Here is a 57,671-nt window from a genome sequence, read left to right on the forward strand (position 1 = left end):
GGCGAATCGACAGCTTGCCGACAGCGGGACACCCGACCGGGCGAAGAATGCAACCTAAGACAACCCCAATCGCATTTCTCACGTTAGCCGGATAAAACGGCCGGCCCGGCGGCGACCACGGGTGGGCAGGCGCGGACAGGGGTGGAGAGGGGGCGGTACGGGCGTCGTCACGGAGATCGCCACGGGCGTCGCAGGTGCGGTGTCGTGGACGCGTGTGGCGTGGGTGGCGGGGGCATGCGTAGCGCGGGGCGTGCGTGGCGCGGGCGTGCGGGGTTGGGCACGGGTGGCGGCGGGCGCGGGTGGCGGGCGCGGTTAGCGCGGGCGTAGGCGTCGCGGGCGCGGTGGGGCGGGGTCAGCTGGACTGGCGGACCACCAGCGTGGGCGCGAACACGACGGAGCTGACCGGGCGGTCCGGGCGTTCGACCCGCTCCACCAGCAGCCGCGCCATCTCGGCGGCCATGTCCTCCACCGGTTGGCGCACCGTGGTCAGCGGCGGGTCGCACTCGACGGCTGGGCTGCTGTCGTCGAAGCCGACCACCTTGACGTCCTCGGGCACCCGCCGCCCGCCGCCGCGCAGCACCGGCAGCGCGCCGGTCGCCATCAGGTCCGAGGCGACGAACAGGCCGTCGACGTCCACGTCCCGCAGTCGCCGTGCCGCCTCGGCGCCGCCCTCGCGGGAGAAGTCGCCCTCCACCACCACCGGCTCGGGCAGGCCGTGCCGGGCCGCCGCCTCGCGGAAGCCGCGCAGCCGGTCCTGGCCGGCGGGCGTCTCGAGGGGGCCGGTGATGGTGGCCAGCCGTCGGCAACCCGAGGCGACGAGGTGGTCGGCGGCCAGCGCCGCGCCGGCGGCCTGGTCGACGTCGACGTAGGTGATCGACATCGGCCGGACCGGGCGGGCGGCCAGGACGACCGGCAGGTTCGACTCGATCAGCTGCCGCGGCAGCGGGTCGGCGTCGTGGGTGTGGATCAGGATCACGCCGTCCAGCCTGCGTTGCCGGATGTCGTCCACCACCTCGCGGTGGTCGCCCGTGGTCAGCACCAGTTGCACGCCGAGCGGCCGGATCACCGGCAGCACGCCGCTTACCACCCGGCCGAAGTACGGGTCGTGCAGGGTGCGCCCCTCGTCGGGCAGGACGAGCCCGATGGCGCCTGCCCTGCGGGTGACGAGCGAACGCGCCGCGCGGTTGGGCGTGTACCCGGTCGTGGAGATCGCCTTCTCCACGACTTGGCGCAGCTCACGGTCCACCGTGGCGACCCCGTTGACGACCCGGGACACCGTGGCCCGGGAAACCCCCGCGATCCGCGCGACCTCTTCCAACGTGACTGGTCTGCGGTCCACGTCAGCCTTTATACCGGGAGGTGCGGCCCCACCGAGGCGGGACCGCACCCGCCCGTCACTGGTAGACGCGGACGTAGTCGACCAGCATGCGCTGCGGGAAGACCGTGGTGGCGTCCGGTGGACCGGGCCAGTCACCGCCCACCGCGTTGTTGAGCAGGATGAAGAACGGCTTGTCGAACACCCAAGGGCCCCGGGTCGCCTCCACCGTCGCCTTGTCGATGGTGAGCACGGTCACGTCGTCGATGCCGAACACCATGCCCTTGCTGTTCCAGTCGACCCGGAACAGGTGGAACGCGTTCGCGTAGTCCTGGCCGATGTCCCGGACCTGCCCGATCCCGCCGCCGCCGAAGTACGCCGGGCCGTGGATCGTCTGGTACGCGGTGTTCGGCTCGCGGCCCAGGTGCTCCATGATGTCGATCTCACCGCTCGCGGGCCACGGGGTGCCCTTGAAGATGTCGTTGCCGAGCATCCAGAACGCGGGCCACAGGCCCTTGGTGCCCGACACGCGGACGCGGGCCTCGAACCGGCCGTACGTCCACGACGCCTTGCCCTCGGTGATGAGCCTGGCCGACGTGTACTGGCACGTGCCGGAGCCGCTGACCGGGTCGACCGGGCACGCCGCCCCCGGCGTGACCTCGCGCCTGGCCTCCAGCACCATGTTGCCGTTGCCGTCGGTGAACGCGTTGCGGTTGTCGGTGTAGTACTGCAGCTCCGCGTTCTGCCCGGTGCCGACCTCCGGCCGCCACTTGCCCGCGTCCGGCCTCGTGCCCGCGGGCGCGTTGAACTCGTCGCTCCACACCAGCCGCAGCGGGTTGCCCGGGTCCGGCGCCTGCGGCGGTGGCGGCGTGGGGCTGCCGCCGGTGCCGTAGACCTGGAACTCCCACAGCGAGTAGCCGTACTGCCCGCTGCGCTTGGTCAGGTTCACCCGGACGTAGCGGCCCGTGCCGCTCACCGTGAACGTCTGCTTGAAGCCGGTGCCGTTGGTGACGGTGTGGATCGTGGTCCAGCTCGACGCGGTGGCCGACGTCTGGATCTCGAACCCGCTGGCGAACGCCGGGTCCCACTGCAGCACGACCTTGCCGACCTGCGCGGTCGCCCCGAGGTCGACGTAGATCCAGCCCGGGTCGACCCAGCCGGTGGTGGCGTTGGTGGCCCAGCGGGTGGCCGGGTTGTGGTCCAGCGCCTTGGCGGGCGTGCACTGCGGGCACGCGCCGTCGTCCTGGAACGACGAGGCGAACGCGGGCTTGTTGTAGGACAGCAGCTGCTCACCGGGTGGGTTGCCGCCCGTGCCGGTGCGCACGGCGAACTCCCACAGCGACACGCCGTACTGCGTGGCGCGGGCCGTGGTGTGGACCCGGACGTAGCGGCCCGTGCCGGTGAAGGTGATGTTCTGCGTGCCACCCGTGCCGGTGGTGGTCTGGTGGACGGTCGTCCACGCCGTGCCGTCGGCCGAGACCTGGAGCTGGAACGCCGTCGCGTACGCGGCCTCCCACTGCAGGGTCGCGCCGCAGACGTCCCGGCTCGCGCCCAGGTCGACCCGCAGCCACTGCGGGTCGCTGAACGCGCTGGACCAGCGGGTGCCCGCGTTGCCGTCGACCGCCGAGGCGGCCGTGAACGGGCTGCCCGGCTCCACCGACGACGCGGTGACCGGTGCGTTCAGCGCCGCGTTGGCCGTGCCGCATTCGGCCGCCTGGACCGCGTTCACCGGCGCGATCAGTGCGGTGATCAGGGCGAACGCCGCGCCGAGCCTGATCGGTGCTCTCATGGGCGGCCGTCCGCGCCGCACTTGATGATCGGGTTGATGCAGTCGCGCACCCGGCGGGCGAGTTCCGCCTCCGGCCACGCGTTGAAGAAGTCGCCGTGCATGGTGAACCCGGCGCCGGAGGCCAGCCGGAACCGCGACGGGTCGCCGCTCACCGGGTAGCGCAGCACCTGGCGCAGCTTCGGCACCGGCACCGGGTGGGTCGCCGGGCAGTCCGCGTTGACCGGGTACGCCATGTGGCTCTTGTGGTCCGGCGCGTCCAGGTCGCGGCCGTTCCAGCACTGCGGGAAGTCCAGGTAGGACTCCAGCATGGTGCCCGCCGGGCAGTTCACGAAGTCCTTGGACGCGCCGACGTGGCCGGCGTGCAGGCAGGACCAGCGCGAGATCGTGCTCGCGTCGGGCTGGGTGGCCTTGGCGTTGCCGGCGACGATCCGCAGGCCGAGCGGGAACGGCTGGATGCGGGCGATCACGTCGTCGCGCACGCCTTCGCCGAGGTAGTAGAAGGTGGTGCCGGTGGGTTCGACGGGCTGGTTGTCCGCGTACAGGGTGGGCACCCAGTAGGAGGACAGGTCGACGCCCGGGTTGCAGTTGCTCGTGCCGGCGAGCAGCGACTGGACGGTGGAGTGGGCGTTGGTGGTGGTGTTGCCGAAGAAGCTGTGCATGTGCGACGCGCCGGGGAGGTTGGGCGCGACGATCGGGTCGTCCGGGAGGCGGTGGCTGTACGGGCAGTCCGCCAGGAACTCGGCGACCCGCACGATCGGGCCGCTGGAGTTGCGGACGCCGAACACCTGGAACTCCCACAGCGACACGCCGTACTGGGTGGCGCGGGCGGTCGTGTAGACGCGGACGAACCGGGTGGTGGCCGCGACGGTCAGGTTCTGCACGCCGACGTTGCCGGACGCGGTGGCGATGGTGTGCCAGGCGTTGCCGTCGGCGGAGGTCTGGAGCTGGAAGGAGCGCGCGTAGGCGTTCTCCCAGTTCAGGGTGACCTGGCTGATGGCGGTGGACGTGCCGAGGTCGACCCGGAGCCACTGCGGGTCGGCGGCGGCGCTGGACCAGCGGGTGCCGGCGTTGCCGTCGACGGCGGCGGAGGCGGGCGTGCCGCCGTTCTCGGTGGAGGAGGCGGCGACGGGTTTGCCCTGGGACAGCAGTTCCGGCGCCGCGGAGGCGGGAGAGGTGACGAAGGTCAGCGCGGACGCGGCCAGGGCCGCGACGGCGAGTGTGGTGACCAGACGACGCCATCGGCGAATGGTGGGGATCACGACTCCCCTTTCGAAGGGCCTTGCGGGGAAGGGTTCAGAGAGCGCTCTCACAGCGGAACGTAAGACGGCCCCCTGTATCAGTCAAGGAAAGGAGCGAGTTCCGGTCATCCCGTAACACCGCGCCAGAGAGCGCTCTCTGACCTGAGCGTTGAATTCGGGGTACGCGAACGTAGGACACGCGCGACGTGAACGTAGGACACGCGCGTTCTGAAGGTACGACACGCGCGTTCTGAACGTAGGACTCGCGCGCGTGTCCTACGTTCGGGACGCGCGTGTCCTGCGTTCGGAACGGGTGAGGTGAACGGTCAGGACAGGCGGGCGGCGGCGGGGAGGCCCGAGGGGGAGGCGGTCGGCCAGGCGAGGGGGTCGGGGCCCAGGTCCCACAGTTCGGCGACCTGGAGGGCGCACCACGGCGAGACCGGACGGGCGCCGGCCAGCACGGCGGGCGCGAAGTCGGCCCACGGCGCCCACTCGAACGAGTCCACCTCGTCCGGGTTGGGCTCCGGGTCGCCCGAGACCAGGCCACGGAACACCGGGCACATCTCGTTCTCCGTGACCCCGTTCTCCATCACCGCCCGGTAGCGGAACGCGGGCAGCACCAGGTCCAGCTCCACGTCGCCCAGCCCGAGCTCGTCGGCCAGCCGCCGCGTCACCGCCGACACCATCGGCTCGTCGGGCGCCGGGTGGCCGCAGCACGAGTTGGTCCACACGCCCGGCCACGTCTTCTTGTGCAGGGCGCGCCTGGTCAGCAGCAGCCTGCCCGCCCCGTCGAACAGGTACGACGAGAACGCCAGGTGCAGCGGGGTGGACGCGTGATGCACGGAAGCCTTGTCGGCCACGCCGATCCCGGCACCGGACTCGTCCAGGAGCACGACTTGTTCCACTCGTCCACCCTGCCACACCGGCGATCACCGCGCGTCGGCGAGCACCCTCGGGTTGCGCACCAGTTTGCCGCTCGCGGTGCGCGGCAGCGCGGGCAGCACGTGCACCCGCCGCGGCCGCTTGAACTCCGCCAGCCGCTCGGCGCACCACGCGGCCACCTCGTCGGGGGTCAACGCGTCCGACGCGGTCGCGACGTAGGCCTCGATCTCCGAGTCGTGCACCACGATGGCTTCGGTGACCAGCGGGTGGCCCCTCAGCGCCTCCTCCACCTCGGTCAGGTCCACGTTGAAGCCGAGCACCAGGACCAGGGAGTCGGACCGGCCCAGCAGCACCAGGTTGCCGTGTGCGTCGAACTCGCCGCGGTCACCCGTTCGGAACCACCCGTCGGAGTAACGCGAGGGACCTTCCTCGTACAGGTACGGCGACTCGTCCAGCGCCACCTCGACCAGGCCCTCGCGCACCCTGATGGCGGTGTCGGACAGCGGCCTGCCCGCCGACGGCCGGGACGTGCCGCTCACGTCCATCGTCAGCGCCCCCGTCTCGGTGGTGCCGAAGCACTCGCCCACCACCACCCCGTGGACGGCGGCGAACTTCTCGGCCACGTCCGGCGACATCAGCTCGCCGCCGGAGAACGCGCCGCGCACCGACCGCAGCGCCTCGGACGCTCCCGCCTCGGCGAGCAGCTCGAAGTGGTACGGCTGGCCGGTGAGGAAGTCCACCCGGTGCCGCGCGGCGGTCCGCAGGACGTCCTCGGCGGAGGCCGACCGCGCCGCGAACACCAGCTCGACCCCGACGGCCAGCGCGTGCAGCAGTCCTCCGATCAGCCCGTAGCTGTAGGCGGTGTTGTTGAGCATCAGGTACTTCTCGCCGTGGCGGGCCATGCCGTCGGCTGCGGCGAGCCGCAGCACCTCGCGGATGACCGACTCGGTGCTGCGCCCGATGATCTTGGGCCGGCCGGTCGAGCCCGAGGTGAACTGCACCAGCCGGTGCCGGGTCGCGGCGGGCAGGCCGTCGGGCTTGCGCTGGGTGACCAGCTCGTACCGCTCGCGGAACGCGCCGGTGAACCGGCCGGTCGCGCGCACGAGGAACTGCGGGTGGGTCAGGTCGCACAGCACGCCGACCTCGGCCGAGGTGAGCCGGTGGTCGATCGGCACCACCCTGGCGCCGAGCGACCACAGCGCCAGCACCGCCTCCAGCTGGGTGAAGCTCGGGGGCACCTGGACGGCGACCGTGCTGCCCTCCCCCACCCCGGAGGCGGCGAACAGGCTCGCCTCGGCGGCGACGGACGCGCGCAACGCGCCGTGGGTGACGGTGTGCTCGTGGGTGAACACCGGCACGTCGTCGCCGTGGCGGCGCAACAGGTCGGTGACGAACTCGCGCATCGTGGCTCAGGTCTCCTTGCAGAACTCGCCGATGGGGATGCCCACGTGCCGCTGCTCGGTCGCGATGTAGCCGAGCAGCTCGTCACCGCGGCGCAGCTCGGTGACGTTGCGGACCTTCCCGCCGGGGCCGAGCACCCGCACGTGCCAGTCGTCCTGCACGGTCAGGCTCACCTCGACGCCCTCGGGCGAGTGCGCGGTGATGGTGAGGATCGGGCGCGACTCGAGCTTGGCGCGGCCGACGGTGAGCTTGCGGGTGCGGCCTTCGGAGTTGACCGCGAGCACCGTGCTGCCGGAGCGCAGTTCGGACAGGTAGTTGGTGCGGTTGTCGGGTCCGAGCACGTAGGAGTGCAGGGCTCCGGCGTTGACCCGGAACGGCCGGGTCGGCATGTAGGGCAGCGGGTGGGTCTCGCTGCAGCACAGGATGAAGCCGGAGGAGAAGGAGCCGACGAGGATGCCCTCGTCCTCCTGGAAGTGCGAGGCGGTGTCCACGCAGACGCGGTCGCCGAGGCCGTTGTGGGTGATGCCCTCGACGGTGAGCGTGGTGAGGTTCAGCGGCGGTGTGGTCGCTTCCAGCAGCCTGGCCAGCTTGAACACGTCGGTGGCGTCGCTCGGCGCCATCAGCACGCCGTCCGAGCCGTGCTCCAGCACGTCGAGCACGATCGCGGCCTCTTCGAGGTCGGCCACGACGGTGACGAGCTTGCCGGGCGCGCCGTCGGCGGCGGCGATGACGATCTCCAGCGGGATCTTCGTCGGATCGGTGAACGCGACCACGGTGTGCCCGAGCCGCACCGCCGCGGCGCACGCGAGCTTGAGCGTGCGGTCGTCGCGGACCTGCACGAACGCCGCGTCGGTGGTGAGCCGGTCCAGCGCGTCCTGGTCGTCGACGACGACGGTGACCAGGTGCGGGCTGTCGACCGCCGCGTCGGCGACGAGCACCCGGGTGATCGTGGGCGGCAACGTGTCCAGCAGCGCCGGGTCGTCGGAGACGACGCCGGCGAGGCGGGCGTGCACGGCGGCGTCCACGACGGCTTCGCGGTGCGCTTCGGGGACGGTGCGGAGGTCGATCCAGGCGAACTTCAACGGTTCTCCAAGGGGTGAGAGCCCGATCGGCGTGCGGACGGGCCGCCGCGGGTCGGCTGACCGGCGGCGGCCGTTGGCGGCAAGCTCATGACGAGGCCACGACGCCCGTCATCGCGCGGACGAGGTCCGATTGGGTGTCGTCGTGGACGATCGAGGCCAGTTCCGCGACCAGCGACATGGGCGCGGGCGCGGTGAACACGCGGCGGCCGACGGCGAGGCCCGCGCAGCCGACCGCCATCGCGGTGCGGGCGTGGTCGACCACGCTGCCGCCGGTCGCCGGGCCGCCCGCGACCAGCACCGGGATCGGGCAGCTGGCGATCACGTCTGCCATCCGCTGGGCGGGCCGGGCGAGGTTGGTCTTGACGATGTCGGCGCCGAGGTCGACCGCGATGTTGACCACGTGCGCGAGCAGCGCCGGGTCGTTCGGGTCGGCGATGCGCGGTCCGCGCGGGTAGACCATGGCGATCAGCGGCACGTTCCACTCGTCGCAGGCCTTGGCGACCACGCCGAAGTCGGCGAGCTGGCGCTCTTCGGTGTCCGAGCCGATGTTCACGTGCACGCTCACCGCGTCGGCGCCCAGCCGCAGCGCCTCGTCGACCTCGCCGACGATGACCTTGGCGTTGGTGTCGGCGGCGTGCGCGGTGCCCGCGCTGAGGTGCACGACCAGCGCGCAGCCGGCGAGCACGCCCGGGTCGATCGTGCGCACGCGTCCTTTGTGGACGATGATCGCGTCGGCGCCGCCGACGACGACCGAGTCGATGAGCTCGTGCCACCGGTCGCGCGGCACCACCGGACCGTCCGAGACGCTGTGGTCGAGCGGGACGAAGAGGTACCTGTCGTCGCGCGGACGGGAAAGGCGTCGCAGCCGCAACGCTTTCGTCATGTCGCTCACACCTCCTCGGTGTTCGGTGACGGCCACCAGCAGGGTGGTCGAACCGGTGAGCGCGGCGGGAGGTGTGAGGTGGCGATAACTCGTCAGTTATGCACCTGTTGGAGCAACGGCCGGGGGTTCTTCCCGACGCGGGGCCTTCCCCCGCTCCACGCGCGCGACCGGTGTCCGGGTTGGCCCGTTGCCCTAGGCTGCCGCAGTGAACATGGAGCTCAGGCATCTCCACGTCGTGCTGACCGTGGCGGAAGCGGGCAGCATCAGCCGAGCCGCCTCACTGCTGAAGATCGCGCAGGCCGGGCTGACCGCGCAGTTGCGCCGCATCGAACGTGGGTTCGGTGGTCCGTTGTTCCTGCGGCGCACGGACGGCGTCGAGCTGACCGAGCTCGGCCGCCACGTCGTGCTGCGATCCCGTGACCTGGTGGAACGGTTCGACGACCTGCTGGTGACCGCGCGCAAGCTGGCCGCGGAGAGCGACGTCACGGGCATCCGGCTGGGCGGTGTGGCCGGTTCGCTGACGCCGTTGCTGGTCGGCGTGGTGCGCGCGCTGCTGCCGACGCACCCGCAGACCACCCACCTCGAACGCACCAGTGACGCCGTGCTCGACCTCGTGCGCGCCGGGAAGTTGGACCTCGCGCTGGTGACGGAGTTCCCCCAGAGTCCACTGCGGATACCCGAACAGGCCGGCTGCCGGACCGTCGTGACGGAACCGATGTTGGTCGGAATCGCGGTCGGGCACCGGTTGTCGGCGCGCAACGAGATTCGGCTGTCCGAACTGGCCGACGAGGAGTGGGCGGTGCCCGACGAGAGCTACGGCGGCGGAAGGTTGAACCTTCACCTGGCTTGCGAGGCGGCCGGGTTCACGCCGCGGTGCGCGCACTTCGGGGTCGATCCGGCGTCGGCCGCGGAACTCGTGCGCTCGGGCCACACCGTGGCGTGCTTCTTCCCGACCGGCCACGACCTGCCCGGCGTCCTGTTGAAACCGATCGTGGGCAATCCCGTGCACCGGCGGGTGACGGTGGTGTGGCGGCGGGACTGCGCGGCGGCCGAGTACGTCGACGACATCCACGCGGCGCTGCTGCGCGCGTACCAGGAGCGGATCTGGGCGCACGGTCCGCGCACGGCGAAGCTCGCCGCCACCGGGTTGACCGTGGCGGCCAGCTGACGTCCCGTCCGGACACGTCCGGTGTCGGGGTCCCGGGCCGTGGACCTTGGTGCCGCCCAGCACTGGCCCACGGCCCGGAGTCCTCTCGTCGCCGGGGTAGCCGGCGGGGTGAAGCTAACGACGTGCGGTAAAGCGGCGCCTAAACGCCCAGCGCTTCGCGGTACAGCTCGCGCAGCTGCGGTCCGGGCGGCACGCCGAGCTCGTCGGCCAGCGTGCGGCGGACGTCCTGGAAGACGCGCAGCGCCTCGGTCCGCCGGCCGCACGCCAGCAGCGCCGTCATGAGCTGGTAGCGCAGGTTCTCGGAGAACGGGTGCTCGGCCACCAGCGGCGTCAGCGCCTCCACCGCCTGGGCGTGCCTGCCCAGCGCCAGGTCGGTGTCGATGGCCGCTTCGAGGGTGGCCAGGTAGTGCGCCTCCAGCGGCGCGCAGAGCCAGGCGCGCAGCGGTTCGGACTCGGCGCCCGCCAACGGCGTGCCGCGCCACAGGGCCAGTGCCCTGGTGTAGAGGTCGCGCCGGTGGTCGAGGTCCGCGGTGACGGCGGCCCGCGCGGTCAGGCCGCGGAACCGCAGGGCGTCCACCTGGTCCGGTTCGGCCCGCAGCACGTACCCCGCGTCCTGGTGCGTCACCGGCACGCCCGCGCCGCGCAACGCGGAGATGTGCACCTGGAGCGACTTGCGGGCGCGTGGCGGCAGGTCTTCGCCCCACACCAGGTCGAGCAGCCGGTCGACCGGCACCCGTCTGCCGCAGTGCACCGCCAGCACGGCCAGGACCTGGCTCGGCTTGCGCCGCAACGCCGTCGGCTCCGCGCCGTCCCGCCGGACCTCGACCGGGCCCAGGATCCGAAACTCCACGCCGACCCCCAGCCGCGTTGAACTTTCACGAATAAATACGCGACTGTGACGGAGGCTGTCGTTCGGTGGTTCCGCCGGACGGACGACTCAGCGCGCGTCCTCGTCGCGTGCGCTGAAGCGCTCGGCCATCTCCACGTCCCACCAGGCCGCGAAGAACTGGAAGTCGACCTCGCCGTCGTTGACGAGCTGGTGCTCCTCGTACGGGCGGAAGTGCACGATGTCGCCCGCCGCGAACGGCAGCCGGCCCTCGTCGGTGACGATCTCCGCCGCGCCGGACACGGCCACCCAGACCTCGTGCTCCCGGTGGCCGTGCGTGCTCGACGCCGCACCCGGCCGCACCACGCACCACGAGCCGTCGAACGGCGCGTTCACCAGCGGCCACGGCATCAGCCTGCGGGCCACCAGCCCGCCGTCCCGGACCAGCTCGTCCGGGTCGAGTCGGCGCAACTCCACGGCTACCGCCCCACCACGGCGGCAGGCTCCACGCGTCCCACGGTGCTCTCCCAGGCGCCGACCGAACCCGACGTTGTCCACCGGCGATCGCCCGGGCGCCTTCGCCGGAGGTCATCGCCACGGCACGTCGGGGCGGAAACCCACTGCCACCGAACGGCCTGCCGCCAGAACCTATAGATCAAGGTGCGTGGCGGCCACACGCTGGAGCGCGCACGTTCGCCCCACGTGCACGACGAGTTCGGTCACCCGTTCCCCGTCGACCTCCGCCGGCGCGCACCCGATCCGGTCGTGCCGCAGGTCGGAGGGCACGGGCAGGCGCAACCCCGGCGGCCGGGCGGCTCCGGACGCGACCCGCTCGTCCTTCGGGAACGCGAAACCCGCACCGACCGACTACCGGTCCGCGTGCCGGAGCACGCTCTCCACCTCGGTGCGGAACGCGTTGACGCCGTCCTCGCCCTCGGGCGCGCCGTGCGCTTGGAGCAGGTGCAGCAACGCCACGCCGTTCGCCGAACGACGGGACAGCGCGCGGAACGAGAACGCGGCCTCGTAGACGGTGATCGCCGTGGCCAGCGCCGCCGCCACCGTGGCCAGGAACGCCCACAGCGCGCGCCGCCCGTCGTCGGCCACGGCCACCGCGCCCAACGCCGCCGCGGCGGTGAACAGCAGCACGCACAGGCCCGTGGTCCACCGGCGTGCGGCGGTGTAGCGGGCCTGCGCCTGCTCGAACCCGGCGAGCCGTTCGCCGACCCGGTGGCGCAGGTAGGCGCGGACGAACTGCTCGCGGTGGTCGTGGACCACGGTCGGCGAAGCCGACGATCCGGCGGAGGTCATGTGCGGCTCACCGATTCGTGCCGGAGCCGCGCCACGGCCGTCGCCAACTCGCGGGCGCGGTCCGCGCGCTCGGCGTCGTCGACGGCGGGTGGTGCGGCGAGGTGGTCGAAGTACAAGGCGCGCAACTGCTCGGCCCGGACCTGGGCGTCGGGGTCCTCGCCGGTCCGCGCCACGACCGCGAGCACCGCCGCCGCCGCGCCGGACACGGCCAGCAGCACACCGGGCCACGGCACGTCCCGCAGCCAGACCTGCGACGCCGCGGACACCGTGGTGCCGAAGCCCGCGGCGATGGCCAGCACCGTCAGCAGGCGCGCGCGGTCACGTGCCCGGAGGGCGGCGACCTCGCACTCGTGCAGCACGGGAGCCACCACGTGGTTGGCCTCGTGGATCGCGTCGGCGAGCAGCGGGTAGTCGAGCACGTAGCCGGGGTCGATCACGGGGTGCGGCTCGGGCGCCCGGAACCGCACGCGCGGCCACACGGCGGGCGGCGGCACGTCGGCGTGCAGCTTGGCGCCGGGCCGGTTGCCCAACACCCGCCGCAACACGGCCGTCACCTTGTCCGCTCCCTCGTCCAGGTGCACCACCGCGACCTGGCCGCTGCGCACCAGCACGGCGAGGTCGTCGTCGCGCTCGGCGGGAACGGGTCGCGGGGTGGGAGTGGGAGCGGGGCCGGTCGCGGGAGCGGGTCGCGGAGTGGGAGCGGGTCGCGGGGTGGGGCCTGGGCCGGCGGCGGGATCGGTGACGGCGGGGCCCTGCACGCTCCCGGTCCCGACCGCTCCGGTCCCGACAGCTCCGGTCTCGACAGCCCCGGTCTCGACAGCCCCGGTCTCGACAGCCGCGACCTTGGCGGCGGCACCCTTCACCCCGGCGATCCCCGCGGCGGCGACCTTGGCGGCGGCTCCCGTGACGCGCGCGACCTCGGCATCGGCCTGGGCGGACCCACCGACCGCCACCCCGCCGGGAGTGCCGGGATCGGGAGTGGCGGGGGCAGCGGCGGCCGGGAAACCGGTGGTGGGGGTAGCAGTGGCCGGTGTGGCGGCGGGTACGGCGGCGGTCGAGGCAGCAGTGCCCGGGGCCGTGGTGCCGGGGGCCGTCGTGCCCGGGGCGGTGGGGCGGGCGGCTGGAGCGCCGGTGGTGAGGCCGGCCTGGGCGGGAGTGGCCGGGCGCTTGCCGCCCGCGATCTCGTCGGCCAACCCTCCCGTGCCGGCGAGCACCAGCAGCGGCCGGTCGCGGCCCAGGTGGTCCACCAGCGCGGCCCGCGCCAGGTCGTCCCCGCCGATCAGCAGCGCGAGCGCCGGGCGCTTCGACCCGGCCACGGCGTCCACCGCGCGGAACAGCGCGGGCAGTTCCTCGCCCCACTTCGAGCCCGGCACGAGCACCGCCGTGTCGTGGTTCACGTTGAGCCGTACCTCACCCGCCGCGGGCTCCGCGTCCTCCGCGGCCACCCGGCCGGACGGCGCGACGCCGACCAGCCGCGGCCACCGGCCGTCCAACGACTCGGCGGCCAACCCGATCAGGTGCGTGACGCCGACGTCGGCGCCCGCCGTGACCACGACCGCGTCCGCTCTGGCCGCCGCCGCGAGCACCGCACGCAGCACCGGGAGCACGGCGGCGGCGAGTTCGGTGTCCAAGGCGCCTGCCGAGCCGAACACCGCCAGGACCGGGCGGCCGCGGGGCAGGCCGAGGGCGCGCGGCCGGATGTCGGCGTCGGGGTGGGCCAGTCGCCGCACCCGGGGACCGGTACCCGCTGTAGGCATGCCGGGCACCCTAGCGGTGCCTCACGTGAATTTCACCCGTCCGGGGGCGGATTTCACCGCAGGTAGAGTGCTGGACGTGTCGATTGACCCCGCTGACCTGGAAATCGCCCTAAGGGTGCTCGCCCAAGTGGACGAACTGGACACCGAGCACCCCGACGCGGTAGCCGTCCGCCGGGCCACCGCCGGCATCTGGAAGAACCTCCGCAAGCGCCGCAAGGCCGACCGCCGCGCCTCGGTCACGGCCGCCGACCGCGCCGTCATCGAGGCGACCGCGACCGGCTCGCCGTCCCGCATCGACGACGAGACCCGCGGCCTGCTGCTGCGCGAGCCGGAACCCGGCGCGAGGGCGGGCACGTTGCTGCGCGCCCGGTCCTGCTACACGTGCAAGAAGAGGTACACCGAGGTCGACGCGTTCTACCACCAGCTGTGCCCGGACTGCGCGGCGCTGAACCGGGCCAAGCGCGACCAGAGCGCGGACCTGACCGGCAAGCGCGCCCTGCTCACCGGCGGCCGGGCCAAGATCGGCATGTACATCGCGCTGCGGCTGCTGCGCGACGGCGCGCACACCACGATCACCACCCGGTTCCCGCGTGACGCGGTGCGCCGGTTCGCGTCCATGCCCGACAGCGCCGACTGGCTGCACCGGCTCCGCGTGGTCGGCATCGACCTGCGCGACCCGGCGCAGGTCGTGCAGCTGGCCGACTCGGTGGCCGCGGCCGGGCCGCTGGACATCCTGATCAACAACGCCGCGCAGACCGTGCGCCGGTCGGCGGGCGCCTACGCGCCGCTGGTGGCGGCCGAGTCGGCGGCGCTGCCCTCCGGCCCGCTGCCCGAGCTGGTGACGTTCGGGCACACCCTGTCGGCGCACCCGGTGGCGTTGGCGGGCACGTTGGCCGACACCATCCCGGCCGTGACGGCGCTCGCGCTGACCGCCGGGTCCAAGGAGATCGACGCGGGCGGCCTGGTGCCCGACGAGGCGGCGGTCAACAGCTGGGTGCAGCGGGTGGACGAGGTCGACCCGGTCGAGCTGCTGGAAGTGCAGCTGTGCAACAGCACCGCGCCGTTCATCCTGATCTCCCGGCTGCGCCCGGCGATGGCCGCCTCCCCCGCGCGCCGCAAGTACGTGGTGAACGTGTCGGCGATGGAGGGCCAGTTCAGCCGCGCCTACAAGGGGCCCGGCCACCCGCACACGAACATGGCCAAGGCCGCGTTGAACATGCTGACCCGCACCAGCGCGGAGGAGATGCTGACCGTCGACGGCATCCTGATGACCGCCGTCGACACCGGCTGGATCACCGACGAACGGCCGCACCCCACCAAGATGCGGCTGGCCGCCGAAGGCTTCCACGCCCCGCTGGACCTGGTCGACGGCGCGGCCAGGGTGTACGACCCGATCGTGCGCGGCGAACTGGGCGAGGACCTGCACGGCTGCTTCCTGAAGGACTACGCGCCCGCACCCTGGTGAGCCCGTTCGCCGCGGCTGATCACCACAGCGTCGACCGCGACCGTTCCGCCCGTTCCCGGCCGCAGCAACGCGTCTGGGCCGAACGGGGTGCGCCGGTTAACGGATCCGTGCCCGTGTGCGACTCTCCGTCGGTAGGCTGAAGCTTTCGCCAGACCGCCGCGAGGCGACGGGGGTGGGCATGGACGGCGGGCGGGCCGGTCGAGCCGCCGCACTGCCGCGCGTCACCGGATCGGTGGGGTCGTGGTGACCGCGCACCGCGTCAACCCGTTCCCGCTGCCGGGGTGGGAGAGCACGCCGATGCGGCCGCTGCGGCCGTGGCACCGGCCGGCGCACCGCGACTACTACGTGCCCGTCGACGGCACGGAGGACGCCTTCGACCAGTTCCGGCGGGAGATGGGCGACCTGGGCGTCCTGCTGGAGTACGGCCGCCTGGCGCTGGTCACCGGCGAGTCCGGGTGCGGCAAGACGGCGTTGGTCAACCGGTGCGCGGACTGGGTCGTCGGCGAGCTCGCGCGCCGGGACATGCGCGGCGTCGTGCTCGACCTGACCGGCTGCCTGCCGACCGACCAGGAGCTGTCCATCGACCAGCGCACCGCCGAGGTGTGCGACCGGATGTTCGACCTGCTCGTGGACGACGGCGCGCTGCGCCAGGAGAGCGAGGACCGGCTGGCCGCCGTCCGGGACGTGCCGCGCCGGGTGTTCCCGCGCCTCGGCCAGGCGCTGCGCGAGGAGGTCGCGCTCGTCGTGCTGCTGCCGAGCCCGAACGAGCTGGTGGACGAGGTGATCCGCTACGCCCGGACGTTGAACAGCGCGAAAGTGCTGTTCCTGACCGAATCCGCGTACCTGGGCAAGGACGAGGTGGCGGATGTCGTGCGCCAACTGGAAACCTGGGTCCCGCCGATCGCCCTGCACGTCGGTCCGCTCGACACCGGTGACGCCCAGCGATTCGCCGAAGACCGCCTGGCGCGTCACGCGGAAGCGGGAACTTATCCACGGATGAGTGATGACGCGATCGAATTGGTGGCCAAGCACTGCCAATCGGTCGCCATGCTGCAGAGATTCTTACATGGCACGTACGAACACAAACGTGAAACGGGACTAGGGTACACCGAGGCCGATCTGGTGACCGTCGAGGACATCAGGGCGTTCTTGAACACGAAGTCCCGGAATGGACCGGTGAATGGGCCATGAGCGGTCGCAGCGATCTCCCGCCCTCGCGGAAGAACCCCTTCTCGCCGATGGCGGTCGCCCGGATCACGGACTTCGACGCCGACCCCGACGCGGTGGACGTGGCGATCACCACCGACGCGACGCGGCAGGCGCTCGCGCACCTCGAGTCCTACCTCGACGCGCCACCCGCGCGCGGCGGCCGTGACCGCACCGGCACCGTCGTGGCCGTGCTCGGCGACTACGGCACGGGCAAGACGCACCTGGCCGTGCGGCTGGTCCGGCACGCCCGGCAGGCGTTGGCCGACCCGACGCACGCCCTGTACCTCGACGCGACCGCGGAGAGCTTCATCGAGCTGTACCGGCGGTTCATGCAGAAGCTCGGCCGCGAGGGCGTGCGCGCGCAGGTCAGCGAGTACTACGCGGACATCGTCGCGGACTCGTTGCAGAGCAGCGGCCTGACCAGCGACATGCTGGAGTGGCTCGGCAGCAGGCAGTTGGAGCCGCAGGAGGTCGTCGAACGGCTGGGCCTGATGGAGAGCGCGCTGCTGCGCAAGGTCCAGGACACGCTGCGCGAGGTGACCAACAACAAGGACTTCGGCACCGCGCTCACCCTGCTGCTGCGGCCGGGGTTCGAGCACTCGGTGTGGTCGTGGCTGCTCGGCGGCGCGCCGGACCAGGTGCTGGTGGAACGCGGCATCGACACGCCGATCGACACCGAGGTGGCCGCGCTGGAGGCGATGGGCGTGTTCGCCCTGCTGTTCGGCGGCAGGCAGCGGCGGTTCGTGCTGGCGATCGACGAGCTGGACAAGATCTTCTCCGCCGACAGCCGCCCGCACGCCCGGACCATGGCCGCGTTCCAGACGTTGCTGCAGGTGTTCGCCAAGGCCGGGGCGTGCCTGGTGCTGTGCGGGCTGCCGGACTTCAAGTCCGTGCTGCCGCAGGCGGTGCGGCAGCGCATCCCGTACACGGTGGTGATGTCGGGGCTCAGCCAGGGCGAGGTGCGCGAGTTCGTCGAGCTGGCGCAGGAGCAGGTGTTCGGCACGCGGCAGCTGGCGCCGTTCACCGTCGACACCACGCGGTACCTGCGGGACATCGCCCGGGGCAACGCGCGCAACGTGATCCGGCTGTGCCACCGGGTGTTCCGGATGGCCGACGACCTGTCCCGCACGCCCGGCCACGAGTTCACCGTCACCGAGGACATGGTGCGGCAGGCGGCCCGCGACCTGTTCGGGTCGTTGAGCTCGGACGACATCGACGGCGTGGTGCGGCGGCTGCTCGACGCCAACGGCCTGGACTACCTGCACCGGCACCTGCTCGGCGTGGCCGAGGACTCGCTGGCGGACTTCTGGGTCACGTTCCCGGAGCACGCGACCGGCTGCGCCGTGCTGATCACCCGGTCGCTGCTGGAGAACGCGGACCTCGGCGTGGTGCGGCGGCGGATCTCGGCGGTGCGCGAGGCCGAGCCGGACGCCGAGCTGATCCTGCTGGTCAACGGCGTGGTGGCGGACGGCGTGGCGATCCAGTTGCGGGAACTGCTCGGCCGCGAGCCGCTGGTGTACGTCGACCGGACGTTCGCCGACGACTTCAAGGCGCTGGTGACCGCGACGGGACGGCGGCTGAGCGGCGACGCGGACCCGTTGTCGGCGCTGCGGTGGCAGATGGGCCAGCTGTCCAAGCAGCAGTCGAGCATCTACGGGTTCATCGAGCACCTGGTCGAGCACATGGACGGGGTGCGGGCGTCGTCGGACCGGCAGCTCGGCGCGATCCAGCGGCAGCTCGGCGCGTTGGCGGCGGGCACGCCGGGCCGACCGGCGGAGGCGTCGGCGAGCAGGCTGCCCGGCGAGGTGGAGCGGCTGTTCCGGGACGCGGTGGACGCGTTGGAGGACCTGACGCAGGTCGACGTGATGTTCGAGGAGGCGTTCGACCACGCGCCGACGGCCACCCAGGAGGCCGTGCACCGGCGGCTGCGGACGCCGGAGTTCACGCAGGCCGCGGCGCAGGCGGTGTTCATGCAGAAGGCCGTGCAGGCGTTCCGGGCCGCGGTGTCGCAGTGGTACCAGTCGGCCGAGGACGCCGACGCGCAGGACCGGCTGGAGGAGCTGTGCGGCATCTACGACGGGATCGTGGAGTTCCTGCCGCTGTTCCTGCTCGACCCGCTGTACAAGCTGCCGCCGTGGTCGGCGCGGGCGAGCGGCCTGGTGGCCGAGGTGAGCCAGGGTTCGCGCCGCACCCGCGTGCACGAGGCGTTGCGCAACCTGAGCCCCCGCGTGCGCCGCGCCGTCTTCCGCTCGTCCCCGGCGTGACCGCTCAGGGCGTGGGCTTCACCCGGTAGGCGGGAGTCGGCTGCGGCACGGGGTTGAGCGGCACGCGCGGCACGCGCTTCGGTCCGCGCGGCGGCACAGGCACCGGCACGGGCGCCGGGCGGGCCGGCGCCACGCGGTCGTAGACGCCGTTCGCGACGGCGTGCAGCAGGTTCACCACGACGACGGCCGGCGCCACCACGGCGATGGCGCCCGGGAACGTCGGTTCCAGCAGCAGCGCCAGGATGATCGCGGTCAGCCCGTTCTGCTGGCCCAGCGCGAGCCGCACCCGGTCGCCGCGCCACCGCTTCGGCACCGTCAGCGCGAACGCCACCACGGCCTGCGCGCCGAACGCCGCCGCGCCGAGCACAGCGCCGACACCGGCCAGCACCCAGCTGAACTCGGCGGCCAGCACCAACCCGACCGCGGCGATGGCCGCGAACATACCCGCCTGCGCCAACCCGTCCACCCACCGGCCGAGGTTCGGCCGGAAGAACAGGCCCAGCAGCGCCAACGCCAGCAGCAACGAGTACTGCACCGCGACGAACCCGACGGCCAGCACCGCCACCACCATCACCGCGCGCACCGCGTACCGGGTCGCGCGGCCACCGGCCTCGGCCCGCCGCACCCGCCCGCGCACCAGCGCCCACAGCGCGAACGCCACCCCCGCCAACGCCAGGTTCAGCACCAGGTTGACCGCGAACGTCCCCACGCCGCCGACCGCGCCGCCCCGCAGCGCGAACGCGGTGATGTACACCGTCAGCAGCACGGTGATCGGGTCGTCGAACGACGCCCACGCCGACAGCAGCGCCTTCGCCGAGTCCGACATCCGCGACTTCGCGTGCATCGCGGCGACCGACAGCGGGTCGATCTGCGCCACCGCCACCGCGAGGATCAGGTAGGCCGGGTCGCGGAACGCGAAGAACATCACGCCGAAGATCAGCGCCACTTTCGCGAGCACACCGAGAGTGACCGCGATGACCACTGTGCGGAGTTGCCTGCGGAATTCCGCGATCACGATCCCGCTGGTGCTCGCGTACAAACCGAATCCGAGCAACGCGGTGATGAAAAACCCGTACACCGGTGATCGGTCGACCTCGCGGAGCCCGAACTGCCAAGCCACGAGCCAGCCCGCGGCAAGGGCCGAGAGGAGCGCGGCCGAACGGATCACGGGCGTCACCATTCCACGGTAGGCACGGGTGGATGAGCGTTCAAGGACCGATTGGAGTGAGTTCTTCCGCCAAAGCGGACATTCGATCATCCGCCGCCCGCACCCGTGCCTGGTCGATCGTCAGGCCGACCAGGTATTCACCGGCGCGCAACCGGTAGTAGTAGATCGCGCCCATCTCGACGTCGAGCACGAGCCGGGCCATCAGCCCGCCGACCACGGGGCTCACGGCCCGGTTCAGCTTCGTCGTCAACGCGCCGAGCTCCTGCACGAACCCGTGGTAGAACCGGCGCCGCGCGTCCACCGTGACCTGCTTGAAGAACGGCGCCAGCGACGGGTCGTCCAGGCAGTCGACCATCGCCCGCACCTCGCCGACGACGACGTGCGCGACCAGGTGCAGGTCCTGCGCCCGCACGGCCGCCAGGCACGCGGTCAGCGGCCCCTCCCCCGCCGTCACGTGCGCGCTCACGTCCTCCCCCACCGTCACGTGCGCGCTCACGTCCTCGCCCGTCGGCAGCGGCGCGACGTGCGTCGCGCTCTCCCACCCGCCGGGGTTGAGCGAGCCGAGGCTGAGCTGGGAGCGCAGCCGGGTGGCGAGCCCGGCCACCGCCCGGTCCGCCTCGTCCACGGCGGGGTGGCCGAACAGCCGGCCCGCGCCCGCGTGGTCCAGCACCAGGCCGACGACGTGCTCGGTCGGCACGACGGAGTCGCAGAACAGCGCGCCTTCCTCGGTGTGCAGCACGGTGCGGATCAGCCGGCCCGTGCGCACCTCCTGCAACGCCCGGTCCAGCGTGGCGACCTGGAACGTGAGGTGCCTGCCCAGCCGCTTGAGCTCTTCGCGGCGGGTGCCGCCGGGCAGCGCGTCCGGCGCGGGCGGAGGATCGCCGAGGGCGTCGATGCCGAAGTCGAACACGCCGCTGCTGTAGTGCGCGAGGTAGTGCAGCGCGGGTGTCCCCGCGATCGCCTCGCGGCACGCCCGCTTGGCCAGGTCGAACTCCGGGCCGACGTGCTCGGCCTGCTCCTCGTGCAGCTCCACGCCGGTCCTTCCTGCGCGCTCAGGTGTGCGGGACGTCGACATCGCACTCCCACCAGTCCTGGTCGGTCGGGTGCGCCGCGAGCCGCAGGTTGTGCGCCGCCGCGGCGGTGTGCGGGTGATCGTGCCCCAGGAACTCCAGGCAGTCCGTGTGCGCCTCGGCGATCAGTTCGGCGGCCCGGTCCGCGTCACCGGCACCGGCGTGCACCCGCGCCTCGTCGACGGCCGCCGCCAGCGTCCACGGGTGCGTGTCGCCGAGCCGTGCGCGCAACGTCCGCGTCGCGGCCTCCACCTGGCTCACCGCGCCGACCGGGTCGCCCGCCGCGCGCAGCGCCAACCCCAGGCCCAGCTTGCACAGCGCCACGAACGGGTGGTCGTCGCGCAGCCCGACGTGCTGCTGGAAGCCGTTCAGCGCGGTGCGCGCGAGTTCGACGGCCAGCTCCGGGTCGACGCCGACGCGGCGGTGGTCGGCGGCGAAGCTCAACGCGCAGCCCAGCGTGTACGGGTGGTGCGGGCCGAGGACCTCGCGGTAGTCCCGCAACGCCTTGCCGGTGCGTTCCTTGGCCTCCTTGGCCCGCCCCACCAGGCGCAGCGCGATGGCGCGGTTCCACTGCACGCCGATCTGCACCTGGTTCAGCTCGTGCCGCAGCGCCTGCAGCTGCTGCGACGCGTACAGCAGCGAGTCGAGCGCCTCCGGGTAGCGGCCCAGTTCCCGCTGGTACAGCCCGATCTGCGCGAGGGTCGCCCAGGTGCGCGCGTCGCCCGTGCCGAACAGCCGGCGCCGCCTGCGGTAGTTGTCCTCCTCCAGCGCGAGCGCGCCCGCCGCGTCACCGGACAGGAACATCGAGGCCGCCAGGTTGTTCGCCGCGCGGCGGGTGTCCGGGTGGTCCTCGCCGAGCACCGAGCGCAGGCTCTCCCAGGTGGCCTGGTCCTCGGCCAACGCCTCGGAGAACAGGCCGAGGCCGCGGAGATCGCCGCCGCGGCCCCGCGCCGTGATCAACGGGCGCGGGTGGGTGAGGTCCAGCGCGCGCCGCTGCTGGGCCAGCGCCAGGTCGTCCAGCCGCAGCGCCTCGGTCGGGTCGCCGAGCACGCGGTGCACGTTCGCCAGCTCGGTGGCCAGCCGGTTGCGCAGCGGGTCGGCCGGGCCGAACCGCCGGGTCCACGCGTCCAGCAGGGCGCGGCCCGGTTCCAGCGCGGCCCGGCGCACGCCCGCGCCGCCGTCGGTGAACAGGAACCGCACCTGGTTGACCAGCCAGCGGCGCACCTTCGGGTCGCCGCTGCCCAGCGCGCCGGACGGGATGACGTGCTTCTGCAGCTCGGCGAACCGGGCGTGCCGGGTCGGCGACTTGTCCTCCACCTCCGTGGGCGCCAACGCGGCCAGCGCGCGCAGCACGTCGGCCTGCCGTTCCTCCCGCTCGGTGGGCGACATGCGTTCGCGCAGCGCGCGCTGCACCACGCGGTGCAGGCGCACCGAGTACTGGTCGCCCCAGTCGACGCGGAACAGCCCGTACCGCGCGCCGTACCAGAGCACCCGGTCGATCTCGGCGGCGTCCAGCTCCAACGGCTCCGCGTCCACGCCGCCCGCCGCGATCACCCGGCCGAGGAACGCGGGCGAGCGCACCAGGCCCAGGTCCGCGCCCTCCGGCGACAGGAACGCGGACAGCTCCGCGACCAGCACCGCCAACCGGCCGGTCGCGTTGTCCCGCAACGCGTCCACCGCGACGTCGACGACCCGCGCCACACCGTCCATCTCGGACTGGCCGAGGCGTTCGAAGAAGGTGCGCGTGGCCCAGGTGGCGGCGTCGACGTCCCGGGAGCCCGCGCCGACCTCGGTCCGCGCCGTCTCGCCGAGCCACGACGACGCCAGGTCCAGCGCCAGCGGCAGGTGGTCGACCGCGGCCGCGACCCGACCGGCGTCCTCCGCGGTCAGCCCCGGCACCCGGTCCAGCAGCAGGCGCACGCTGTCCTCGGCGCGCATCGGCACCAGCTCGACGGTCTGCCCGGCCGACGGCGCCGAGGTGATCAGCACGTGCCCGGTGGCGCCGGCCGGCATCAGGTCGGTGAGCACGTCCGGGTCGTCGGCGTTGTCGTAGACCAGCAGGAACCGCGCGTACGCCGGGTCGTTCGACAGCCGCTCCAGCGCGGACAGCGTGCCGTAGTCGGTCGAGCCCGGCTGGCGCAGCCGGACCGCCAGCTCGGCCAGGCCGGTCAGCACCGACTGCCGGTCGTGCGCGGTCAGCCACCACACCGCCGCGTAGTCCGACGAGAACCGGTAGGCGTACTCCAGCGCCAGCTCGCTCTTGCCGACGCCCGGCACACCGTTGACGGTGACCACCGCCCGCCCGTCGCCGGCCGCCGCGAACTCGTCGCGCAACGCCTCCAGGTCCTCGTCGCGGCCCACGAAACCGGGGTGCCGCGGCGGCAGGTCGAACACGGCCGGGTCGCTGCCCGGCACCCGCATCCCCGGCTCGTGCACCGTGCCGGGCCGGTCGATCAGGCCGAAGTGGCCGAGCAGCCGGGCGCTCAACGTCTCCGGCGTGTGCTCGTGCACGTCGAGCCCGCCGTCCGCGGGGCCGTCCTCGGACAACCGCAGCCGCAGCACCGTCAGCGGCAGGGCGGGCAGCTCCACCGGGCCGAGGTGCGGCGACGACAGGATCAGCACGCCCGGCGGCACGTCGGACTCGAACCACTCACGCGCGTCGGACAGGCGGCGCACCTGCGCGCCCGCGCGCTCCAACTGGCCGCGCACCCAGTCCGCCCACGCCCGGTCGCGCGGCGCGTACACGACGACCACGCGGTCCGGCTCGGTCGTCGACGTCAACCCGAACACCCGCCGGTAGCGGGCGCGCAGCACCGGCGACACCGGCACCACCTCGGTGACCGCGTCGCCCGTGACCGCCGCGGCCAGCCTGCCGTACTGGGCTTCCAGCGCGCCGCCGCTCGTCGGCTCCTCCACCAGGATCGCCAGCAGCGGGTCGAACGCGTCGAACGGGCGGTACGGGATCTCGATCGTGCCGCCGTCCGGCACCCGTTTCGCCTGCCCGGCCAGCAGTTCGGCGAACGCGGCGCGGATCGCGGACCGGATGCGCTGCGCCCGCGACTGCTCGTCGGCGTCGTCGAACAACGTCGCCACCGGCACCACGTCGATCCGGATCGGCGCGCGCTTGCGCAGCCGCGCGGCCAGGTCCGCCGCGTCCGCTATCGCCCGGGGACGCGGCCGGAAGCACACCACGGCCAGCTCGCACAGCGTCGCGATCAGCGTCAGCGACTCGTCGCCCGCGCCGGTCGGCGCGTCGATCAGCACCTGGTCGTAGTCGGACTCGGTCAGCCGCGCGCGCAGCTCGGCGATCGCGCCCGCGTCACCGTGCCTGGTCTCGGGCTGCGGCCGGCCCGCCGCGTCGGTCGGCATCGGCGACACCACGTCGATGTGCCCGGGAACGGTGACGTCGCCCGCGGGCGGCGCGAACCGCTCCACGACGGGCGCCGGGTCGTCCTCGCGCAGCGGGTCCGCCCGGTACGCGGCCAGCAGCCCGCGGCCCAACGCGTCCGGCAGGCCGAGCCGGGCCACCAGGAACGGCTCCAGGTACTCGCGCACCCGCGGCACCTCCGAGCCCCAGTCGACGACCAGGACCCGTTGCCCGGCCGCGGCCAACGTCCACGCCAGGTTCGCCACCGCGCTGGTGCGACCGGTGCCGCCGGTCGCCGACAGGAAGGCGGTGACCCCGGTCGGGCCGGGTGTCGTGCGCGGGGTGCTCATCTGCTGCTCCAGAGCGGCGGGGGGACTTGGGAATACCGGTAACGCGGGCCGCGCGCCCGCGACTCAGCCGCGTTTCACCCGAATGGCAGCAGTCACAAGGAGCTCTCGAAGGCCGCGAACCGGTTGGGCAGCTCGGCGTTCTCCGCGAGGATCCGGTGCAGCGCGGCGCGCAGCGCGGTGTCCGGCAGTTCCGCCAACCGGGCCAGGTCCACGCCTGTGACGTCCAGGAGTTCGGACTCCAGGACGGGTTCGGAAGTCATGTCCGACGTACCCCCTCACCGCAATGCTGCGGGTTTCACCGCAGGCGCCCGATTGCCGGCGACGCCGACGGCGCACTTCCCATCGTAGTGAACGACAACGGTCACCGTCGGGAATCCTCCGATTGGCGGAGGTAGCGGGCGGCGCGCTGTGTTTGATTGCTTGTGGGATCTCGATTGCTTGTGGTGTGGCCGGAATATCCGGGGGGTGGGGACGGTGAACTCGGGGAATGGGTTGCCGTTCCGCCAGTTCGTGCTCAAGGTGCACAGCAGGTGCAACCTGGCGTGCGACTACTGCTACGTCTACGAACTGGCCGACCAGCGGTGGCGTTCCCGGCCGCGGGTGATGTCGCCGGAGATCGTCGCGCACACCGCCGAACGGGTGGCGGAACACGTGCGCGGGCACGGGTTGGCCGAAGTGGAAGTGGTGTTGCACGGCGGTGAGCCGCTGCTCGCCGGACGTGCCGCGATCGAGTCGCTGATCACGCGGTTCCGCTCGGTGGTGCCCGTGCCGGTTCGGTTCACCGTGCAGACGAACGCGACATTGCTCGACCGCGAATTCCTGGAGCTGTTCTCCGCGCGCGGTGTGCGGGTCGGCGTGAGCGTGGACGGCACACCGGAAGCGCACGACCGGCACCGCGTTCGGCCGGACGGCAGCGGCAGTTGGGCGGCGGTGCGGGCGGCGTTGACGTCACTGCGCGCGTCCCCGGCGGTGTACGGCGGTCTGCTGTGCGTGGTGGACGTGGAGGAAGACCCGGTGCGCGTCTACGAGTCGTTGCTGGAATTCTCGCCGCCCGCGGTGGATTTCCTGCTGCCGCACGGCAACTGGTCCACGCCGCCGCCGGGACGTGTGCCGGACCCGGTCCCGACGCCGTACGCGGAGTGGCTGATCGCCGTGTTCGACGTCTGGTACGACCGGCCGGTGACGCGCGTGCGGCTGTTCGAGGAGTTGCTGGCGGTGCTGCTGGGCGGGCGTTCCGGGGTGGAGGGGATCGGGTTGAGCCCGTCGGCCCAGGTGGTGGTGGAGACCGACGGCACGATCGAGGCGTCGGACATCCTGGCGTCGTCGTCGCCGGAGGCCTCGGCGACCGGGCTGCACGTGGCGCGCGACCCGTTCGACGCGGCGTTGGACCTGCCGGACGTGCGCGCCGGGCGTGCGGGGTTGGCCGGGTTGTCCGCCGAGTGCCGTCGGTGCCCGGTGGTGTCGGCGTGCGGCGGCGGGCTGCGGGCGCACCGGTTCCTGGAGGGCGCCGGGTTCGACCGGCCCTCGGTGTACTGCCCGGACCTGGTGCGGCTGATCGGGCACGTGCGGTCGCGCGTGGCGGCGGACCTGGCGGCGCTGGCGTGACGGTCGGGCCGTTCCGGGTTTCCGCCGCGGACTTCACCGCGCTCGCGCGCGGCGGGGGCGGTGCGGCGGTGCGCACGTTGCGGCTGGCGCGGCGCAGCCGGACGTTGCTGCTGATCAGGTCCATCGCGGCGGATCCGGCGGCGCGGGACGCGTTCGCGCTGCTGCGTGAGGCGGCGCGGGTGGCGCCGGAGGCGGTGGACCGGGTGCTGGACCACCCGTCCGTCGGCGCCTGGGCGACGCGGACCGCGTTGGCGGTGCGCCGGGGTGACGTGGCGCGGCCGGCGGAGCTGGCGTTCACGGCGGCCGCGGCGGCGGTGCGGGCCGGTGTGGCGGTGGACCTGGACTTCCCGCCGGTGGAGGTGTTCTCGCTGCCGTCGTTGGGTGTGGTGGTGGGGCCGGGGTTGGCTTACGAGCCGTTGCCGGAGATCCACCTGGACGGGCTGTCGCTCCAGGTGGACCTGTGGGCCGGCGGCGGTGTGCCGGACGAGCTGCCGGTGGCCGCTTCGGTCGACGTGCCGCGGTGGCGTGCCGCGGTTCGCGCCGCCTGGGACCTGCTCACGCGCGACCACCCCGACCTGGCCGCGGAGTTCGCCGAGGTCGTGTCGGTGCTGACGCCCATGCCGTCGTCGGCTTCCGGGACGAGCAGCGCGACCGTGGCCGACGCGTTCGGGTGCGTGTTCCTGTCGCCGACGCCGGACGCGGAGACGTTGGCCGTGACGCTGGCGCACGAGGCGCAGCACAGCAAGCTGGTGGCGTTGATGGACCTGTTCGCGCTGGTCAAGCCCGGCAGTGACGCCCTGTACTACGCGCCGTGGCGGGAAGACCCGCGGCCGGCGGCCGGTCTGCTGCACGGCACCTACGCGCACCTGGGCGTGGCGGGCTTCTGGCGTGCCCGCACCGGCCCGGCCGCGCGGGTCGAGTACGCGCGCTGGCGTTCAGCGGCCCTGATCACCGCCGAAGCCCTGCTGGCGGGCGACGAGCTGACCCCGACCGGCACCCGTTTCGTCACCGAGATGGCCACCGTCCTGCGCGCCTGGTGCGCCGAACCGCTCCCCCCGTCCGCCGAAGCCGTGGCCGCCGCCGAAGCCGCCACCCACCAGTCCCGCTGGCAAGCCGCCCACGGCCCCCTCCCCCAACCGTAGAACCCACCTGAACGTTGAACTCACCCTCCCCGAACGTAGGACTCTCACCCTCCGAACGTAGGACTCTCACCCTCCGAACGTAGGACTCTCGCGCTCTGAACGTTCGACACGCCTGTTCTGAGCGTTCGACACGCGCGAGAGTCCTACGTTCAGGACGCGCGTGTCCTACGTTCAGAACGCGCGAGTCCTACGCTCAGGTCGCGAGAGTCCTACGTTCAGGTTGGGTGAGTTCAACGCTCAGGACGCGGGACGTGGGCCGAGTGGCGGTTGACCCAGTACGGCGACTCGCCGTGCGCGGTCCGCCGGGTTGGCCGGTCCGGCCGCGATACTGCCCGCCATGCTCACCGCCGACGGCCACCTCGTGCACTCCCCGGCGGACCTGGTGGACCTGTTGGAGTGCGACCACCGCGCACGGCTCTCGCTGGCACTGGCCGTCGGCCTGCCCGACGCACCCGTGCCGGACCCCCAGCCGAACACCCTCGCCACCCGGCACGGCCACGCGCACGAGCAGGCCGTGCTGGCGAAGTTCCGCGCCGAGCACGACGTCGTCGAGATCCCCCAACCCGCGCCGACGCACGCGGCCCTCACCCGGGCCGCCGAGCTGACCGCACGGGCGATCGCGGACCGGGCGCCGGTGATCTACCAGGCCGTCTTCTACGCCGACGGCTTCCACGGCCGCGCCGACTTCCTCGTCGCCACCGACCGCGGCTACGAGCCGCACGACGCCAAGCTCGCCCGGCACGCCACCCCGGCCGCCGTCGTCCAGCTCACCGCCTACGCCAACGCGCTGAACGACCACGCCGGCCCCGCCATGCACCTCCTGCTCGGCGACGGCACCACCAAGACGTTCCAGGTCGCCGACTTCCTCCCGCTGGTCCGCGACCTCCAGACCCGCCTCACCACCCGCCTCGCCGCACCGGCCTCCCTGCCCGAACGCCTCTGGGACGACGAACGCCCGGCGTGCGCCACCTGCCGGTTCGGCAGGCACTGCGCCACCGGCCGGGAAGCCGACCGCGACCTGTCGCTGGTCGCCGGCATCCGCACCGACCAGCGCCGCAAGCTCGTCGCCGCCGGCCTCGGCACCATCGACGCCCTCGCCAACGCCACCCGCACCGACCGTCCCACGACGATGTCCGCCACCACGTTCACCGGCCTGCGCGCCCAGGCCGCGCTCCAGGTGATCCAGGACCACTCCCGCACCGAGGACAACCCGATCGGCAAGGTCGCCTTCGAGGTCGTCGCGCCGGAAGCCCTGGCCACGCTGCCCGTGCCCAGCACCGGCGACCTGTTCTTCGACATGGAGGGCGACCCGTTCGCCCTCAACGGCGAGGGCCTGGAGTACCTGTTCGGCGTGGTCGACGTCAACGAGCGCTTCACGCCGTTCTGGGCGCACACCCGCCCGCAGGAGAAGGCCGCGTTCGAGCGGTTCGTCGACCACGCCACGAAAGCGCTGGAAGATCACCCGGAAGCGCACATCTACCACTACGCGCCGTACGAGGTGAACGCGCTCAAGAAGCTCGCCGCCCTGCACGGCACGCGTGAGGACGCCGTCGACCACCTGCTGCGCTCCGGCGCGCTGGTCGACCTCTACGCCGTCGTGCGCAAGGCCCTGCGCGTGTCCCAGCGGTCGTACTCGATCAAGTACCTGGAACCGCTCTACATGCCGGACGCACGCGCGGGCGAGGTGACCACGGCCGTCTCCAGCATCGAGGCGTACGAGGAGTTCCTGGCGCTCCGAGACGCCGACCCGGCACGGGCCGAGGACGTGCTCACCGGCATCGCCGACTACAACACCTACGACTGCGTCTCCACGCTGCGGCTCTACCGGTTCCTGCTGGAGGTGCGCGCGGAGGCGGGCATCGAGCCGCACGTGCCGGAGCCGTCGTTCACCGAGGAGATCGAGGACGAGCTCGCCGCCCAACGCCGGGCCGAACGCGCCGAACGCCTCGCCGCCGTGGTCGACCCGCTGCTGGCCGGTCTGCCGGACAACCCGGCCGACGCGACCGACGACGAACGCGCGCGGGCGCTGCTCGCCGCCGCCGTCGGCTACCACCGGCGCGAGACGAACCCGGCGTGGTGGGACTTCTTCCGCCAGATGGCGGCGCCGCTGTCGGAGCTGGAGTCCGACAGCGCGTGCGCGGTGCCGGTGTCGGTGCGGGCGCAGGACTGGGCGATGCCGTCGGGGCGGGTCCGCAAGGCCAAGCGGGAGGTGCGGGTGTGGTGCGACCCGGACCGGCCGCACCCGTTCGCGAAGGGCGACCAGGTCCGCCTGCTCTACCCGGGCAAGCCCGCGAACGTCACCCGTGACGCCGTGGTGCTCGCCGAGTCGGCCGAGGACATGGTCGTGCTGGAGAGCGTCGCGCCCGACGACGTGCACGGTGAGCAGCCGATCGCGGTGCTGCCCGGCAGCCCGGTCCGACCCACGCCCAAGGACGAGGCGGTGTACGACCTGGCGCGGGCGGTCGTCGACGAACTGCCGACGCTGCCACCGCACCCCGGCATCGACCTGATCCGCCGCACGCCGCCGCGGCTGAGGACGGGTGCGCTGCCCCGGGGCGACGACCTGATCGCGGACGTGATCGCGGCGGTGGACGCGCTGGACGGCTCCACGCTCGCCGTGCAGGGCCCGCCCGGCGCGGGCAAGACGTACCTGGCGGGACGGCTGATCGCGCACCTGATCCGCGGCGGTCGCAGCGTCGGCGTGACGTCGACCAGCCACAAGGCGGTGGAGAACGTGCTGAGCGCGGCCTTGGCGGCGGGCCGCGAGCTGGGCGTGCCGATCCCGACGGCCAAGCGCGCGAAGGGCGCGCCCGCGAAGGACTGCTCGTGGGAGCAGCCCCGCGACAACCCCGCGCTGGTGCGGTGGCGCAACGACCAGGGCGGCGGGCACCTGGTCGGCGGCACGGCGTGGACGTTCGCCAACACGGCGTTGCGCGAGCAGCCGTTCGACGTGCTGATCGTGGACGAGGCCGGGCAGTTCGCGCTGGCCGACGCACTGGCCGTGTCGACGTGCGCGCGGAACCTGGTGCTGCTGGGCGATCCGCAGCAGTTGCCGCAGGTCGTGCAGGGCACGCACCCGGCGGGCGCGGAGGCGTCGGCGTTGGGGCACCTGATCGGCGACGCGGACGTGATCCCGCCGGAGCTGGGCTACTTCCTGGACCAGACGCGGCGCATGCACCCGGCCGTGTGCGCGCCGGTGTCGAACCTGTCCTACGCCGGGCTGCTGCACGCGCACCCCAGTGCCGCCGCGCGCGGGATCGACGGCGTGCCGTCGGGCGTGTACGTGCACTCGGTGCCGCACTCGCACAACACCACGTCGTCCATCGAGGAGGCGAACGCGGTGGTGGGCGTGGTGCGGTCGCTGATGGGTCGCCTGTGGACGGACGGGCCGGACGCGCGCGCCCTGGACGATTCGGACATCCTGGTGGTGGCGCCGTACAACCTGCAGGTGCGCCTGGTGCGGCGCGAGTTGGAGAAGCACGGCTACGAGCACGTGCGGGTCGGGACCGTGGACCGGTTCCAGGGCCAGGAGGCGCCCGTGGTGATCACCACGATGACGTCGTCGGCGGCCGTCGACCTGCCGCGCGGGCTGGACTTCCTGTTGTCCCGCAACCGGTTGAACGTCGCGCTGTCACGGGCGCAGGCCGTGGCGGTCGTGGTGTGCTCGCCGAGGTTGGTGGAGGCCGACATCCGCGACGTCGACCAGCTCCGCCTGGTCTCGGGGATGATCGGGCTGATGGCCGACGCCGAGCGGTGGGCCGTCGAGGCCGACGCCTGACGTCACGGCGGGTCGTCGCCGTTTCGGGTGTCACCCGAATTGACCAGGCTCCGATGTGAACACTTGGCCCGCGGCGTCCGTATAGGGGTGTGCGTTCCCCGCCGCGCCACCGCCGTTCACAGGAGCCACCATGCCGTTCGCACGGGCCGTCCGGGCATCACTCTGCGTCGCGGCGGCCGTCGCTGCCGCAGGCCTGCTGGCCGCCGTCCCCGCCTCCGCGCACACCCCGTCGCTCAAGTCCGGGTGCGTCGACGGCAACGCCGTGCTCACCGTCGGGCTCACCCGGTACGACGGCCGCCGGTCCAATTCGGTCACCGTCGCGGACAACGGGCGGGCGGTCGAGGACAGGCCGTTCCGGGAGTCGTTCCACAAGTCCTACAGCGAGCCCGGGACCGTCGAGCACGTCTTCACCGTCACCGTGCGCGCGTGGGACGACCCGCGGTGGGCGCGCGGCTGGTCGTTCAGCAGGACGCTGACCGTGCCCGCGTGCGTGACGCCGCCGACGACGACCACCACCACCACGGTCCCCGTCACCACCACCACGCCGGTCACGACTACGACTCCCATCGAAACGACCACGACCGTCACCACCACGACGACCACCACCACCACGCCGTTGACGTTCGACTGGCCCACCACGCAACGGAAAGCGGCCGTGGTGCCCGCCGCGAACGACCGGGGTCTGCCGGACACCGGCGCGAACGTGACCGTCCCGCTGGTACTCGGCGTGCTGCTGCTCAGCGGCGGGGTCGTGGTGCTCTTCGTCCTCCGGCGACGGCTCCGCCGCTAGGTCACGGTTTCACGCAAAGTAGTTACCGAACCCCGGATCGTGTTGTTACCAACCCCCCGATAGTGTGGCGCGGTTCTCCTCAGCCCTTCCCTCAGGAGCCCTCACATGCAGTTCGCCAGAGCCGGCGCCCTGGTCGGCGCCGCAGTCGCCGCCATCGCCGCGACCGTCTTCGCCGCCGTCCCCGCCTCCGCGCACACCCCCGAACTGGTCGCGAAGTGCGAGGACGGCAAGACCAGCCTCAGCGTGAAGCTCGCGGCCTACGCCGAGAGCACTGCGCAGAAGACCAACCACATCAAGGTCGTCCTTGATGGCACGGAAGAGCTGGAGAACAAGGACTTCGGCCGGTCCTTCGAGGGCTCGTACTCCACCAGCGGCGACGTCGAGCGCGAGTTCGTCGTCGAAGTGACCGCCTACGACGACTCCCGGTTCTCCTTCAAGGAGACGAAGACCGTCAAGGCGTGCGTCGTGCCGCCGACCACGACCACCACTACGACGACGACCACCACCACGACCACCACGACTGACGCCACGCCGACGACCGGCGTCACGACCGGACCGCCCTCGGACACCACCGACGCCCCGGCGCCGACCACCACCACGACCACGACGACGGCCCCCGCGGTCGTGCCGGTGGCCGACGCGGGTGACGGCCTGGCCGACACGGGTGCGAGCATCGCGATCCCGCTGGTCATCGGCGTCGTGCTGCTCGGCGGTGGCGCGGCCCTGCTGATCGTGCTGCGCCGGCGCGCGGCGAACGACTAGCACCGACCGCCTCGGCCCCGGTCACGACCACGTGACCGGGGCCGAGCCGTGCTACGGCAGCACCTGGATCTTGCGGCCCTGCCCCGCCCGGAACCGCCCCAGCGCCGAGGCGTAGTCCGCCAGCGGCAGGCGGTCGCTGATGAACACCTCCGGGTCGAGCACGCCGGTGGCGAACAGGTCGGCCGCGCGTTCGAACGAGTGCAGCACCGCCATCGAACCGGTGATCGTGATCTCCTGGTTGTAGATGCGGTACGGGTCGATGGTCACCCGCGCCGCGTAGTCGGAGACGCCGAACTGCAGGAACGTGCCGCCCTTCGCGACCCGGCCCAGCCCGTCCTGGATGGCCTTCTCGTTGCCGGTGGCGTCGATGACGACGTCCCACCCCTGAGGCCGGTCCAGCTCGTCGGGCGACGTCGCGGTGGCCGTGACGCCGAGCAGCTCGGCCGTGGCCAGGCGGTCCGGGTTGAGGTCGACCACCTCGATGGACGACGCGCCGGTGAGCTTGCCGAGCTGCAGCATCATCAGGCCCATCGTGCCCGAGCCGTAGATCAGCACCCGGCTCGCCAACCGCGAGCGCAGCACGTCGTAACCGCGCACCGCGCACGACAGCGGCTCGATCAGCGCGGCGTCCTCGGTGCGCACCTGGTCGGGCAGCTTCACGCAGTTCGCCACGGGCGCCAGCGCGTACTCGGCCGCGCCGCCGCCGGTCGTGACGCCGATCGCGGCCCACCGCTCGCACAGGTTGTTGCGCCCGGACCGGCACATGCGGCACTCGTGGCAGTACAGCGAGGGGTCCACCGCGACCCGGTCGCCGACCGCCAGCTCGGTGACGTCCGCCCCGAGCTCGACGACCACGCCCGCGAACTCGTGCCCCGGCACGACCGGCAGCGTCGGCGCGAACTCGCCCTGCAGGATGTGCAGGTCGGTGCCGCACAGCCCGCACGCCGCGACGTCCACGACGACCTGGCGCGGGCCGGGCGCCGGGTCCGGCACCTCGGCGACCTCCACCGCGCCGACCCCGGTGATCACGGCTGCTTTCACTTCACGGCTCCCAGCGAGAGGCCCTGGACCAGCTTGTCCTGGGCGGCGAACCCGGCGACGAGCACCGGCAGCGACACCACCACGGCGGCGGCGCACACCTTGGCCAGGAACAGGCCCTGGCTGGTGACGAACCCGGTGAGGTAGACCGGCGCGGTGCCCGCGACCACGCCGGTCAGCACCCGGGCGAACAGCAGCTCGTTCCAGCTGAAGATGAAGCAGATCAACGAGGTCGCGGCGATGCCGGGCATGGCGACCGGCGCGACGACCCGGCGCAGCGTGGTGACCAGGCCCGCGCCGTCGAGCGCGGCGGCCTCCAGGATCTCGCCCGGCACCTCGGCCAGGAACGACCGCATCAGCCACACCGCGATCGGCAGGTTCATCGACGTGTAGAGCACGACCAGGAACGAGATGTTGTCGAGCATCCCGGTGTACTGGGCGACCAGGTAGATCGGCAGCAGACCGGCCACGACGGGCAGCATCTTGGTGGACAGGAAGAAGAACAGCACGTCCGACCACTTCTCGACCTTCTTGATCGAGAGCGCGTACGCCGCCGGGATCGCCAGCAGCAGCACCAGCACCGTCGAGCCGATCGACGCGCTCAGCGAGTTGATCAGCGGCGGCCACGGGTCCGAGTCGAAGAACTCGGCGTAGCTGTCGAACGTGATCGGCGCGGCCAGGGACGGCGGGTTGGTCGCCGCGTCCGACTCGCTGTGCAGGGAGGTGAGCACCATCCAGGCCACCGGCGCGAAGAACAGCAGGCCCGCCGCCCACGCGGCCAGGCCGAGCAACCGCCTCATGCCCTCACCTCTTCACGCAGCAACGACGACACCACGCGCAACGCGAACGTGGCGATGACGATCGAGCCGACGACCACCACCACGCCCGCGGCGGACGCCTGGCCGTAGTCGTGCGCCTGGTAGAACGTCTGGTAGATCGTGTACGGCAGGTTGGCCGTGCCGAGGCCGCCGGACGTGATGGTGAAGACGGCGTCGAAGTTCTGCACGACGTAGATCGAGCCGAGCAGCGCGCCCAGCTCCAGGTACTGCCGCAGGTGCGGCAGCGTGAGGTAGCGGAACACCTGCCACGCCGTGGCGCCGTCGATGCGCGCGGCCTCCACCGCGTCCTGCGGGCGGCTCTGCAGGCCCGCCAACAGGATCAGCATCATGAACGGCGTCCACTGCCACACCAGCGACGCCTCCACCGCGAGCAGCGGCATCCCGCTGATCCACTCCGGCTGCGGCGCGTCGTCGCCGAACAACCACGTCAGCACACCGTTGAGCAGGCCGTACTCGGGGTTGTAGAGCGCGTGCTTCCACAGCAGCGCGGCGGCGACCGGCACCACCAGGAACGGCGCGATGAGCATCGTGCGCACGACACCGCGGCCGGCGAACTTCCGGTCGAGCAGCAGGGCCAGCCCCAGCCCGAGGACCAGGCTGACGAGCACCACGGTCGCGGTGAGCAGGGCCGTGACGCCGATGGCGCTGCGCAGGTCCGGGTCGGTGAACACGGCGGCGTAGTTGTCCAAGCCGGCAAACCCGCGGTCGGCCGGGTCCAGCGAGTTCCACCGCATCAGCGAGATCACCAGCGTGGCGACGAACGGCAGCTGCGTGACCACGATCGTGAAGATCAGGGCGGGCAGGAGCGGGGCGCGCCGGGCCCAGCGCGCCGCCGCCGCCAACTGCCCCGTCCGCGCCGGTGGCGTGGGTTCGGCCTGCGTCGGGGCCTCGCGCACGGCGGTCACCGGGTCCTCCCGATGGGGGTCGGGTTCGCCATCACTTCCCCCGGTACTTCTCGGCGACGGTCTCGGCCAGTGCCTGGCTCTCGTCCAGCGCGGCGTCCACCGTGGTGGAGCCCGCGATGGCCGCACTCACCTTCTGCGACACCTGCGTGCCGAGGTCGGTGAACTCCGGGATGCCGACGAACTGGATGCCGCTCGCGGGCCGGGGCTGCACGCCGGGGTCGGTGGGCTTGGCGCCCGCGATGGCCGCCTCCGCCTGCTTGGCGAACGAACCGCCCGCGGCCAGGTACTCGGGCCGCTGGTAGGTCGACTTCCGCTTGCCGTCGGGCAGCTTCGACCAGCCGAGCGTCTTGCCGACCAGCTCCTCGTAGCCCTTGCCGGACGCCCACGACACGAACTTCCACGCGTTGTCGGCGTTCTTGCTCGCCTTCTGGATGCCGAACGCCCACGTGTACAGCCAGGCCGAACTCTCCGTCTTCACGACCGGCGCCTGGGCGAAGCCCAGCTTGCCCTTCACCGGCGAGTCGTCGGCCTCCAGCAGCCCGGCGGCGACCGTGGCGTCGTACCACATGGCGACCTTGCCCTGGGTCATGTTGTTCAGGCACTCGGCGAACCCGGCCTGCGGCGCGCCCGCCTCGCCGTGCGCGCGGACCAGGTCCACATAGAACTTCGTGGCCTCCTTGAACTCCGGCGCGTTCAGCTGTGCCTGCCAGTCCTTCGTGAACCACGTGCCGCCGAACGTGTTGACCACCGTGGTCAACGGCGCCATCAGCTGGCCCCAGCCGGGCTGGCCGCGCAGGCAGATGCCCTTCATGCCGGGCTGCGCGCCGTCGACCTGGGCGGCGATCTCGGCGACCTGCTGCCACGTGGGCTTCTCGGGCATGGTCAGGCCCTTGGCGTCCAGCACGTCCTTGCGGTACATGAGGAACGACGACTCGCCGTAGAACGGCTGGGCGTACACCTTGCCGTCGGCGGCGGTCAGTGACTGGCGGATCGGTTCGAGGACGTCGTCCTGGTCGAAGCCGGTGTCCTTGGCGACGTAGTCGTCCAGCGGGGTGAGCCAGCCGTTCTTGGCGTAGATCGGCGTCTCGTAGTTGCTGATCGTGGCCACGTCGTACTGGCCCGCCTGGCTGGAGAAGTCCTGGCTGATCTTGTCGCGGACGTCGTTCTCGGGCAGCACGGTGAAGTTGACCGTGATGCCGGTGTCCTTGGTGAAGTTGTCCGCGGTGAGCTTCTGCAGGTCCTGCAGCTGCGGGTTGTTCACCATCAGGACGTTGATCGAGTTCTCGGCGCCGCCGCCCCCGCCGCCCGCGCCGGCGCACGCGGTCGTGGCCAGGAGCACCGCGGCCAGCAGGCCGCCATACCGCAATGACTTCATCGTCTTGCCTTCCTTAGGGCGAGCGGAACCAGGCCCCTGGTGCTGCGGGGCCGCTGCGTGGGGTTGGGGTCAGGCCCGGACGACCTTCGGTCCGAGCAGGGCGTAGCGGTGCGCCTCGCCCGCGGGCAGCACGGAGTCGGTGACGACCGCCTCCAGGTCGGCGATGCCGCCGAACCGGTGGAAGCTCGACACGCCGAACTTCGTGTGCACGCCGACGAAGATCCGCCTGCGGGCCGAGGCCAGGGCCTGCGCCTTGACCGCGCCCACCGCCGGGTCCGGCGTGGTGAGGCCGTGCTCGCGGGAGATGCCGTTCGCCCCGATGTAGGCGAGGTCGATCACCATCTCCGCGAGCATCCGCGTGGCCCAGTGGTCGACGGTCGCCAGCGTCCGGCCGCGCACCCGTCCGCCGAGCAGCAGCACGGTCGCGGACGGCACTTCCGACAGCACGGCGGCGGTGGGCAGGGACGCGGTGATCACCGTCAACGGCCTGCCGGTGGGCAGGGCCTCGGCGACCAGCTGGGGTGTGTAGCCCTCGTCGATGAACACCGTCTCGGCGTCACCGAGCCGGTCCGCGGCGGCCCGGGCGATGCGCCGCTTCTCCGGCACCATCGACGCGGACCGGAACTTCAGCCCGGTCTCGTACCCGGCGCTCTCGACCGGGAACGCGCCGCCGTGCGTGCGGCGGACCAGGCCGTGCTCGTCCAGCAGGCGCAGGTCGCGCCGCACGGTCTCCTGCGCGACCTCCAGCTCGGCCGCGATCTCGGCCACGTCGACCCGGCCGTCCGCCCGGGCACGGGCCAGGATGCGGCGCTTGCGCTCGTCCGCACGCACGTCGCCTCCCTGCCCGCTCGGACCGTCGCTGCCCGTTCGGGCCGCGCATTAGGTGTAACACCGTCGAATTGGTGTGGCCAGCGCCACAGCCGGGTGAAGGATGCCCGAGTCTCGACCGGTTTGCCTGACCGAACACACACGATCGGGTGGATCTGTGCCCGAACGGGCCCGACTTTCTGCCCGTTCACACCCCGCTCAACGCCACGAGGCCCCCGAGTTTTGCGCAACTCGGGGGCCTCGCCTCGTCCTGAGCGTTGAACTCGCGCTACCTGACCGTTCGACACGCCCGTTCCGAACGTAGGACACGCGCGAGAGTCCTACCTTCACACCGCGCGTGTCCTACGTTCAGAACGCGTGAATTCAACGCTCAGGACGGCGGTCAGGCGTTCACGCTGGTCAGCGCCGGGTAGTCGATGTAGCCCTGCTCCGCCCCGCCGAAGAACGTCGACTGGTCCGGCGCGTTGAACGGGCCGCCGTTCGCCAAGCGGACGGGCAGGTCCGGGTTGGCCAGGAACATCGCGCCGAAGCTCAACGCGTCCGCGACGCCGTCGTCCAGCAGCGGCAGGTGGTCCGGGCCGGTCACGCCGTCCGGCGTGTGCGGGTTGAGGATCAGCACGCCGGAGAACCGCTTGCGCAGCTCCAACGTCAGCGCCCGCTCACCCATCTCGCCGATGTGCAGGTACGCCAGGCCGAGCGGGTCGATCGCGTCGACCAGGGCCGGGTACAGCTCCTCGGTCGTCTCCTCGGCGATGTCGTTGTACGAGTTGGCCGGGGAGATCCTCAGGCCGACGCGGTGGGCGCCGATCGCCTCGGACGTGGCCCGGACGACCTCGACCACGAACCGGATGCGGTTCTCCACCGAGCCGCCCCACTCGTCGTCACGCAGGTTGGTGTTGTCGGCCAGGAACTGGTGCAGCAGGTAGCCGTTGGCGCCGTGCAGCTCGATCCCGTCGAACCCGGCGTCGATCGCGTTGCGCGCGGCGGTGGCGAAGTCGGCGACGGTGGCCTCGATCTCGGCCGGGCTCAGCTCGACCGGGGTGACGAGGTCGGTCATCCCCTCGCCCGTGTACAGCTGCCCCGCCGCACGCACCGGGGACGCGCCGACGGGGTGCAGGTCGCCGGGCAGCAGGCTCGGGTGGCCGATCCGACCGGCGTGCATGAGCTGCGCGAAGATCCGCCCGCCCGCCGCGTGCACCGCGTCCGTGACGCCGCGCCAGCCCTCGACCTGCTCGTCGGAGTGCAGCCCCGGCGTGTGCGGGTAGCCCTGGCCGACCGCGGACGGCTGGATGCCCTCGGTGATGATCAACCCGGCACCGGCCCGCTGGGCGTAGTACTCGGCCATCACCGGCGTCGGCACCGTGTCGTACGCGCGGCTGCGGGTCATCGGCGACATCACGATCCGGTTGGCCAGCTCGGTGCCGCCGAGGTCGAGCGGCTGGAACGCGGTGCTCATGTCTTCCTCCAGGTTGCCGTCTTTACCTGTCCGAACAGTAATCCGAGTTCGGAAGATTCCCGAAAGCCAACGTGACGACCGTCACCCCGCACGGCGGTTAAACTCGAAGCATGGCCACGACAGGACAAAATCCCACGTCAGTGCCGGTTCCACAGGTCGCCGAGCACGGGCGGGTCAGCCACGCCATCTTCCGCGTGGCCCGGCTGCACCGCCTGCGCGCGAATCAGCTGCTCAGGCAGGCAGGTCTGCATCCGGGCCAGGAGTTGGTGATGATGTACCTCTGGGACTGCGGCCCGCGGCGGCTGACCGAGCTGAGCGCGGTGCTGGACGCGGACTCGCCGACGATGACCCGGACCGTGCAGCGGCTGGAACGCGCGGGCTTCGTGCGCCGCTCCCCCGACCCGACCGACGGCCGCGCCGTGCTCGTCGAGCCGACCGCCGCCAGCCAGGCGCTGCGGCACGAGGTCGAGCGCATGTGGCGCGAGTTGGAGGAGGCCACGCTCGGCGACATGGACGAGGACCAGCAGGCCGAGACCCTGAGGGTGCTCGGCCTGCTGGAGTGCAACCTGGTGGCTCGGACCGGTCGGGTCAGCGAGCGGTCCTGATCCAGGCCGCGGTGTCCGGCGGCACGGCGCCGTCCACGAGAGGCCCGCTGGCCAGCAGCACGGCGTCGTGCGCGGGCAGCGCGACCGGTTCGGCGGACAGGTTGAGCACGCAGGCGAAGTCGTCGCCGCGGCGGAACGCGACCACGCCCGGCCCGAGGTCCAGCCACTCCATCGGCCCGTCGCCCAACGCCCGCTCCGACCGCCGCAACGCCAGCACGGCGCGGTAGTGCGCGAGCATCGAGTCGGGCACACCGTGCTGCGCGGCCACCGACAATGACCGCCAACGCTCCGGCCGCGGCAGCCACGACGGACCGTCGTCACCCCACGGGATCGGCACCCGGCACCCGTCACGGCCGCGGTCCGTGTGGCCGGAACGCACCCACACCGGGTCCTCGCGCAGCTCGTCGGGCAGGTCGTCCACCTCCTCCAGCCCCAGCTCCTCCCCCTGGTAGACGTAGACGCAGCCGGGCAGCGCGGTGGTCAGCATGATCGCCGCACGCGCGCGCTTCGTGCCCAGCTCCAGGTCCGTCGGCGTCAGGTGCTGCCGCCGGCCGAAGTCGAACGACGTGTCCTCCCGACCCATCCGCGACACGTGCCGCGTCACGTCGTGGTTGGACAGCACCCAGGTCGGCGGCGCACCCACCGGCGCGTGCGCGGCCAACGTGCCGTCGATGACCCGCCGCAGCTCGCCGGGCTCCCACGGGCAGCACAGGAAGTCGAAGTTGAACGCCGAGTGCAGCTCGTCGGCACGCAGGTAGCGGGCGAACCGCTCCGGGTCGGGCAACCACATCTCGCCGACGAACACCCGCTCGTCCGGGTACTCGTCCAGCACCTCCCGCCACGAGCGGTAGATGTCGTGCACGCCGTCCTGGTCGGAGTACGGCAGCTCGGCGTCCGGCCGGGAGAAGTCCTTGACCAGGCCGTCGGCGACGTCGATCCGGAACCCGTCGACGCCCCGGTCCAGCCAGAACCGCAGGATCGACTCGAACTCGGCCCGCACCTCCGGGTTGGTCCAGTTCAGGTCGGGCTGCTCCGGGCTGTACAGGTGCAGGTACCACGAGCCGTCCGGTGCCTGCGACCACGCCGGCCCGCCGAACCGCGACCGCCAGTCGTTCGGCGGCTCGTCGCCCTCGTGGAACCAGAACCGGTCACGCCCCTTGCCCCGCAACGCCTCCTGGAACCACGGGTGCTGGTCGGAGCAGTGGTTGGGCACGATGTCGATGATCACCCGCAAGCCGACCGCGTGCGCCTCGCCGATCAGCTTCTCCGCCTCGACCAGCGTGCCGAACACCGGCTCGATGTCGCGGTAGTCGGCGACGTCGTAGCCGCCGTCGGCCAACGGCGACGGGTACCAGGGGCTGAGCCAGATCGCGTCCACACCCAACTCGGCGAGGTACGGGAGCTTCTGGCGCAACCCCGCCAGATCCCCGATCCCGTCGCCGTTGCCGTCGGCGAAGCTGCGCGGGTACACCTGGTAGATGGCCGCACCGCGCCACCAGTTCATGTGGATCCTCCCTCGGTAATGGCGTCAGCCCTTCACGCTGCCGGCGGTGAGTCCCGCCAGGACGTGCCGCTGGAACACCAGGAACAGGCCGATCATCGGCACGCTGGACAGCACGAGTCCGGCCAGCAGCAGGTTGACCGGTGTGTCGGGGGCGAAGCGCTGCAACGCGACGCTGAGCGTCTGCCGCGCCGGGTCGGAGAACACCAGCAGCGGCCAGATGAAGTCCTTCCACGCGGCCACGACCGCGAAGATGGACACCACCGCCAGGATCGGCCGGGACAGCGGCAGCACGATCCGCCACAGCATCGTGAGCTGGCCGGCGCCGTCGATCCGCGCCGCCTCCAGCACCTCCGCGGGCAACTGGTCGAAGAACCGCTTGAGCAGGAACACCGTGAACGCGTTGGCCGCGCCGAGCAGCCACAGCGCCAACGGGTTGTTGAGCAGCCCGAGGTCGGCGATCGTCAGGTAGGTCGGCACGAGCAGCACCGCGGCGGGCATCATCAGGGTCAGCAGCATCATGCCGAGGATCCCCTTGCCCAGCACGGGTTTGAGCCGCGACAGCGCGTACGCCGCGGGCACGTCGACCGCGAGCTGCACCGCCCACACCCCCACCGCGACGACGATCGTGTTGAGGAAGTACCGGCCGAGGTCCATCAGCTCCCACGCCTCGGCGTACGTGCCGGGCGTCCACGTCCGCGGCAGGACCGTCGGCGGCACGCGGGCCAGCTCCACGGCCGGTTTCATGGCCGAGAGCACGACCCACACCAGCGGCACCACGAAGACCGCGGTGAGGACGACGGTCGTGATCACGAGCGCGATCTTGTAGCCGACACCGGCGCGTCCCGGCGCGATCAGCGTCCTCACGCGTCCGCCTTCCGCGTCACCCGCAGGTACAGCGCGGTGAACGCGCCGAGCACCAGCAGCAGCAACAGGCTCAGGGCACTCGCGGTGCCGAAGTCGTTGTAGTAGAAGGCGTACCGGTACAGCAGGAGCAGCACGGTGACCGTGGAGTCCTCCGGTCCGCCGCCGGTCATCACGTACGGCTCGGTGAACACCTGCATCGTCGCCACGACCTGGAGCAGCAGCAGCACCAGCAGCACGAACCGGGTCTGCGGCACCGTGACGTGCCACAGCCTGCGCAACACGTTCGCGCCGTCCAGCTCGGCCGCCTCGTACAGGTCGCCGGGGATGCTCTGCAACGCGGCCAGGTAGATCAGCGTGGCGGTGCCCAGGTTCGCCCAGGTCGCCACGATCACCAGCGACAGCATCGAGGTGTCGGCGCTGTCCAGCCAGGCCGCCCCCGGCAGCCCGAGCCCGCGCAACGCGGAGTTGAGCAGGCCCGGACCGGGGTCGTACAGCCACTTCCAGATCAGCGCCGCCACCACCGGCGGCAGCATCACGGGCAAGTACACGATGAGCCGGAAGTACGCCTTGAAGTGCCGCAGCTCGTTGAGCACGACCGCGAGCAGGAACGGCACCACGAAGCCGAACACCAGCGCCAGCGCGGTGAACAGCAGGGTGTTGCGCCACGCCGTGGCGAACAGGGGGTCGGCGAAGAGGCGTTCGAAGTTCTCCCAGCCGACCCACGCGGGCTCGGTGACGAAGTCGACCTGCTGGAAGCCGAGCACCGCCCCACGCGCGATGGGGTACCAGGAGAACACCGCGAAGCAGACCAGCGCGGCGGACAGGAACCCGTACGCGGTCAGGTTCTCCGCGACGCGGCGGCGCATCACTTGACCTGGGCCAGGACGGGGTTCACCTTGGCTTCCGCGTCGGACAGGAGCTTGCTGACGTCCGCGTCGCGGTCGGTGAGCACGGCCTGCATGACGTTGTCGAGGATCGCGTACACCTGCTGGGCGTTCGGCGGCTCGATCCGCCCCTTCGGCGTGGCGTCCACGTAGGACTTGAAGTTCGCCACCGGCACCGTGGCCAGGCTCTCCTTGAGCCGGGTCTGCTCGGCGGCGATGTCACCGGTCCAGACGTCGGCGACCGGCGGCACGGGCAGGCCGATGGGCTGGCCCTGCTCCTTGTACCGCTGGAGGTTCTTCTCGAACCGGTCCGGGTTGAGGTACTTCCACTGGATCCACTTCAGGCCGGCCTTGATCTTCTCCGGCGCCGCCTTCGGGTTGAGCATGTAGCCCTCGCCGCCGATGAGCGTGCCCTCGCCGTCCGGGATGCCGGTCAGGCCGTAGTTGGCGTAGTCGCCCTTGAACTGGTTGACCAGGGTCGGCACGTTGTCCGGCGCGGCCAGGTACATGCCGAGCTGGCCGGCGCCCATCATCTGCTGGACGTCCTCGATGACGAGCAGCTGCTTCTCGCCCATCGTGTTGTCGGTCCAGCGCATGTCCTTGAGGTGCTGGAGTACCTCGCGGCCCTGGTCGTTGTTGAAGTCGGCGACCCACTTGTCACCGTCCTGGCGGGCGACCTGGCCGCCGACGGAGTACAGCCACGCGGTGAAGTGCCAGCCGCCCTGGTTGTTCTTGCTGTACTCGGCGAAGCCGACCTTGCCGTCGCCGAGCGCGGTGATCTTCTTGGCGGCCTCGCGGACCTCGTCCCACGTCTTCGGCGGCTGGTCGGGGTTCAGGCCCGCCTGGGTGAACAGCGCGCGGTTGTAGAGCAGGCCCATCGAGTAGTTGGCGGTCGGGACGCCGTAGACCTTGCCGTCCTTGCTGAAGACGTCACGCAACTCTTGGCGGAGGGCGTCGTAGTGCGGGACGTCCTTGACGTAGTCGGTGATGTCCGCGGCCTGCTTGCGGGCGATGAGGTTCGCCGGGTCGGTGAAGTAGGCGTAGAAGACGTCCTCGAGCTGGCCGCCGGCGAGCTTCGCGGAGAACGTCTTGGGGTCCATGAACCCCTCGTGCGGCTCGATGTCGATGTCCGGGTTGGCGGCCTCGAACTCGGCGACGTCCTCGTCGAAGACCTTGCGGTCGAACGGCTGGGTCTGCGGCGGCTGGCCGTTGACCGAGATCGTGACCTTGCCGCCGGCGGCGCCGGTCTCGTCGGCTTGCGAGCACGCGACGGCGGTGAGGCTCAGGCTGCCTGCCAGCAGCAACCCCGCCGCTCTGCGGAGGCTGGATGAGTTCATGGGGGCGGACCCTCCTCGGGTGTGGTGTGGCGCATACGCTAAATCTCCCGCACACCGTCCCGCAAGATGTCTACGAAAACTCGCAACTTCCCGACATCAACTCGTAAGCACCCCGCGCCCTCCTCTCACAAAAAAACCGCCTGCCCACGGGGGGCAGACGGCGAGCACGCGCGTGTCGAACCTTCAGGTCCCGCGTGTCCTACGTTCAGAACGCGCGTGTCCTACGTTCGCGTACCCCGAGTTCAACGCTCAGAACAGTCGATCTTGTTCTGAACGTTCAACTCGCGTGTTCTGAACGTAGGACACGCGCGACGCGAACGTGGGACACGCGCGACCTGAAGGTTCGACACGCTGGTCAGCGGGGGGCGGGGGCGGTGGAGGAGCGGACGACCAGTTCCGGTTCGAAGAGGAGTTCCTCGTCGGGGACCGGGGTGCCGGCGATCTGGTTCGCCAGGAGTTCGACGGCGGCGCGGCCCATGGCCTCGATCGGCTGGCGGACCGTGGTCAGCGGCGGCTCGGTGCACGTCATGAGCGGCGAGTCGTCGTAGCCGACCACCGACACGTCGTGCGGCACCTTGAGCCCGTGCCGACGCACGGCGCGCACGGCGCCCAACGCCAGCGGATCCGAGGCGCACACGATCGCGGTGACGCCGCGGTGCAGCAGGCGCGTGGTGGCGGCCTGCCCGCCCTCCAGCGAGAACATCGCGTGCTCCTCGAACAGCTCCACCCCCGCCGCCGACGCGCACGAGACCAGCGCGGTCAGCTTGCGCCGCGACGGCATGTGGTCCGACGGCCCGAGCACCGCCCCGATCCGCGTGTGCCCCAACGCCACCAGGTGCCCGAACGCCTGCTCGACCGCCACCGCGTCGTCGCACGACACCCGCGGGAAGCCGAGGTCGTCGATGGCGGCGTTCACCAGCACCGCGGGCAGCTTGCGCCGCGTCATCTGCCGGTAGTGCTCGTGCGACGCGTCCGCCTGCGCGTACTGCCCGCCGGCGAACACCACCCCGGACACGTGCTGCTCGAACAGCAGCTCCAGGTAGTCCGCCTCGGTCACGCCGCCCGCCGTGCGGGTGCACAGCACCGGCGTGAAGCCGCGCTGCGCGAGGGCGTTGCCGACCACGTCGGCGAACGCGGGGAAGATCGGGTTCTGCAGCTCCGGCAGCACCAGCCCGACCAGGCGGGCACGTTCGCCGCGCAGCTGCGTCGGCCGTTCGTACCCGAGCACGTCCAGCGCGGTGAGCACGGCCGAGCGCGTCGCGTCGGACACCCCCGGCTTGCCGTTGAGCACCCGGCTGACCGTCGCCTCGCTCACGCCGACCTTCGCGGCCACTTCCGCCAACCGCCGTTGCGTCATGGAGCAACTATACGGCAGGACTTACGTTCCGCTTGCGTTGACTTGCACTCGTTTGCGAGTTCCACCGCCGCCCGCAACACGGAGCGCCGCGGCACGACCCGGTCGACCAGCCCGGTGCGCAACGCCTCGTCGGCGGTCACGCGCCGTGCCACCAACACCCGACCGCCGGTCACCCGACCGCCCGTCACCCACCCGAGACCACCGTCGGCGGCCAGCACCCGCAGGTCGCACGCCATGGCCAGCTCCGCCGCCTCGCCGGACGGGCTGCCGCCGATCGCCGCGACCACCGGCACGGGCAGGTTCGCCACCTCGTCGCGCACGCCGCGCAACGACGCCGCCACCGCCTCCCGCTGCGCCACCGACCCCCGGACCAGCCGCTCGGTGTCGGCGGCGCACAGGCCGGGGTCGACCAGCAGCACGACGGCACGGGCACTGGCCACCACGGGCAGCAGCGCGCGCACGTCGGACAGGACGGTGTCCGACGGCTCGTCGATCCGGATGACCGCGATCCCGCCGGAGACATCGAGTGAGACGGTCATGAGCGGCCATCGTGGCCGACGGTTCCCCCGGTTGTCATGTTCCACCCCACTATCGGGTGGCGGCGGGGTACAAATCCCCTGTGAAGCGGTGGGTGGTGGCAGTGGCGCTGGTCGGCCTGACCGGGTGCGCGGTGCCCGTGACGGGACAGCCGACGCCCGGCCCGACGTCGTCGGTCGCCGGGGCCGAGCCCGAGGTCGTGCGCTGGATGAACAACTTCTGCGGCGTGGCGAAGTACATGATCGCCTCGGGCGGCGTGTCGTTCGACCAGACGCAGACCGACCCGGTCGAGGCGAAGAAGTCGGTCAGCGACTCGCTCGGCCGCGTGATCGACGTGCTCGACGTCGTCCTGCACGACCTGGACGAGCTGACCCCGGCGCCGACGCCCGCCGCCGACACCGCGGTCGAGGTCATCAGCGAGCCGCTGACCAGGGCGCGGGACAAGTTCGTCTCCGCCAAGTCGACGGTCGACTCGGCGGCGGAGCTGACCACCGACGTGTTCTCCACCGTCATCCAGGACATGACCGAGGCCGTCACGGTGATGAACGAGGCCGTGGAGAAGATGGCCGTGGTCTCGCTGCCGGACGAGTTCCGCGACGCCGCGGGCCAGGCCGAGAACTGCGCGACCTAGCCCCACACCGTCCGTTCACCTGCCCGCAGTGTGCTGGTGACCTGCGACGGAGGCGGTTTCCGCACATGTGCGGCCTCGTGCGCCCACACCCGCAAATCTGGGGGCAGTGCCCCCATGTGCGCCGCGGCACGCCCGTGACACGTTGTGCGGCGTGTTCCCCTCCGCCGTAGACCGGCCGCCCGCAGCGTGGTGGCTCAGCGGTGTGCGCGGGAACCCCCAAGAGCTGGTCGTCCCTCGTGGACGGCCCTCATGGGCCGCGTTCGTGGAACGCGCCACCACGACCGCGGCCCGTGCAGACTTCACCGGCGACAACCCGGACGCGCTCGACGAAGGCGAAGCCGAAGCCGACAACCCGGCCGAGGCGTTCGCGTTCGCGCTGAGACCCCTGGTGCGCGCGGCCGTCGCCCTCGACCCGCGGCTGGACGCCGACTTCGCCCGCGCGCTGGGCAAGCGGCTGGCCCGGATCGCCGCACGCACGCTCGTGCTGGAGCTGAACCTCGACCGGGTCGGCGGGCGGCTGGTCGGCGACACGCCGCGGGAGCGGTTCGCCGACTTCGTCCGGCACGTCGACCTGCCCGCGCTGTTCGCCCGGTACCCGGTGCTGGCCCGGCTGCTCGGCCAGGCCTGCCTGCACGCGGTCGAGGCGCACGGCGAGCTGCTGGACCGGTTCGCCGCCGACCGGCCGGAGATCGTGCGGACCCTGCTCGACGGCCGCGACCCCGGCCCGCTCGCGCACGTGGAGACGGGTCGGGGCGACCCGCACGCGCGGGGCCGTTCGGTGGCCGTGCTGACCTTCGCCGACGGCCGCCGGGTGGTCTACAAGCCGCGGACCGTGGCGTTGCACCAGGCGTTCGCGGACCTGGTGACCTGGTTCGACGGGCACACCGGCCTGGACCTGCGGCTGCCGCGCGCCCTCGCCGGGCCCGGGCACGGGTGGCTGGAGTTCGTCGAGCACCGCCCGTGCGCGGACGTCACCGAGGTCGGTCGGTTCTACCAGCGGCTCGGCGCGCTGATCGCGCTGCTGTACGCGGTGGACGGCACGGACATGCACTACGAGAACCTGATCGCGGCGGCCGACCAGCCGGTGCTCGTGGACGTGGAGACGTTGTTCCACCCCACGGTCGGCGCACCGGCGGACCCGGCGGTCCGGGCGCTGGCCCGGTCCGTGCACCGCACCGCCGTGCTGCCCCGCGTGCTGCTGGGCGAGCACGGCGCGCTGGACGTCGGCGGCATGGGCGGTGGCCAAGGCGGCCTCGACGGCCACACCGACCGCCCACCGACCGAGGGCGTGGCGTGGCTGCACCCCGGCACCGACCGGATGCGCCTGGTGCGCAGGCCCGCGCCGCTGCCGCCCGCGCACAACCGGCCCGTGGTCAACGGGCGCGAGGCCGAGCCCGCCGACTACCAGGGCGCGCTGCTGGCCGGGTTCCGGATCGGCTACGACGCCCTCTACGACCACCGCGCCGAACTGCTCGGCCCGAACGGGCTGCTGCGCGGCTTCGCCGACCTGCCGGTGCGGTTCGTGCCGCGGATGACCCAGCTGTACGTGACGCTGCTGGACGAGTCGACGCACCCGGACGCGGTGCGCGGCGCGTCGGCCCGCCAGGACATCCTCGACCTGCTGTGGGACGACTCGGCCGACGACGACGTGGCGCGCGCCCTGGTGCCGCACGAGATGCGCGACCTGTGGGCGGGCGACGTGCCGCTGTTCACCACCCGGCCGGGCAGCCGCGACGTGTGGACCTCGACCGGGCAGCGGCTGCCGGACCTGCTGCCGTCGTCCGCGCTGGACGCCGTCACGGCCAAGGTCGCCGCGCTGGACGAGGTGGACAAGCACGACCAGCAGTGGCTGATCAGCGCCGGGCTGGCGAGCAGGCCGCGCCCGGTCGACCACCGCACGGGCCGCGGTGTCGCCGCGCCGGTGGAGGCGGGCATCCCCGATCCGCAACGGCTGCTGGTCGCCGCGTGCGGCATCGCCGACGAAGTGCTGGCGCACGCCACGACCGCCGACGGCCGGGTCAACTGGGTCGGTTTGGAGCTGGTCGACGACCGGCACTGGGCGGTCGCTCCGATGGGCGCGGGCCTGTCCAACGGCTACACCGGCGTCGCGCTGTTCCTGGCGCAGCTGGGCAAGCTCACCGGGGCCGCCCGGTACACCGAGTACGCGCGGGACGCGCTGCGGCCGATCCCCGGCCTGCTGGCCGCGTTCGCCGAGGACGCCGAGCTGGCCGCGGCCGTCGGCAGCGGGGCGTTCCACGGGCTGGGCGGCATCTCCTACGCCTTGGCACGGCTGGCGAACCTGCTCGACGACCGCGAGATCGACGACTGGCTGCGTGCCGCCGTGCGGATCGCGTCGGACGTCGAGCAGGTCGGCGAGGACCCGGCCAACGTGGTCGAGGGGTGGGCGGGCGGCCTGGCCGCGATGCTGGCGGTGCGGGCGGAGAGCGGACTGCCCGCCGCCGGGGCGCTGGCCCGCGCCTACGCCGACCGGCTGCTCACGGCCACTCCCGGCGGCGACGGTTTCGCCCGCGGCCGGGCGGGCGTCGGCTGGGCGTTGCTGCGCTACGCGCGCGCCGCGGCCGACCAGCGCTACGGTGTGGTCGGCCGCGCGAACCTGCGGGCCGACCAAGCGCTGCGGCAACGCCTGCTCGACGTGACCGAGGCGGACCACAGCTGGTGCTCCGGGCTCTCCGGCGCGGTGCTCGCGCACTGCGCGCACCCGGACCAGCCGGTCGACGCGCACACCCTGCACCTCGACCGGTGCCTGAACGCCTTGGCGGTGCACGAACCGTTGCGAGACCTGAGCCTGTGCCACGGTGAGCTGGGCGTGATCGAGGCCCTGACCGTCCTCGCGGAACGCGGGCACGGTCTGGCCGCGGCCATGCAGACCCGGCGCGCGGGACTGGTCCTCGGCGCGCTCGACCAGTACGGAGCGCGCTGCGGCACGCCCGGTGGCGTGCCGTCGGCCGGTCTGCTCACCGGGCTGTCCGGCATCGGGTACGGCTTGCTCCGCCTGGGTTTCCCCGAGCAGGTGCCATCGGTGCTCCTGCTCGGATCAACGCACGACATCCACCCCCTCGAGGAGAACACCCGATGAACGACGCCAACCGCGACGAGGTCACCACCTGGAGCGAAGACCAGGACGGCGATCACCCCGCCGGGGAGATGGCGCTGTCCCGCAAGGCCAAGGCAGGCGCCCGCGCCCGCGCGCTGGCCGGCCTGACCCTGGCCGTCGGCGCGTACGCCGCGGTCGCCGTCGGCGAGAGCACCATGACCACGGTGAGCGCGCCGGGACTGCCCCTGTAACCAGGCTTCGCCCCGCCGCCGGACTGCCCGCCCACACTGGGGGTGCGGGCAGTTTGGCATGCGGCCGATCGGCTTGACTAAGGTCGGCCCATGCACACCCGCGCGCCGGTCGTGGTCGGCCGCGACGAAGAACTCCGCGTGCTCGACCGCATGCTGGCCGACGCCGGCGCCCACCGGGGCCGGGCCGTGTTCCTCGTCGGCGAGCCGGGCATCGGGAAGACCCGGTTGGCGCGCTTCGCCGCCGGCGCCGCGTTCGACCGCGGCATGCGGGTGCTGCGCGGTCGCGGGAGCACGATCGGGCCTATCGTGCCGTTCCGGCCGCTGGCCGAGGCCCTGATGTCGCTGCTGCGCGCGGGAGACGGCCTCAACCTGCGCGAACTGGGCCCGTACCAGTCGGCGCTGGGCAGGTTGGCGCCGGAGTGGGGCACCGAGGAGCAGCGGCCCGCGCACTCCGTGCTGGTGCTCGCCGAGGCCGTGCTGCGGCTGCTGGCCGTCGTCGGCCGCACGCAGCCGTGCCTGCTGGTGCTGGAGGACCTGCACGACGCGGACGCCGAGACGCTGGCCGTCGTCGACTACCTGGTGGACAACCTCGACCAGGCGCCCGCCGCGCTCCTGGTGACCACGCGCGCCGACCCCGGCCCCACGCTGGACGTGGTCCGGTTGGCCGCGCAACGGCAGGCGGGCGTGCTGATGGAGCTGCGCCGGTTGGACGAACGCCAGGTGCGCCGGATGGTGGGCCTGTGCCTGGAGGCGGAGGACCACGAGGTGCCGCCCGAGGTCGTGCGACGGCTGTGGGCCGACAGCGCGGGCAACCCGTTCGTGGTCGAGGAGATGCTGCACGGCCTGGTGAACGGCGGCCTGCTGGTGCGCGGGCCGGTCGGCTGGCAGGTGCTCGGCGAACTGCGCATCGACGTCCCGTCGGCGCTGGTGCGGTTGATCGCGCACCGCACCGACCGGCTGGGTCCGCAGGGTCGCGAGGTGCTGTCGGTGGCGGCCGTGCTCGGCCACCGGTTCCCGCTGTCGGTGCTGCGGCGGGTGACCGGCATGGACGACCGGGCCCTGCTGTCGCACCTGCACGCCGGCGTGGCCGCGCAGCTCGTCACACCGGACGAGCCGGTGCCCGACTGGTACGCGTTCCGGCACCCGCTGACCGCCGAGGCGCTGCTGGCGCAGCTGCCGCCGCCGCACCGGGCGGAGCTGGCGCGCCGGACCGCCGACGCCGTGCGGGAGCTGCACCCCGGCCTGCCGGGCGAGTGGTGCGCGCTGGTGGCGTCGCTGCGGCTGGACGCCGGGCAGACCGCGGAGGCGGGCGCGCTGCTGGCGGAGGCGGGCCGGCGGGCGCTGGCCGACGGCGCGGCCGGGTCGGCGGTGCGGCTGCTCGACCACGCGCACCGGCTGCTGGCGAGCGAGGTGGACGTGACGGTCCGCGCCGACGTGCTGGACTCGCTGCTGCCCGCGCTCGCCGAGGCCGGCCAGTTCGAGCGGGCGTTCGCGCTGGTCGACGCGGTGGCCGAGCTGAGCGCGGCCGGGTTGGGCCGGGTCCGGCGGGCCGAGCTGCACACCAAGCTGGCGCAGGTCGCCAACACCGCGGGCCGGTGGACCGACGGCATGGCGCACGTAGACACGGCACGCGCGCTGCTCGGCGCGGACGCGACCGACGAGCACACCGCGCGGCTCGACGCCGTGGCCGCGTTCCTGACGTTGAACCTGGAGGTGCCGGACCGGATCGAGTCGGCCGAGTTCCTGGCCAGGCGCGCGGCCGACGCGGCGAAGCGGGTGCCGCTGCCCGAGGTGGGCTGCGAGACGTGGCAGCTGCTCGGCGTGCTGGCGCGCGACCGCGACCTGGCCGAGGCGACCGAGTGCTTCAGCCGGGCGCGGGCGCTGGCCGAGGAGCACGGGCTGCCCATCCAGCGGGCGTACGCGGTGATCCGGCAGGCCGGGCTCGACTGGCTCGCCGAGGGCAAGGCGGCGGAGCTGGCCGAGGCGCGGGAGGAGGCGTTGCTGATCGGCGCGATCAGCGTCGCCTACAACGTGGACTCGATCCTCGGGCTGGACGCCGTGCTGCGCGGGCAGTTCGACGCCGCGGCCGAGCGGCTGACCAGGATCGTCGCGGACACCCGGCGGCTGCAGCTGCGGAACCTGACCCTGTACGGGTTGATGGCGCAGGCGACGGCGGCGGCGCACCAGGGCAGGCGGGCCGAGATGGACGCGGCGATCGAGGCGTTCGACGAGGTCGGCGGCGTCGGCTCGCAGGAACGGCCGCTGTGCTTCGGGTTGGCGCGGGCGTTCTGCGCGCTGCTGGAGGAGGACCGCGCGGCGGCCGGGCACGACCTGGCGCGGGCGATCGCGTACGAAGCGGAGACGCCGACCGTGTACCACCTGTCCGGCAGGCACGGGCTGAAGCTGCTGCTGGACGCGGTGTCGGGCGCGTTGGACCTGGACGCCTACCGGGTGGTGACGCGGTCGGCGGCGGCGCAGATGCGCTGGAACCGGGGGTTCGCGCAGTTCGCCCTGGCCGTGCTGCTCGGCAGGCTCGGCCGGGACGCGGAGGCGGCGCAGGCCGTGCGCGCGGGCCGCGAGGCGGCGGCGATCCACCCGCTGGCCAGGCACCTGGGGCTGCGGCTGGTGGCCGAGGCGGCGGTGGCCGACGGGTGGGGCGAGCCGATCGCCTGGCTGCGCGGCGCGGAGGAGTACTTCCACCAGGCCGGTCACGCCGCCGTGGCCAGCGCGTGCCGCGGGCTGCTGCGGCAGGTGGGCGCGTCGGTGCCGCAGCGGCGGACCGGGTCCGACCAGGTGCCGCGCGAGCTGCGGGCGCTGGGCGTGACCGTGCGGGAGTTCGAGGTGTTCCGGCTGCTGGCGGGCCGCCTGGGGAACAAGGCGATCGCCACCCGGCTGCACATCTCGCCGCGCACGGTGGAGAAGCACGTGGCGAGCCTGATCACGAAGACCGCGCAGCCGGACCGGGAGTCGCTGAGCGCGTTCGCCGCGTCGCTCGGACCCGCCGACCGGCCCTAGCAAGGCGGTGGCCGGTCCGTTAGACCTGGTGCGGTGAGAATCCTGGTGGCAGTGGCGCTGATGATGGCTCTTGGCGGCGGGGTGGCGCAGGCCTCCCCCGAAGCACCGGAGGCCGGAGCAACGGACACGACTCGCGGGCCGTGCGCCTACACGGTGACGCCCGACGAGCCGGCCGCCCGCCCCGTGCCGCTGCCGCCCGACCCGCGGCACACGCCCGACCGCGGTCACCCCGAGGTGCTGCTCGAGACCAACCAGGGCCCCGTGCCGCTCGTGCTGGACCGCGCGCAGGCGCCGTGCACCGTGCAGAGCTTCCTGCACCTCGTGCGGAAGAAGTTCTACGACGACACGACGTGCCACCGGCTGACGGCGTACCCGACGTTGAAGGTGCTGCAGTGCGGCGACCCGTCCGACACCGGTGAGGGCGGTCCGGGCTACAAGTACAAGGACGAGCTGCCCACCGACCTGGAGCCCGCCCCGAACGACCCGACGGGCCTGCGCCGCGTCTACCCGCGCGGCACCCTGGCCATGGCCAACGCGGGCCCGGCCACCAACGGCAGCCAGTTCTTCCTGGTCACGTCGGATTCCGTGCTGCGGCCCAACTACACCGTCTTCGGCCGCATCACGCCCGCCGGGCTCGCCACCCTGGACAAGGTCGCCGCCGGCGGCATCGTGCCGAACCCGGACAGCGAGGTCGACGGCCGCCCGGCGCTGACCACGGACATCGAGCGGGCCAAGCGCACCTGCTAGGGCCTGGCGCTAAGAGGTGGGCGCGGACACCCGGATGTCGGCGTTCCAGTCGGTGAAGCGGTGCAGGGTGCGCTGGAAGACGTTGTCCTCCAACGTCTTCAGCACCTGCTCCACCCGCACCGGCAGGTCACCCGGGCCCACCCACACGGTGGCGGACGCGGTGAACCCCGACTCGTAGGCCGCCATCAGCTGGGCGCGCTGGGAGCTGTCGATCGTCCGCTCCGCCTGCTGGTGCAGGTCGACCAGCAGGGTGTAGCGGCGCGTCGGCACGCCGTCGAGCTCTTCCTCGACCTTCTTCACCAGCAGGCTGCCCGCCAGCGCCTCGACCACCGACGCCGGGTCCACCTCGTCGGCCAGGCCGGCGACCGTGGTGTCCGCCCGCACGGGCGCGCGGTCGGCCAGGTCGAGCCTGGTCCACGTGCCGCCGTCGGCGCGGGAGTAGCCGGCGTCGGCCAGCACGACCACCTCGGTGGACGAGTCCTGCCGCAACGACACCAGCCTGCCCTCACGGGCGCGCAGCAGGCCGCCGTCGAGCGTGACGCGCAGCCCGGTCATCGTGGTCTCGGCCTCGAACCGGACGGACCGCTGCTCGTCGGCGCGGGCGGCCAGGCTCGTGATCAACGTGGCGCTGTCGTCCACCACCGGGCCGAGGGTCGGGGCCGGCAGGGCTGTCCGCTCCGCGCAGCCCGCCAGTGCGACCCCGGCCAGCACCAACGCGACGACGGACCTGCGCATGTCTCCCCCCACGGACGGTGAACAACGCCATCCTCCCCCACCGGCGACCGATAAGGAGTGCGAACCCCGAAAGTGCCTCGGCTACCGTCGTGGGCATGCCTCACGTGCTCTCCGTCAACGTCGGTTCCCGCGTCGAGTTCGACCAGGCCGACGTCGGCCACACCGGTATCGGCAAGCGCCCGGTGCCCGGTCCCGTGGACGTCCGCGCACCCGGTCCGGGTGGCAGCGGCGTCGTCGGCGACCACATCTCCGACGGGCGCCACCACGGTGGCGGTGACCAGGCCGTTTACGCCTACGCGCGGGAGGACCTGGACACGTGGTCGGTGGAGCTGGGTCGTGACGACCTGCGGCCCGGGCTGTTCGGCGAGAACCTGACCACGGTGGGCCTCGACGTGTGCGGTGCGCGGATCGGCGAGCGGTGGCGGATCGGCGGGGTGCTGCTCCAGGCGACCGCGCCGCGCGTGCCGTGCCGGACGTTCGCCGGGGTGATGGAGGAGGACAGGTGGGTGAAAACGTTCACTCGACGTGGGCTTCCCGGCACGTACTTCCGCGTCCTGGAGCCCGGCACGATCACTGCGGGTGACGAGGTCACGATCGAGCACCGGCCCGACCACGACGTCACGATCGCGCTCGCGTTCCGCGCGTTGACGCTGGAGCCGGCGTTGCTGCGGGGTCTGCTGGCGGCCGGCGACGACCTGCCCGAGAACCTGCGACGCCGGGTCGAACGGCGGGCGTTCGACCCGGCGTAGCCGCGCTCGCGGCGGCCGTCGGCGGCTCGCGGCGCTCAGGCCAGCGCGGACAGCTTCTCGAACTCCTCGTCGGTCAGCTCGATCCGCGCCGCCGCCACGTTCTCCTCCAGGTGCGCGATCGAGGACGTGCCGGGGATGGGCAGCACCACGGGCGACTTGCGCAGCAGCCACGCCAGCGCGAGCTGCGCGGGCGTGGCGCCGTGCTCCTTGGCCGCCGCGTCGAGCACGCCGCCCGGACGGGCCAGCTCGCCGGTCGCCACCGGGAACCACGGGATGAACGCGATGCCCAGCTCGGTGGCGCGCTCCAGCACGGCCTCGTGCCCGCGGTTGGCCAGGTTGTACAGGTTCTGCACGCTCACGATCGGCGCGACCGCCCGTGCCGCCTCGAGCTGGTCGACGTCCACCTCGGACAGCCCGATGTGCCGGATCTTGCCCTCCTCCTGCAGCTTGCGCAGCTCGCCGACCTGGTCCTCCAGCGGGTAGTCCGGGTCGACGCGGTGCAGCTGGTAGAGGTCGATGCGCTCGATGCCGAGCCGGCGGAGGCTGGTCTCGACGGCCTGCCGCAGGTAGGCGGGCTTGCCGAGCATCGGCCACTCGTTCGGGCCGGTCCGCAGCAGGCCGCCCTTGGTCGCGATGACCAGGTCGTCCGCGTACGGGTGCAGGGCCTGCCGGATCAGCTCCTCGTTGATGTGCGGGCCGTAGGAATCCGCGGTGTCGATGAAGTTGACGCCCAGCTCGACCACCCGGCGCAGCAGCGCGATCGCGTTGTCGCGGTCGGCCGGGTACCCCCAGATGCCCTCACCGGTGAGCCGCATCGCGCCGTAGCCGAGCCGGTTGACGGTCAGGTCCCCGCCCAGCGAAAAGGTCTCAGACACCTCTGGTGCTCCTCGATATCGGGTGTTGCTCGGTTCTCCTCTCGCGCCAACCAGGTGGAGCGCGTCGGTTGTTCCCGTTCCGGGAGATCGGACCGACGCGCGTCCACTTGGTGGAACCGCCTACTGCTTGGCGACCAGCGTGAGCACGTCGTACTTGGCCACCGACTCGCCCTTCTGGTTGACCAGGTCGGCGTCCCAGCGGACCTCGCCGTACTCCTGGTCCTCGCGCGGCGTGATCTGCTTCGCGGTCAACGTCACGGTCAGCTCGTCGCCGGGGAACGTCGGCGTGAGGAACCGCAGGTTCTCCAGCCCGTAGTTGGCCAGCACCGGCCCCGGCTCGGGCGAGACGAACAGGCCCGCCGCGAACGACACCACCAGGTACCCGTGCGCGACCCGGCCGCCGAAGAACGGGTTCGCCGCCGCGGCTTCCTCGTCCATGTGGGCGTAGAACGTGTCGCCGGTGAACTCCGCGAAGTGCTCGATGTCGGCCAACGTGACCGCGCGCGGCCCGGCCACCACCGTGTCGCCGACCTTCAGCTCCCGCAACGACTTGCGGAACGGGTGCACGTCCGACTCGGTGCGCGGCGCGCCCGCCACCCACCGCCCGGTGACCGCGCTCAACACCCGCGGACTGGCCTGCACCGCCGTGCGCTGCATGTGGTGCAGGACGCCCCGGATGCCGCCCATCTCCTCGCCGCCGCCCGCCCGGCCCGGCCCGCCGTGCACCAGCATCGGCAGCGGCGAACCGTGGCCGGTGGACTCCTTGGCGTCGTCGCGGTCCAGCACCAGCACGCGGCCGTGCCACGGCGCCACGCCCAGCACCACGTCACGCGCGAAGTCGGCGTCGTGCGTGACGACGGAGCCGACCAGGCTGCCCGCACCCCGTGCGGCCAGCTCGACCGCGTGCTCGGCGTCGCGGTAGGCCATCAGCGTCGACACGGGCCCGAACGCCTCCACCTCGTGCGGCTGGGCGTGGTCCGGGTCGGCCTTGAGCAGCACCGGCGACAGGAACGCGCCGCGCTCGGCGTCGGCGTCCACCACGTCCACCCGGTCCAGCGAGCCGTAGACGACGTCACCGACCTCCAGCAGCGCCTTCAGCGACCGCCGGACCTCCTCGCGCTGCTCCAGCCCGGCCAGCGCGCCCATCCGCACGCTCTCGTTCGCGGGGTTGCCGATCACGACCTTCGCCAGGCGCGCGGTGGCGGCCTCGGCGACGGCGTCCACGAGGGAGGCGGGTACCAGGGCGCGCCGGATCGCGGTGCACTTCTGGCCTGCCTTGACCGTCATCTCGCTGACGAGCTGCTTGACGAACAGGTCGAACTCGGGCGTGCCCTCGACCGCGTCCGGGCCGAGGATCGAGCAGTTCAGCGAGTCCGCCTCGGCGTTGAAGCGCACGCTGTTGCGCACCACGGTCGGATGGGTGCGCAGCACCTGCGCGGTGGACGCGGAGCCGGTGAAGCCGACC

46 protein-coding genes (1 of these 46 cut by a window edge) are annotated in these 57,671 nt (G+C 72.4%); 16 read left to right on the top strand and 30 right to left on the bottom strand.

Going from position 1 to position 57,671, the window contains the following annotated elements; all coding sequences use genetic code 11:
- Positions 1 to 352 precede the first annotated feature (352 nt).
- From ADK67_RS39585 to ADK67_RS39615, 7 genes are all read right to left on the bottom strand, one after another.
- Entirely contained in the window at positions 353 to 1,339 is a 987-nt protein-coding gene (locus ADK67_RS39585) for a LacI family DNA-binding transcriptional regulator (protein WP_197289830.1), read from the bottom strand.
- Positions 1,340 to 1,394: 55 nt separating this feature from the next.
- Positions 1,395 to 3,104: a discoidin domain-containing protein gene (locus ADK67_RS39590; RefSeq protein ID WP_053721763.1), complete on the bottom strand. Its 1,710-nt coding sequence runs from the start codon at positions 3,102 to 3,104 to the stop codon at positions 1,395 to 1,397.
- Positions 3,101 to 4,363: a DUF1996 domain-containing protein gene (locus ADK67_RS39595; RefSeq protein WP_197289831.1), complete on the bottom strand. Its 1,263-nt coding sequence runs from the start codon at positions 4,361 to 4,363 to the stop codon at positions 3,101 to 3,103. The genes ADK67_RS39590 and ADK67_RS39595 overlap by 4 nt, the downstream gene beginning before the upstream one ends.
- A gap of 305 nt (positions 4,364 to 4,668) precedes the next feature.
- On the bottom strand, positions 4,669 to 5,247 hold the full coding sequence (gene idi / locus ADK67_RS39600) for an isopentenyl-diphosphate Delta-isomerase (RefSeq protein WP_053721708.1): 579 nt from the start codon (positions 5,245 to 5,247) through the stop codon (positions 4,669 to 4,671).
- Between the two features lie 24 nt (positions 5,248 to 5,271).
- Positions 5,272 to 6,627: a class I adenylate-forming enzyme family protein gene (locus ADK67_RS39605; protein ID WP_053721709.1), complete on the bottom strand. Its 1,356-nt coding sequence runs from the start codon at positions 6,625 to 6,627 to the stop codon at positions 5,272 to 5,274.
- Between the two features lie 6 nt (positions 6,628 to 6,633).
- A complete protein-coding gene (locus ADK67_RS39610; protein ID WP_053721710.1) occupies positions 6,634 to 7,707 on the bottom strand; it encodes a 3-dehydroquinate synthase II family protein in 1,074 nt (357 codons plus the stop codon).
- Positions 7,708 to 7,792: 85 nt separating this feature from the next.
- Complete coding sequence (locus tag ADK67_RS39615; protein WP_053721765.1) at positions 7,793 to 8,590, bottom strand: 2-amino-3,7-dideoxy-D-threo-hept-6-ulosonate synthase; 798 nt, start codon at positions 8,588 to 8,590, stop codon at positions 7,793 to 7,795.
- A 211-nt stretch (positions 8,591 to 8,801) separates the two neighbouring features.
- On the opposite strand from ADK67_RS39615, the gene ADK67_RS39620 reads away from it, so the two are divergent.
- The gene (locus ADK67_RS39620) at positions 8,802 to 9,758 is read left to right on the top strand and encodes a LysR family transcriptional regulator (protein WP_231648582.1); all 957 of its coding nucleotides are present in this window, start codon (positions 8,802 to 8,804) and stop codon (positions 9,756 to 9,758) included.
- Positions 9,759 to 9,897: 139 nt separating this feature from the next.
- Here ADK67_RS39620 and ADK67_RS39625 read toward each other — a convergent pair whose 3' ends face one another.
- From ADK67_RS39625 to ADK67_RS54220, 4 genes are all read right to left on the bottom strand, one after another.
- Positions 9,898 to 10,608, bottom strand: coding sequence for an AfsR/SARP family transcriptional regulator (locus ADK67_RS39625; protein ID WP_053721712.1), 711 nt, complete (start codon positions 10,606 to 10,608; stop codon positions 9,898 to 9,900).
- An 87-nt stretch (positions 10,609 to 10,695) separates the two neighbouring features.
- Positions 10,696 to 11,061 (bottom strand): cupin domain-containing protein, encoded by a 366-nt coding sequence (locus ADK67_RS39630; protein WP_053721713.1) that lies wholly within the window; start codon positions 11,059 to 11,061, stop codon positions 10,696 to 10,698.
- A 390-nt stretch (positions 11,062 to 11,451) separates the two neighbouring features.
- The gene (locus tag ADK67_RS39635; protein ID WP_053721714.1) at positions 11,452 to 11,892 is read right to left on the bottom strand and encodes a hypothetical protein; all 441 of its coding nucleotides are present in this window, start codon (positions 11,890 to 11,892) and stop codon (positions 11,452 to 11,454) included.
- Positions 11,889 to 13,649, bottom strand: a complete 1,761-nt coding sequence (locus ADK67_RS54220) for a hypothetical protein (protein ID WP_231648579.1) — start codon at positions 13,647 to 13,649, stop codon at positions 11,889 to 11,891. The genes ADK67_RS39635 and ADK67_RS54220 overlap by 4 nt, the downstream gene beginning before the upstream one ends.
- A gap of 76 nt (positions 13,650 to 13,725) precedes the next feature.
- On the opposite strand from ADK67_RS54220, the gene ADK67_RS39650 reads away from it, so the two are divergent.
- The 3 genes from ADK67_RS39650 (at position 13,726) to ADK67_RS39660 (ending at position 18,587) form a co-directional block, all read left to right on the top strand.
- Positions 13,726 to 15,114, top strand: a complete 1,389-nt coding sequence (locus tag ADK67_RS39650) for an SDR family oxidoreductase (RefSeq protein ID WP_053721766.1) — start codon at positions 13,726 to 13,728, stop codon at positions 15,112 to 15,114.
- 243 nt (positions 15,115 to 15,357) lie between these two features.
- Positions 15,358 to 16,305 carry a hypothetical protein gene (locus tag ADK67_RS39655; RefSeq protein WP_157621385.1) on the top strand — a complete coding sequence of 316 codons (948 nt, stop codon included), beginning with the start codon at positions 15,358 to 15,360 and terminating at the stop codon, positions 16,303 to 16,305.
- Positions 16,302 to 18,587, top strand: a complete 2,286-nt coding sequence (locus tag ADK67_RS39660) for a hypothetical protein (RefSeq protein ID WP_063797884.1) — start codon at positions 16,302 to 16,304, stop codon at positions 18,585 to 18,587. The genes ADK67_RS39655 and ADK67_RS39660 overlap by 4 nt, the downstream gene beginning before the upstream one ends.
- A 4-nt stretch (positions 18,588 to 18,591) precedes the next feature.
- Here ADK67_RS39660 and ADK67_RS39665 read toward each other — a convergent pair whose 3' ends face one another.
- The 4 genes from ADK67_RS39665 to fxsA form a co-directional block, all read right to left on the bottom strand.
- Complete coding sequence (locus ADK67_RS39665; RefSeq protein ID WP_157621387.1) at positions 18,592 to 19,764, bottom strand: hypothetical protein; 1,173 nt, start codon at positions 19,762 to 19,764, stop codon at positions 18,592 to 18,594.
- A 31-nt stretch (positions 19,765 to 19,795) separates the two neighbouring features.
- Positions 19,796 to 20,788 (bottom strand): hypothetical protein, encoded by a 993-nt coding sequence (locus tag ADK67_RS39670; protein WP_053721718.1) that lies wholly within the window; start codon positions 20,786 to 20,788, stop codon positions 19,796 to 19,798.
- Positions 20,789 to 20,807: 19 nt separating this feature from the next.
- Complete coding sequence (gene fxsT / locus ADK67_RS39675; RefSeq protein ID WP_053721719.1) at positions 20,808 to 24,542, bottom strand: FxSxx-COOH system tetratricopeptide repeat protein; 3,735 nt, start codon at positions 24,540 to 24,542, stop codon at positions 20,808 to 20,810.
- A gap of 92 nt (positions 24,543 to 24,634) precedes the next feature.
- On the bottom strand, positions 24,635 to 24,802 hold the full coding sequence (gene fxsA / locus ADK67_RS48415; RefSeq protein ID WP_063797885.1) for an FxSxx-COOH cyclophane-containing RiPP peptide: 168 nt from the start codon (positions 24,800 to 24,802) through the stop codon (positions 24,635 to 24,637).
- Between the two features lie 214 nt (positions 24,803 to 25,016).
- Here fxsA and ADK67_RS39680 point away from each other — a divergent pair, with 214 nt between their 5' ends.
- The 5 genes from ADK67_RS39680 (at position 25,017) to ADK67_RS39700 (ending at position 32,619) form a co-directional block, all read left to right on the top strand.
- On the top strand, positions 25,017 to 26,147 hold the full coding sequence (locus tag ADK67_RS39680) for an FxsB family cyclophane-forming radical SAM/SPASM peptide maturase (protein WP_197289832.1): 1,131 nt from the start codon (positions 25,017 to 25,019) through the stop codon (positions 26,145 to 26,147).
- Positions 26,144 to 27,289, top strand: a complete 1,146-nt coding sequence (locus tag ADK67_RS54895; RefSeq protein WP_053721721.1) for an HEXXH motif domain-containing protein — start codon at positions 26,144 to 26,146, stop codon at positions 27,287 to 27,289. Before ADK67_RS39680 ends, ADK67_RS54895 begins: the two co-directional genes overlap by 4 nt.
- Positions 27,290 to 27,626: 337 nt before the next feature.
- Entirely contained in the window at positions 27,627 to 31,067 is a 3,441-nt protein-coding gene (locus ADK67_RS39690) for a TM0106 family RecB-like putative nuclease (RefSeq protein WP_157621392.1), read from the top strand.
- Between the two features lie 130 nt (positions 31,068 to 31,197).
- The gene (locus ADK67_RS51680) at positions 31,198 to 31,857 is read left to right on the top strand and encodes an LPXTG cell wall anchor domain-containing protein (protein WP_053721722.1); all 660 of its coding nucleotides are present in this window, start codon (positions 31,198 to 31,200) and stop codon (positions 31,855 to 31,857) included.
- A gap of 105 nt (positions 31,858 to 31,962) precedes the next feature.
- The gene (locus ADK67_RS39700) at positions 31,963 to 32,619 is read left to right on the top strand and encodes a hypothetical protein (protein ID WP_053721723.1); all 657 of its coding nucleotides are present in this window, start codon (positions 31,963 to 31,965) and stop codon (positions 32,617 to 32,619) included.
- Between the two features lie 51 nt (positions 32,620 to 32,670).
- Here ADK67_RS39700 and ADK67_RS39705 read toward each other — a convergent pair whose 3' ends face one another.
- The 6 genes from ADK67_RS39705 to ADK67_RS39730 form a co-directional block, all read right to left on the bottom strand.
- On the bottom strand, positions 32,671 to 33,660 hold the full coding sequence (locus tag ADK67_RS39705) for a zinc-dependent alcohol dehydrogenase family protein (RefSeq protein ID WP_053721724.1): 990 nt from the start codon (positions 33,658 to 33,660) through the stop codon (positions 32,671 to 32,673).
- On the bottom strand, positions 33,657 to 34,457 hold the full coding sequence (locus tag ADK67_RS39710; RefSeq protein WP_053721725.1) for a carbohydrate ABC transporter permease: 801 nt from the start codon (positions 34,455 to 34,457) through the stop codon (positions 33,657 to 33,659). Before ADK67_RS39710 ends, ADK67_RS39705 begins: the two co-directional genes overlap by 4 nt.
- On the bottom strand, positions 34,454 to 35,401 hold the full coding sequence (locus ADK67_RS39715; RefSeq protein ID WP_082404502.1) for a carbohydrate ABC transporter permease: 948 nt from the start codon (positions 35,399 to 35,401) through the stop codon (positions 34,454 to 34,456). Before ADK67_RS39715 ends, ADK67_RS39710 begins: the two co-directional genes overlap by 4 nt.
- 31 nt (positions 35,402 to 35,432) lie before the next feature.
- A complete protein-coding gene (locus ADK67_RS39720; protein WP_053721726.1) occupies positions 35,433 to 36,776 on the bottom strand; it encodes an ABC transporter substrate-binding protein in 1,344 nt (447 codons plus the stop codon).
- Between the two features lie 69 nt (positions 36,777 to 36,845).
- On the bottom strand, positions 36,846 to 37,607 hold the full coding sequence (locus ADK67_RS39725) for a DeoR/GlpR family DNA-binding transcription regulator (RefSeq protein WP_053721727.1): 762 nt from the start codon (positions 37,605 to 37,607) through the stop codon (positions 36,846 to 36,848).
- Between the two features lie 379 nt (positions 37,608 to 37,986).
- Positions 37,987 to 39,060, bottom strand: coding sequence for an alkene reductase (locus tag ADK67_RS39730; RefSeq protein WP_053721728.1), 1,074 nt, complete (start codon positions 39,058 to 39,060; stop codon positions 37,987 to 37,989).
- Between the two features lie 140 nt (positions 39,061 to 39,200).
- Here ADK67_RS39730 and ADK67_RS39735 point away from each other — a divergent pair, with 140 nt between their 5' ends.
- Positions 39,201 to 39,665, top strand: coding sequence for a MarR family winged helix-turn-helix transcriptional regulator (locus ADK67_RS39735; RefSeq protein WP_231648580.1), 465 nt, complete (start codon positions 39,201 to 39,203; stop codon positions 39,663 to 39,665).
- On the opposite strand, the gene ADK67_RS39740 is transcribed toward ADK67_RS39735, so the two are convergent.
- The 6 genes from ADK67_RS39740 to ADK67_RS39765 form a co-directional block, all read right to left on the bottom strand.
- Entirely contained in the window at positions 39,649 to 41,169 is a 1,521-nt protein-coding gene (locus ADK67_RS39740) for a glycoside hydrolase family 13 protein (protein ID WP_053721730.1), read from the bottom strand. The genes ADK67_RS39735 and ADK67_RS39740 overlap by 17 nt on opposite strands.
- 24 nt (positions 41,170 to 41,193) lie before the next feature.
- Positions 41,194 to 42,033: a carbohydrate ABC transporter permease gene (locus ADK67_RS39745; protein WP_053721731.1), complete on the bottom strand. Its 840-nt coding sequence runs from the start codon at positions 42,031 to 42,033 to the stop codon at positions 41,194 to 41,196.
- Positions 42,030 to 42,899: a carbohydrate ABC transporter permease gene (locus ADK67_RS39750; RefSeq protein WP_053721732.1), complete on the bottom strand. Its 870-nt coding sequence runs from the start codon at positions 42,897 to 42,899 to the stop codon at positions 42,030 to 42,032. The genes ADK67_RS39745 and ADK67_RS39750 overlap by 4 nt, the downstream gene beginning before the upstream one ends.
- Positions 42,899 to 44,254 carry an ABC transporter substrate-binding protein gene (locus tag ADK67_RS39755; protein ID WP_053721733.1) on the bottom strand — a complete coding sequence of 452 codons (1,356 nt, stop codon included), beginning with the start codon at positions 44,252 to 44,254 and terminating at the stop codon, positions 42,899 to 42,901. The genes ADK67_RS39750 and ADK67_RS39755 overlap by 1 nt, the downstream gene beginning before the upstream one ends.
- A gap of 355 nt (positions 44,255 to 44,609) precedes the next feature.
- Entirely contained in the window at positions 44,610 to 45,611 is a 1,002-nt protein-coding gene (locus ADK67_RS39760; protein WP_053721734.1) for a LacI family DNA-binding transcriptional regulator, read from the bottom strand.
- Positions 45,608 to 46,150 carry an enoyl-CoA hydratase/isomerase family protein gene (locus tag ADK67_RS39765; protein WP_053721735.1) on the bottom strand — a complete coding sequence of 181 codons (543 nt, stop codon included), beginning with the start codon at positions 46,148 to 46,150 and terminating at the stop codon, positions 45,608 to 45,610. The genes ADK67_RS39760 and ADK67_RS39765 overlap by 4 nt, the downstream gene beginning before the upstream one ends.
- Positions 46,151 to 46,230: 80 nt before the next feature.
- Here ADK67_RS39765 and ADK67_RS39770 point away from each other — a divergent pair, with 80 nt between their 5' ends.
- From ADK67_RS39770 to ADK67_RS39790, 5 genes are all read left to right on the top strand, one after another.
- Positions 46,231 to 46,779 (top strand): hypothetical protein, encoded by a 549-nt coding sequence (locus ADK67_RS39770; protein WP_157621394.1) that lies wholly within the window; start codon positions 46,231 to 46,233, stop codon positions 46,777 to 46,779.
- A gap of 151 nt (positions 46,780 to 46,930) precedes the next feature.
- Positions 46,931 to 49,876 carry a type 2 lanthipeptide synthetase LanM family protein gene (locus ADK67_RS39775; RefSeq protein WP_053721737.1) on the top strand — a complete coding sequence of 982 codons (2,946 nt, stop codon included), beginning with the start codon at positions 46,931 to 46,933 and terminating at the stop codon, positions 49,874 to 49,876.
- Positions 49,873 to 50,085, top strand: coding sequence for a hypothetical protein (locus tag ADK67_RS39780; protein ID WP_053721738.1), 213 nt, complete (start codon positions 49,873 to 49,875; stop codon positions 50,083 to 50,085). The genes ADK67_RS39775 and ADK67_RS39780 overlap by 4 nt, the downstream gene beginning before the upstream one ends.
- Before the next feature lie 90 nt (positions 50,086 to 50,175).
- Entirely contained in the window at positions 50,176 to 53,100 is a 2,925-nt protein-coding gene (locus ADK67_RS39785) for an AAA family ATPase (protein WP_082404504.1), read from the top strand.
- A 60-nt stretch (positions 53,101 to 53,160) separates the two neighbouring features.
- On the top strand, positions 53,161 to 53,847 hold the full coding sequence (locus ADK67_RS39790) for a peptidylprolyl isomerase (RefSeq protein WP_053721770.1): 687 nt from the start codon (positions 53,161 to 53,163) through the stop codon (positions 53,845 to 53,847).
- Between the two features lie 9 nt (positions 53,848 to 53,856).
- Here ADK67_RS39790 and ADK67_RS39795 read toward each other — a convergent pair whose 3' ends face one another.
- Positions 53,857 to 54,582 (bottom strand): hypothetical protein, encoded by a 726-nt coding sequence (locus ADK67_RS39795; RefSeq protein ID WP_053721739.1) that lies wholly within the window; start codon positions 54,580 to 54,582, stop codon positions 53,857 to 53,859.
- A 95-nt stretch (positions 54,583 to 54,677) separates the two neighbouring features.
- Here ADK67_RS39795 and ADK67_RS39800 point away from each other — a divergent pair, with 95 nt between their 5' ends.
- On the top strand, positions 54,678 to 55,331 hold the full coding sequence (locus ADK67_RS39800) for an MOSC domain-containing protein (protein WP_053721771.1): 654 nt from the start codon (positions 54,678 to 54,680) through the stop codon (positions 55,329 to 55,331).
- Between the two features lie 35 nt (positions 55,332 to 55,366).
- On the opposite strand, the gene ADK67_RS39805 is transcribed toward ADK67_RS39800, so the two are convergent.
- Both ADK67_RS39805 and paaZ read right to left on the bottom strand, forming a co-directional pair.
- Positions 55,367 to 56,206: an aldo/keto reductase gene (locus ADK67_RS39805; protein WP_053721740.1), complete on the bottom strand. Its 840-nt coding sequence runs from the start codon at positions 56,204 to 56,206 to the stop codon at positions 55,367 to 55,369.
- 120 nt (positions 56,207 to 56,326) lie between these two features.
- Positions 56,327 to 57,671 carry the 3' portion of a phenylacetic acid degradation bifunctional protein PaaZ gene (gene paaZ / locus ADK67_RS39810; protein ID WP_053721741.1) on the bottom strand. 680 nt of this gene lie beyond the right edge of the window, so the window shows 1,345 of its 2,025 coding nt (coding positions 681-2,025); its start codon lies off the right edge, out of view — the gene reads right to left on this strand; it ends in the stop codon at positions 56,327 to 56,329.

The sequence above is a fragment of the Saccharothrix sp. NRRL B-16348 genome (genome assembly GCF_001280085.1).
Lineage (GTDB): Bacteria > Actinomycetota > Actinomycetes > Mycobacteriales > Pseudonocardiaceae > Actinosynnema.

What these genes read in the sequence shown, in the direction of transcription:
- ADK67_RS39590 (WP_053721763.1), bottom strand. Translation starts at nt 3,104, where the DNA reads ATGAGAGCACCGATCAGGCTCGGCGCGGCGTTCGCCCTGATCACCGCA.
- ADK67_RS39605 (WP_053721709.1), bottom strand. Translation starts at nt 6,627, where the DNA reads ATGCGCGAGTTCGTCACCGACCTGTTGCGCCGCCACGGCGACGACGTG.
- ADK67_RS39615 (WP_053721765.1), bottom strand. Translation starts at nt 8,590, where the DNA reads ATGACGAAAGCGTTGCGGCTGCGACGCCTTTCCCGTCCGCGCGACGAC.
- ADK67_RS39620 (WP_231648582.1), top strand. Translation starts at nt 8,802, where the DNA reads ATGGAGCTCAGGCATCTCCACGTCGTGCTGACCGTGGCGGAAGCGGGC.
- ADK67_RS39635 (WP_053721714.1), bottom strand. Translation starts at nt 11,892, where the DNA reads ATGACCTCCGCCGGATCGTCGGCTTCGCCGACCGTGGTCCACGACCAC.
- ADK67_RS54220 (WP_231648579.1), bottom strand. Translation starts at nt 13,649, where the DNA reads ATGCCTACAGCGGGTACCGGTCCCCGGGTGCGGCGACTGGCCCACCCC.
- ADK67_RS39660 (WP_063797884.1), top strand. Translation starts at nt 16,302, where the DNA reads ATGAGCGGTCGCAGCGATCTCCCGCCCTCGCGGAAGAACCCCTTCTCG.
- fxsT (WP_053721719.1), bottom strand. Translation starts at nt 24,542, where the DNA reads ATGAGCACCCCGCGCACGACACCCGGCCCGACCGGGGTCACCGCCTTC.
- fxsA (WP_063797885.1), bottom strand. Translation starts at nt 24,802, where the DNA reads ATGACTTCCGAACCCGTCCTGGAGTCCGAACTCCTGGACGTCACAGGC.
- ADK67_RS39690 (WP_157621392.1), top strand. Translation starts at nt 27,627, where the DNA reads ATGCTCACCGCCGACGGCCACCTCGTGCACTCCCCGGCGGACCTGGTG.
- ADK67_RS51680 (WP_053721722.1), top strand. Translation starts at nt 31,198, where the DNA reads ATGCCGTTCGCACGGGCCGTCCGGGCATCACTCTGCGTCGCGGCGGCC.
- ADK67_RS39700 (WP_053721723.1), top strand. Translation starts at nt 31,963, where the DNA reads ATGCAGTTCGCCAGAGCCGGCGCCCTGGTCGGCGCCGCAGTCGCCGCC.
- ADK67_RS39710 (WP_053721725.1), bottom strand. Translation starts at nt 34,457, where the DNA reads ATGAGGCGGTTGCTCGGCCTGGCCGCGTGGGCGGCGGGCCTGCTGTTC.
- ADK67_RS39720 (WP_053721726.1), bottom strand. Translation starts at nt 36,776, where the DNA reads ATGAAGTCATTGCGGTATGGCGGCCTGCTGGCCGCGGTGCTCCTGGCC.
- ADK67_RS39730 (WP_053721728.1), bottom strand. Translation starts at nt 39,060, where the DNA reads ATGAGCACCGCGTTCCAGCCGCTCGACCTCGGCGGCACCGAGCTGGCC.
- ADK67_RS39740 (WP_053721730.1), bottom strand. Translation starts at nt 41,169, where the DNA reads ATGAACTGGTGGCGCGGTGCGGCCATCTACCAGGTGTACCCGCGCAGC.
- ADK67_RS39750 (WP_053721732.1), bottom strand. Translation starts at nt 42,899, where the DNA reads ATGCGCCGCCGCGTCGCGGAGAACCTGACCGCGTACGGGTTCCTGTCC.
- ADK67_RS39755 (WP_053721733.1), bottom strand. Translation starts at nt 44,254, where the DNA reads ATGAACTCATCCAGCCTCCGCAGAGCGGCGGGGTTGCTGCTGGCAGGC.
- ADK67_RS39760 (WP_053721734.1), bottom strand. Translation starts at nt 45,611, where the DNA reads ATGACGCAACGGCGGTTGGCGGAAGTGGCCGCGAAGGTCGGCGTGAGC.
- ADK67_RS39765 (WP_053721735.1), bottom strand. Translation starts at nt 46,150, where the DNA reads ATGACCGTCTCACTCGATGTCTCCGGCGGGATCGCGGTCATCCGGATC.
- ADK67_RS39780 (WP_053721738.1), top strand. Translation starts at nt 49,873, where the DNA reads ATGAACGACGCCAACCGCGACGAGGTCACCACCTGGAGCGAAGACCAG.
- ADK67_RS39785 (WP_082404504.1), top strand. Translation starts at nt 50,176, where the DNA reads ATGCACACCCGCGCGCCGGTCGTGGTCGGCCGCGACGAAGAACTCCGC.
- ADK67_RS39790 (WP_053721770.1), top strand. Translation starts at nt 53,161, where the DNA reads ATGATGGCTCTTGGCGGCGGGGTGGCGCAGGCCTCCCCCGAAGCACCG.
- ADK67_RS39795 (WP_053721739.1), bottom strand. Translation starts at nt 54,582, where the DNA reads ATGCGCAGGTCCGTCGTCGCGTTGGTGCTGGCCGGGGTCGCACTGGCG.
- ADK67_RS39800 (WP_053721771.1), top strand. Translation starts at nt 54,678, where the DNA reads ATGCCTCACGTGCTCTCCGTCAACGTCGGTTCCCGCGTCGAGTTCGAC.